This is a genomic window from Bifidobacterium angulatum DSM 20098 = JCM 7096 (assembly GCF_001025155.1).
Taxonomy (GTDB): domain Bacteria; phylum Actinomycetota; class Actinomycetes; order Actinomycetales; family Bifidobacteriaceae; genus Bifidobacterium; species Bifidobacterium angulatum.
This window is the reverse complement of the sequence record NZ_AP012322.1, coordinates 922,743-980,413: the sequence shown is the minus strand read 5'-3', so window position 1 is coordinate 980,413 and position 57,671 is coordinate 922,743. Positions and strand designations below refer to the sequence as shown.

The 57,671-nt window shown below is 58.6% G+C and carries 48 protein-coding genes, 5 tRNA genes and 1 riboswitch (2 of these 54 cut by a window edge); of the genes, 12 read left to right on the top strand and 41 right to left on the bottom strand.

The features are described from left to right. The 4 genes from BBAG_RS03935 to BBAG_RS03920 form a co-directional block, all read right to left on the bottom strand. On the bottom strand, positions 1 to 65 hold the beginning of the coding sequence (locus BBAG_RS03935) for a Pr6Pr family membrane protein (RefSeq protein WP_047750096.1). It extends 613 nt beyond the left edge of the window; only the first 65 of its 678 coding nucleotides appear in the window; it begins with the start codon at positions 63 to 65; its stop codon lies beyond the left edge, outside the window. 189 nt (positions 66 to 254) lie between these two features. Further along, on the bottom strand, positions 255 to 2,927 hold the full coding sequence (locus BBAG_RS03930) for a bifunctional amino acid transporter/iron-containing alcohol dehydrogenase (protein ID WP_003826331.1): 2,673 nt from the start codon (positions 2,925 to 2,927) through the stop codon (positions 255 to 257). Positions 2,928 to 3,014: 87 nt separating this feature from the next. Then, the gene (locus BBAG_RS03925; protein WP_003826330.1) at positions 3,015 to 3,605 is read right to left on the bottom strand and encodes a cytidylate kinase-like family protein; all 591 of its coding nucleotides are present in this window, start codon (positions 3,603 to 3,605) and stop codon (positions 3,015 to 3,017) included. A gap of 46 nt (positions 3,606 to 3,651) precedes the next feature. Next, positions 3,652 to 4,869 (bottom strand): aspartate aminotransferase family protein, encoded by a 1,218-nt coding sequence (locus BBAG_RS03920; protein ID WP_003826327.1) that lies wholly within the window; start codon positions 4,867 to 4,869, stop codon positions 3,652 to 3,654. A 299-nt stretch (positions 4,870 to 5,168) separates the two neighbouring features. On the opposite strand from BBAG_RS03920, the gene BBAG_RS03915 reads away from it, so the two are divergent. Then, complete coding sequence (locus tag BBAG_RS03915; protein WP_003826325.1) at positions 5,169 to 6,332, top strand: PucR family transcriptional regulator; 1,164 nt, start codon at positions 5,169 to 5,171, stop codon at positions 6,330 to 6,332. Between the two features lie 21 nt (positions 6,333 to 6,353). On the opposite strand, the gene BBAG_RS03910 is transcribed toward BBAG_RS03915, so the two are convergent. From BBAG_RS03910 to BBAG_RS03870, 9 genes are all read right to left on the bottom strand, one after another. Next, positions 6,354 to 6,902: a DNA-deoxyinosine glycosylase gene (locus BBAG_RS03910; protein ID WP_003826323.1), complete on the bottom strand. Its 549-nt coding sequence runs from the start codon at positions 6,900 to 6,902 to the stop codon at positions 6,354 to 6,356. A 46-nt stretch (positions 6,903 to 6,948) separates the two neighbouring features. Beyond that, entirely contained in the window at positions 6,949 to 7,320 is a 372-nt protein-coding gene (locus tag BBAG_RS03905; protein WP_003826321.1) for a fluoride efflux transporter FluC, read from the bottom strand. Beyond that, positions 7,317 to 7,748 carry a FluC/FEX family fluoride channel gene (locus BBAG_RS03900; protein ID WP_003826319.1) on the bottom strand — a complete coding sequence of 144 codons (432 nt, stop codon included), beginning with the start codon at positions 7,746 to 7,748 and terminating at the stop codon, positions 7,317 to 7,319. Before BBAG_RS03900 ends, BBAG_RS03905 begins: the two co-directional genes overlap by 4 nt. Before the next feature lie 94 nt (positions 7,749 to 7,842). After that, positions 7,843 to 7,921: riboswitch (Fluoride riboswitch) on the bottom strand. 63 nt (positions 7,922 to 7,984) lie between these two features. Then, entirely contained in the window at positions 7,985 to 8,611 is a 627-nt protein-coding gene (locus tag BBAG_RS08775) for a TetR/AcrR family transcriptional regulator (RefSeq protein WP_003826315.1), read from the bottom strand. 132 nt (positions 8,612 to 8,743) lie between these two features. Further along, a complete protein-coding gene (locus BBAG_RS03890; protein WP_033508294.1) occupies positions 8,744 to 9,151 on the bottom strand; it encodes a cupin domain-containing protein in 408 nt (135 codons plus the stop codon). 436 nt (positions 9,152 to 9,587) lie between these two features. Then, entirely contained in the window at positions 9,588 to 10,940 is a 1,353-nt protein-coding gene (locus tag BBAG_RS03885) for an MATE family efflux transporter (protein WP_003826310.1), read from the bottom strand. Positions 10,941 to 11,172: 232 nt separating this feature from the next. After that, positions 11,173 to 12,600: an NAD(P)(+) transhydrogenase (Re/Si-specific) subunit beta gene (locus BBAG_RS03880; RefSeq protein WP_003826308.1), complete on the bottom strand. Its 1,428-nt coding sequence runs from the start codon at positions 12,598 to 12,600 to the stop codon at positions 11,173 to 11,175. Next, positions 12,600 to 12,905: an NAD(P) transhydrogenase subunit alpha gene (locus tag BBAG_RS03875; protein WP_003826306.1), complete on the bottom strand. Its 306-nt coding sequence runs from the start codon at positions 12,903 to 12,905 to the stop codon at positions 12,600 to 12,602. Before BBAG_RS03875 ends, BBAG_RS03880 begins: the two co-directional genes overlap by 1 nt. A gap of 3 nt (positions 12,906 to 12,908) precedes the next feature. Next, positions 12,909 to 14,057 (bottom strand): NAD(P) transhydrogenase subunit alpha, encoded by a 1,149-nt coding sequence (locus BBAG_RS03870; RefSeq protein WP_003826304.1) that lies wholly within the window; start codon positions 14,055 to 14,057, stop codon positions 12,909 to 12,911. Positions 14,058 to 14,326: 269 nt separating this feature from the next. On the opposite strand from BBAG_RS03870, the gene BBAG_RS03865 reads away from it, so the two are divergent. Further along, the gene (locus BBAG_RS03865) at positions 14,327 to 16,360 is read left to right on the top strand and encodes an AMP-dependent synthetase/ligase (RefSeq protein WP_033508163.1); all 2,034 of its coding nucleotides are present in this window, start codon (positions 14,327 to 14,329) and stop codon (positions 16,358 to 16,360) included. 115 nt (positions 16,361 to 16,475) lie between these two features. On the opposite strand, the gene BBAG_RS03860 is transcribed toward BBAG_RS03865, so the two are convergent. The 6 genes from BBAG_RS03860 to BBAG_RS03835 all read right to left on the bottom strand — a co-directional run bounded on the left by BBAG_RS03860 (position 16,476) and on the right by BBAG_RS03835 (position 17,875). Then, positions 16,476 to 16,973 (bottom strand): M23 family metallopeptidase, encoded by a 498-nt coding sequence (locus BBAG_RS03860; RefSeq protein ID WP_003826301.1) that lies wholly within the window; start codon positions 16,971 to 16,973, stop codon positions 16,476 to 16,478. A gap of 411 nt (positions 16,974 to 17,384) precedes the next feature. Then, positions 17,385 to 17,457, bottom strand: a tRNA-Gly gene (locus BBAG_RS03855). Between the two features lie 21 nt (positions 17,458 to 17,478). Beyond that, positions 17,479 to 17,551: transfer RNA gene (locus BBAG_RS03850), tRNA-Val, on the bottom strand. A gap of 39 nt (positions 17,552 to 17,590) precedes the next feature. Then, positions 17,591 to 17,662: transfer RNA gene (locus BBAG_RS03845), tRNA-Val, on the bottom strand. Between the two features lie 40 nt (positions 17,663 to 17,702). Continuing rightward, positions 17,703 to 17,773 (bottom strand) — tRNA-Cys (locus BBAG_RS03840). Positions 17,774 to 17,802: 29 nt separating this feature from the next. After that, positions 17,803 to 17,875: transfer RNA gene (locus tag BBAG_RS03835), tRNA-Gly, on the bottom strand. Between the two features lie 157 nt (positions 17,876 to 18,032). Here BBAG_RS03835 and BBAG_RS03830 point away from each other — a divergent pair. After that, positions 18,033 to 18,860: a PAC2 family protein gene (locus BBAG_RS03830; RefSeq protein ID WP_003826299.1), complete on the top strand. Its 828-nt coding sequence runs from the start codon at positions 18,033 to 18,035 to the stop codon at positions 18,858 to 18,860. 94 nt (positions 18,861 to 18,954) lie between these two features. Here the strand turns inward: BBAG_RS03830 and BBAG_RS03825 are convergent, their stop codons facing one another. Further along, positions 18,955 to 19,746, bottom strand: coding sequence for a fructosamine kinase family protein (locus BBAG_RS03825; protein ID WP_033508165.1), 792 nt, complete (start codon positions 19,744 to 19,746; stop codon positions 18,955 to 18,957). 172 nt (positions 19,747 to 19,918) lie between these two features. On the opposite strand from BBAG_RS03825, the gene BBAG_RS03820 reads away from it, so the two are divergent. Next, entirely contained in the window at positions 19,919 to 20,833 is a 915-nt protein-coding gene (locus tag BBAG_RS03820) for an undecaprenyl-diphosphate phosphatase (RefSeq protein WP_003826296.1), read from the top strand. Positions 20,834 to 20,945: 112 nt separating this feature from the next. Here the strand turns inward: BBAG_RS03820 and dnaJ are convergent, their stop codons facing one another. Next, on the bottom strand, positions 20,946 to 22,088 hold the full coding sequence (dnaJ, locus tag BBAG_RS03815) for a molecular chaperone DnaJ (protein ID WP_003826294.1): 1,143 nt from the start codon (positions 22,086 to 22,088) through the stop codon (positions 20,946 to 20,948). 59 nt (positions 22,089 to 22,147) lie between these two features. Further along, positions 22,148 to 23,317 carry a heat-inducible transcriptional repressor HrcA gene (hrcA, locus tag BBAG_RS03810; protein ID WP_033508167.1) on the bottom strand — a complete coding sequence of 390 codons (1,170 nt, stop codon included), beginning with the start codon at positions 23,315 to 23,317 and terminating at the stop codon, positions 22,148 to 22,150. A 257-nt stretch (positions 23,318 to 23,574) separates the two neighbouring features. Between hrcA and tkt the strand changes: the two genes are divergently transcribed. Beyond that, on the top strand, positions 23,575 to 25,683 hold the full coding sequence (tkt, locus tag BBAG_RS03805) for a transketolase (RefSeq protein WP_047750094.1): 2,109 nt from the start codon (positions 23,575 to 23,577) through the stop codon (positions 25,681 to 25,683). Between the two features lie 88 nt (positions 25,684 to 25,771). Beyond that, the gene (gene tal, locus BBAG_RS03800; RefSeq protein WP_003826288.1) at positions 25,772 to 26,875 is read left to right on the top strand and encodes a transaldolase; all 1,104 of its coding nucleotides are present in this window, start codon (positions 25,772 to 25,774) and stop codon (positions 26,873 to 26,875) included. Between the two features lie 250 nt (positions 26,876 to 27,125). On the opposite strand, the gene BBAG_RS03795 is transcribed toward tal, so the two are convergent. The 18 genes from BBAG_RS03795 to BBAG_RS03710 form a co-directional block, all read right to left on the bottom strand. Next, positions 27,126 to 28,658 (bottom strand): aminotransferase class I/II-fold pyridoxal phosphate-dependent enzyme, encoded by a 1,533-nt coding sequence (locus tag BBAG_RS03795; protein ID WP_003826283.1) that lies wholly within the window; start codon positions 28,656 to 28,658, stop codon positions 27,126 to 27,128. A gap of 172 nt (positions 28,659 to 28,830) precedes the next feature. Continuing rightward, the gene (locus BBAG_RS03790; protein WP_003826281.1) at positions 28,831 to 29,685 is read right to left on the bottom strand and encodes an HAD family hydrolase; all 855 of its coding nucleotides are present in this window, start codon (positions 29,683 to 29,685) and stop codon (positions 28,831 to 28,833) included. Continuing rightward, the gene (locus tag BBAG_RS03785; protein ID WP_033508169.1) at positions 29,685 to 30,635 is read right to left on the bottom strand and encodes an L-lactate dehydrogenase; all 951 of its coding nucleotides are present in this window, start codon (positions 30,633 to 30,635) and stop codon (positions 29,685 to 29,687) included. Before BBAG_RS03785 ends, BBAG_RS03790 begins: the two co-directional genes overlap by 1 nt. A gap of 87 nt (positions 30,636 to 30,722) precedes the next feature. Then, entirely contained in the window at positions 30,723 to 30,971 is a 249-nt protein-coding gene (gene secG, locus BBAG_RS03780) for a preprotein translocase subunit SecG (RefSeq protein WP_003826276.1), read from the bottom strand. 98 nt (positions 30,972 to 31,069) lie between these two features. Beyond that, positions 31,070 to 31,864 (bottom strand): triose-phosphate isomerase, encoded by a 795-nt coding sequence (gene tpiA / locus BBAG_RS03775; protein WP_003826273.1) that lies wholly within the window; start codon positions 31,862 to 31,864, stop codon positions 31,070 to 31,072. A 94-nt stretch (positions 31,865 to 31,958) separates the two neighbouring features. Further along, complete coding sequence (locus tag BBAG_RS03770) at positions 31,959 to 33,164, bottom strand: phosphoglycerate kinase (RefSeq protein WP_003826271.1); 1,206 nt, start codon at positions 33,162 to 33,164, stop codon at positions 31,959 to 31,961. Positions 33,165 to 33,289: 125 nt separating this feature from the next. Beyond that, positions 33,290 to 34,237: a DNA-binding protein WhiA gene (gene whiA, locus BBAG_RS03765; protein WP_003826269.1), complete on the bottom strand. Its 948-nt coding sequence runs from the start codon at positions 34,235 to 34,237 to the stop codon at positions 33,290 to 33,292. 180 nt (positions 34,238 to 34,417) lie between these two features. Then, positions 34,418 to 35,374, bottom strand: coding sequence for an RNase adapter RapZ (rapZ, locus tag BBAG_RS03760; protein WP_003826268.1), 957 nt, complete (start codon positions 35,372 to 35,374; stop codon positions 34,418 to 34,420). Beyond that, complete coding sequence (locus BBAG_RS03755) at positions 35,374 to 36,315, bottom strand: shikimate dehydrogenase family protein (RefSeq protein ID WP_193352301.1); 942 nt, start codon at positions 36,313 to 36,315, stop codon at positions 35,374 to 35,376. Before BBAG_RS03755 ends, rapZ begins: the two co-directional genes overlap by 1 nt. 76 nt (positions 36,316 to 36,391) lie before the next feature. Beyond that, positions 36,392 to 38,698 (bottom strand): excinuclease ABC subunit UvrC, encoded by a 2,307-nt coding sequence (gene uvrC / locus BBAG_RS03750; RefSeq protein ID WP_003826263.1) that lies wholly within the window; start codon positions 38,696 to 38,698, stop codon positions 36,392 to 36,394. Further along, complete coding sequence (gene uvrA, locus BBAG_RS03745; protein WP_003826261.1) at positions 38,695 to 41,688, bottom strand: excinuclease ABC subunit UvrA; 2,994 nt, start codon at positions 41,686 to 41,688, stop codon at positions 38,695 to 38,697. The genes uvrC and uvrA overlap by 4 nt, the downstream gene beginning before the upstream one ends. Positions 41,689 to 41,860: 172 nt before the next feature. Further along, positions 41,861 to 43,714 (bottom strand): AMP-dependent synthetase/ligase, encoded by a 1,854-nt coding sequence (locus BBAG_RS03740; RefSeq protein WP_003826259.1) that lies wholly within the window; start codon positions 43,712 to 43,714, stop codon positions 41,861 to 41,863. Positions 43,715 to 43,860: 146 nt separating this feature from the next. Further along, positions 43,861 to 45,462 (bottom strand): ABC-F family ATP-binding cassette domain-containing protein, encoded by a 1,602-nt coding sequence (locus BBAG_RS03735; protein WP_003826257.1) that lies wholly within the window; start codon positions 45,460 to 45,462, stop codon positions 43,861 to 43,863. Between the two features lie 124 nt (positions 45,463 to 45,586). Beyond that, entirely contained in the window at positions 45,587 to 46,336 is a 750-nt protein-coding gene (locus tag BBAG_RS03730; RefSeq protein ID WP_003826256.1) for a carboxymuconolactone decarboxylase family protein, read from the bottom strand. Positions 46,337 to 46,586: 250 nt separating this feature from the next. Next, positions 46,587 to 47,636 carry a zinc-dependent alcohol dehydrogenase family protein gene (locus BBAG_RS03725; protein WP_081443759.1) on the bottom strand — a complete coding sequence of 350 codons (1,050 nt, stop codon included), beginning with the start codon at positions 47,634 to 47,636 and terminating at the stop codon, positions 46,587 to 46,589. A gap of 66 nt (positions 47,637 to 47,702) precedes the next feature. Continuing rightward, complete coding sequence (locus tag BBAG_RS03720) at positions 47,703 to 48,173, bottom strand: MerR family transcriptional regulator (protein ID WP_081443758.1); 471 nt, start codon at positions 48,171 to 48,173, stop codon at positions 47,703 to 47,705. 86 nt (positions 48,174 to 48,259) lie between these two features. Further along, positions 48,260 to 48,970, bottom strand: coding sequence for a GDSL-type esterase/lipase family protein (locus BBAG_RS03715; RefSeq protein WP_003826251.1), 711 nt, complete (start codon positions 48,968 to 48,970; stop codon positions 48,260 to 48,262). A gap of 67 nt (positions 48,971 to 49,037) precedes the next feature. After that, a complete protein-coding gene (locus BBAG_RS03710) occupies positions 49,038 to 49,472 on the bottom strand; it encodes a GtrA family protein (RefSeq protein WP_003826249.1) in 435 nt (144 codons plus the stop codon). 179 nt (positions 49,473 to 49,651) lie between these two features. On the opposite strand from BBAG_RS03710, the gene BBAG_RS03705 reads away from it, so the two are divergent. The 4 genes from BBAG_RS03705 (at position 49,652) to BBAG_RS03690 (ending at position 55,182) form a co-directional block, all read left to right on the top strand. Further along, positions 49,652 to 50,773, top strand: a complete 1,122-nt coding sequence (locus tag BBAG_RS03705; RefSeq protein WP_003826245.1) for a 5-methyltetrahydropteroyltriglutamate--homocysteine S-methyltransferase — start codon at positions 49,652 to 49,654, stop codon at positions 50,771 to 50,773. Between the two features lie 323 nt (positions 50,774 to 51,096). Further along, a complete protein-coding gene (locus BBAG_RS03700) occupies positions 51,097 to 52,887 on the top strand; it encodes a bifunctional ADP-dependent NAD(P)H-hydrate dehydratase/NAD(P)H-hydrate epimerase (RefSeq protein ID WP_003826243.1) in 1,791 nt (596 codons plus the stop codon). A 167-nt stretch (positions 52,888 to 53,054) separates the two neighbouring features. Next, a complete protein-coding gene (locus BBAG_RS03695) occupies positions 53,055 to 54,032 on the top strand; it encodes an AEC family transporter (RefSeq protein ID WP_003826241.1) in 978 nt (325 codons plus the stop codon). A 118-nt stretch (positions 54,033 to 54,150) separates the two neighbouring features. Continuing rightward, a complete protein-coding gene (locus tag BBAG_RS03690; protein ID WP_003826239.1) occupies positions 54,151 to 55,182 on the top strand; it encodes a nuclease-related domain-containing protein in 1,032 nt (343 codons plus the stop codon). A 50-nt stretch (positions 55,183 to 55,232) separates the two neighbouring features. Here the strand turns inward: BBAG_RS03690 and BBAG_RS03685 are convergent, their stop codons facing one another. After that, positions 55,233 to 56,468: an MFS transporter gene (locus BBAG_RS03685; RefSeq protein WP_003826236.1), complete on the bottom strand. Its 1,236-nt coding sequence runs from the start codon at positions 56,466 to 56,468 to the stop codon at positions 55,233 to 55,235. 169 nt (positions 56,469 to 56,637) lie between these two features. Here BBAG_RS03685 and BBAG_RS03680 point away from each other — a divergent pair, with 169 nt between their 5' ends. Next, positions 56,638 to 57,273: an HAD family hydrolase gene (locus BBAG_RS03680; protein ID WP_003826235.1), complete on the top strand. Its 636-nt coding sequence runs from the start codon at positions 56,638 to 56,640 to the stop codon at positions 57,271 to 57,273. Between the two features lie 79 nt (positions 57,274 to 57,352). Further along, positions 57,353 to 57,671, top strand: the start of a protein-coding gene (locus BBAG_RS03675) for a LysR family transcriptional regulator (RefSeq protein ID WP_003826233.1). The gene runs 605 nt beyond the window's last position; only the first 319 of its 924 coding nucleotides appear in the window; it begins with the start codon at positions 57,353 to 57,355; the stop codon falls past the right edge of the window.

Genomic DNA, 57,671 nt, shown 5'->3' with positions numbered 1-57,671 from the left:
GAAATGCCGACCAATGCCAGGATGATTTTATAGACGACGGATGCCGCTCTTGAGTGAATGTACATTGGGTTGTCCTTTCGAAACCTTGTCATAGCATACCGACGCATCGGCCAACCCTCCCATCGTCATGACTGCCCCACCACTCTGGGGCATAGCGCGAACCGCATGCAAAAGGGTGGCTGTCGTGCCGGTTCGACACGACAGCCACCCTCCAAGGTTCAAGCGAACCCTACCTGGCGCTTTTCCAGTCGCAATCAGATCATCGAAGCGTACAGGTCCTCCAAGGATTCCTCGGAGGTTGTGGATTCAGAGCCCGGAGTGTTGACCAGATTGCCTGGGGAAACCTTTCTCGCGTTCCGCGCCAACCATGGAATATCCTTCTTTCCGATTCCAAGATCGCCCAATGTCACATCAAGGTCGAGGCTCTTGAGCAAGGTCCGCATACGCGGTGCGCAATCCTCTGCGGTGAATCCGCCCAGCATTCTGGCGATGCGCCCGAACTTGAACCGGTTATAACGGTAAGTGGCCTCGATTGCCACGGGCTCGATGGCTGCAAGCCCCCGACCGTGGGTGATGTCCTTCAGGCCGCTGACCGGATGCTCCATGGCATGCCCCAGCGTGATGCCTGCGGTGTTGATCACCATGCCGCCGATGGTGCCGGCCAGGCAGACCTTGGACCACTGCTCGTCCGTGCCTTCGCCACGATACAGGCTTACGATGTTGTTGGCGATCAGCGGAATCGCGTACAACGCCAGGGCATCGGTGAACGGCTGCGCATTGTTGGCGGTGAACGCCTCGATGCAGTGGCAGAGCATGTCGCATCCGTTGGCGGCGATGACGCTGCTGGGCATGGTGCGCATGAGATCGGGATCGACGATGGATGCCGTGGCGACGAGCGCCGGGCTTCGCAACGACTTCTTGTCACCGTTATCGGGATTGGTCATGACCGCGAACCCGTTGGATTCCGATCCCGTGCCGAAAGTGGTGGGCACCTGAATGATCGGGAGGGCCTTGCTGGAAGATCGATCGCCATAGATGTACTCGGATACGCCGCCCTCGTTGCACGCCATAAAGGCGATGCCCTTGGCCGCGTCCATCGCGCTGCCTCCACCAAGTCCGATGACGACATCGGCATGCTGCGCTATGGCCAGTTTCGCACCTTCCTCCACCGTGGTGGTCAGCGGATTGGGAGTGACCTGATCGAACAGTACGGTATGCATGCCTTCACGCTCAAGCAGTGCACGTACCCTGTCGTAGGTTCCAGTGCGTTTGACGGAGCTGCCTCCGGTGACGATCATCGCGGTGGTGCCATGTGCGGCGGCGATCTTGCCGACCTGTTCGACCTTGCCTTGCCCGAAAACCAGGTTGATCGGCAGGAAGTAGTCGAAACCACGGCTCCATTCGTCCAGACCGCTGACTTCGGCGGCCATGATCGCGCTTGTGGCACGTGCTGCCGCAGTCGTTTCCTCCTGCTCTTCGGTCTTGGCGGATTCGCTTACGGCAAGCTGGGCATAATAGCCGAACTTCTCCTTGTAGACAAGCTTGCTGAAGACGAAGAACACCACGCCAAGCAGCGTCCAGCCGGCGACCATCGCCCATTCCTGCGGAACGAGCGTCACACCAGTGCCCGGGAAGACATACAGCATGATCATGATGGCCGACATGAGCACTGCCATGGCGCCGATGAACTTCCAATGCTTCACCTTGTACGGACGGGGCATGGTCGGTTCCTTCACGTGCAGGATGATGAAGGACGACGACACCATGCAGTATGCGAGAATGCAGCCGAAGTTGCCGGCATCCACGATCCAGACGAGCATCTTGCGGCCGGCGAACGGGGCGAGCACACTGAGCAGACCGACGACGAGAATGGCGATGTACGGGGTGTTGGTCTTCGGATGCAGCCTCGCGAAGAATCGTGGAATCATATAGGACTCGGCCATGGAGTACATGGCGCGGCTGCCGCCGATCATGAACGAGTTCCAGCTGGTGATGATGCCGCACATGCCGGCCAGGATCAGCACTTTCGCCATGATGGTGCTGTGGAAGGCGTTGGCCATGGCATCGGCGGTGACCAATCCACTGCCGTTATAGGATGCCGCGATCTGGCCGCTGTTCATGACATAGCCCACGGAGAAGATGATCAATGCGTAGAAGGTGACGCCCAGAACGATGGAAAGGATGAGGATCTTGCCGATTTTCTTCAACGGCACGTTGATCTCTTCGGCGGCCTGCGGGATGACATCGAATCCGATGAAGAAGAACGGGCTGACGGCGGCCACTTTGATGATGGTGCCCATCATGCCTTGCATGCCGCTGCCGGCGAACATCTGCCCGTCAAGATTCGAGGGGTTGCCGGTGACAACGGATGCCGCGATAAGCAGGATGCCCGCGGCGCCGATGGCGAGGGTCAGAATGTTCTGCAGCTTGGCCGCGGTCTTCGCGCCCATGATATTGATCACGGTGATGAATATCGCGAAGACGATGGCCGTGGCCAGCCAAGTGGCGTAGATGTCGAATCCTGCGACGGTGTACAGGTAGCCTTGCAGGAACTGCGGCCACACATAGGTGATGATGGTAGGCAGCGCGCATGCCTCGAAACACACGACGCTGACATAGCCCAGGATGATGGCCCATGTGCAGACGAATGAGCCGACAGGCCCCATGGCTCTCATGCTGAATACATGCTCACCGCCGCATTCCGGCATGGCGGGGGTGAGCTCGGCGTAGGTCATGCCGATGAAGAAGATCATCACGCCGCCAAGGATGAATCCCAGCATGGCGCCGATAACACCGGCTGTCCCTATCCAGTCGCCGGTGGAGACGACCCAGCCCCATCCGATCATGGCGCCGAAGGCGATCATCAGAATATCCATGGAGCTGAAGGCCTTATTGAATTTCGAAGTTGTTCTTGTGTGCGTTTCCATCGTCGTTCCTTCCGAATACGTTCTGCGCGATGGCGCAGTGCCGTGCGGGCCGTTTCACTCCCCTGCGGCCCGCACGGCGATTTCGCGTTATTCGTTCATCATTTCCACCAGAAGCAGCAGGTATTGGCAGGTTTTCTCCCAGCCCAGCATGCTGCTGTTGATCAGCAGATCACGCTGGCTGCGATCGCCGCGATTCGTGCCGGTGATGTACTGATGCCTGCTGCGGTTGCGCTCGTCGTTATAGCTGATGATTTCGCGCGCCTTGGCTTCGCTTACCGACTGATGCTCCATCACCGCGCGGATTCGGTCCTCTTCCGGCGCATAGATGAAGATGTTGATCAGATCGTCTCTGTCGTGCAGCAGATAGTTCGCGCTGCGTCCGATGATGACGCAGGAGGATTTCTCGGCCATTTTGTGCATGGCCTGGTATTGCAGCGAGATGACCCTATTCGTCAGGTTCGCGTATCGGGGGCCGAGCGTCGTTTCAAAGGTGTAGGGGACGTTCGTCGCCTTATCCGCCTTCTCCACGAGTTCCTTGTCCACGTCCAGATCATTGACGATTTTGTCGACCAGATCACGGTCGTAGTATTCGATGCCGAGTGCCTGCGCGAGCATCTTGCCGATTTCGGGGCCTCCTGCGCCATATTCGCATCCGATGGTGATGACCATGTGCTTCATATCGTTCCGCCTTTTATGCGCTGTGCACCTCCGGTCGGGCCGGAGTTCACTTGGAGAGGGAGTCGATCGTGTCGGCGATGATGGCGACGGCCTTGTCCACGTCCTCTTCGGTGATGATCAGCGGCGGAACCATGCGGATGACATCCTTGCCGATGGCGGTGATCAGCAGCTTGCGGTCGAAGCAGCCGTGCTTGACATCGACGGCGTTGATAGTGCCGTCGAATTCGACGCCGACGAACAGGCCCTGGCCACGGGCCTCCTTGACGTGAGGCAGCTTGGAAAGCTTGTCGATGAAGTATGCGCCGACCTTCTTGGCATTGCCCGGCAGGTCGCGGTCGATGATTTCGGTGACGGCGGCGAGCGAGGCTGCGCAGCAGACCGGGTGGCCTCCGAAGGTGGTGCCGTGCGATCCCATGGTGAACGCCTTGGACACCTCTTCGGTGGCGCAGATGGCGCCGATCGGCATGCCGCCGCCCATGGCCTTGGCCATGGAGACGATATCGGGCTTGATGCCATAGTTCATGTAGGACATGAGCGCGCCGGTACGGCCCCAACCGGATTGCACTTCATCGAGCAGCAGCAGGATGCCTTTTTCGTCGCAGAACTCGCGCAGACCCTGCAGGAATTCCTGGGTTGCGGGGTGCACGCCGCCTTCGCCCTGCACCGGCTCGACCATGATGCCGATGGTGTTCTCGGTACATGCCGCCTTGAATGCCTCAAGATCGTTGAACGGCGCATAGGAGAAGCCTTCGGTCATCGGCCCGAAGCCGATCTGGCATGCATTGTCAGGCTGGCCGGTTGCGGACATGGCACCGAAGGTGCGGCCGTGGAAGGATTCACGGGCGGTGACGATATGGTACTTTTCCGGGCCGTACTTTTCCACACCGTATTTACGGGCCATCTTGATCATGGCTTCATTGGCCTCGGTACCGGAATTCTGATAGAAGATCTTGTCCATGCCGATGGCCGTGCAGATCTTCTCGGCGAGCAGCGCCTGCGGAACGGTGTATGGGTAATTGAAGGTCTGCATCAGCGTGGCGGCTTGATCCTGCACCGCCTTGACGACCTTCTCATTGCAGTTGCCGACCGCATTGACCGCGATGCCTGCGTAGAAATCAAGATACGGGGTGTTGTTCTCGTCGTACATGTAGACGCCTTTGGCATGGTCCGCCAGAAAATCGAAACGCTCATAGGTCTCGATCATGTACTTGTTGACCTTGCCCTTGATGTCTTCGAACGTCAGTCCGGTATCCTGCAGCTTCATGATGCTGTCCTCCTTGCGATGCTATGGCGTAGGCCGTGAACCACGGTCTGTTCAGCTGGCTTGTTCGGCTTGAACTGACTTCAGTATCTTTGCTTTTGAATTGTTCTTCCAGCCGTCTCGACCCAAAAACAAATGTGCCCGAGCACAATTCGCGTTGCCGAAGTAGCACACTTTCCCATACCGATATATGAACCAAGGCGACAAACCGCATATTGCCGCCGATACGCTGTTTGTATAGCCGCCACAGTGCGCAACAACACCGAAAACGTCGTTACATCAATGTTTCCAGGAGATTACACATGGCATTGGAACTGCAGGAGCTTCTTGGTGACTGCCCCGAGACAGGGCTCGAACTGCTGGCCGGAAGCGATGGATTGTCACACCGGATCACTTGGGTGCATGTGCTGGAGTCCACCATGCTGAGTGACTATCTTGGCGGCGACGAGCTGATCCTCACCACCGGTGTAGCGCTGCACGACGACGCGGACCTGCTTTCCTACGTAAGGGCCCTCTACGCGAAAGGCGTAGCCGGAGTGGCCATAGACACAGGTCATTACATCGCCGAAATCCCCGAAACGGTAACGACGTTCTGCGAGGAGCACGCCTTCCCCCTATTCGCCATCCCCCGCGACGTTCCCTTCGAAAGCATCGTGCGCCCGCTATGCCGTCGCCTTATCGACGAGGAGACCCACGACCGCATGATCGGCGAAGCCTTCAGAAACGCCGTCTCGTTTCCCGAACGGCAGGAACTGTACATTTCCGCGCTCTCCGAGTTCCATTTCGAAATCGAATGGCGGTATGCCGTCATTGTCGTCAGAATCGACGATTTCGTCGAAGACCCCTATCGTCGCATTGACATGGTCAATGAGACCATCAAAAAGTATCTGCGCAAACGCATTCGATTCAGTGCGACATATGGCGAATGGGAGCAGATCGTCGCCGTCGTGCATTGCGAGAACCCCGAAGAGCTACGCAATGTCGGGCAAGGCGTACTGGATGTCGTGCAACGCGCGTTACGCGGGCCGGAGACCGCTTCCATCGGCGTCGGCAAATTGACGCAAAGCATCCGATGCATCTGCAAAAGCCACCGACAAGCCGAATCCATCCTCAAATTACATGCACGCGGCAAGCTGAACGATCGAATCAACTTCTTCGACGATCTGGGCGCGTACCGTGTGCTGCTCGGTGTGGAAGACCCCGAAATATCGCAGGAATACTACAGGCAGGTGCTGGGACCGCTCGTCGAATACGACCGGGAGAACGATTCCGATCTCACCGACGTGCTGCGCAGCTATCTCGATCATAACGGCAGCGTCAAGGACACCGCGGAGAACCTGTTCGTCCACCGCAATACCGTGAATTACAAAATCGCCAAAGCCGGTCAGATCCTATGCATGGATCTGTCAAGCCTGGATGACCGGCTGCAAATCATGCTGGGCTACATGCTTATGGACATGATGTGACACAACAACCGCGGCCGCCCGTCAATCTGCCGAAGACCCACCGGCGGCCTGTGCCACGACCGTATAGGCATCGATCAGATCGGACAGTCTCATGCCGGCATTGGCCGGACTCGTAGACGGAAGCTGGGTCATGGCAGGCCGCCTGCAGCCAGAGCGTGCAAGCGCCGGAACGCACAGTCTGCGATACAGCTGAGCAGCTTTAGCGCCGGTGGTGAATATATGGTCGATATGCGAAGCGCCGATGAGCGGGGCAAGATCGTTGGCGACGACATTGCGGATGGAGGCATCGCTGGCACCGGCGATATCGCAGGACGCGATCACATCCCATAACGCCATATGATGCCGCAATGCGAAATCCCTGCGTTCGGCCACCGTCGATTCGGCGTCCATCCCCTCGCACAGGCAGGTGTCATCATGAAACACCGCTGCCATAACCGGCCAGAACCGATTGCGCTTGTGGCCGTAATAGAACCTCATCTCACGGGACTTCGGACTGGGCATGGATCCGAGCACCAGCACTTGGGACTTGTCATCCCATACCGGCCCGAATCCATGCTCCACATGCGTCATCTGCAATACAATCGCCTCCGTCTCTTGTCTCTTCCGCAGATGCCGTTCAGGGGACGATCCAGTATCCAAACGCCACAGCCGTTACAGGAACGATTATCGACACTGCCATGTATCCGGCGAACACAGCTGATTTCCCGGCACGCAATGCTGTGACGGACTCGTTCATCATGGTCGAGAACGTGGAGAAACCACCGAGGAATCCCGTCGCCAACAGCAGGCGTGCCGAACCCGATATGGTCGAATGCACATACAATCCGGCTACGATTCCCGCCAGCAGACCTGCCACGACGTTGATGACGAACGTGGACATCGGGAAGTCCTTGCACCACGCGGCCTTGATATAAGAATCGCAGACGTACCGCGCACTGGCGCCGAGACCGCCGCACAGGCAGACCAGCATGGGAATAATCACGTTCATCGGTTCGCCCCCTTATGCTCGGCGGAGGCGATATGATCGCCGATGGTGGCCCCGGCATACGCCAGCGCGAAGCCGACGACGAATGTCGCGCAGCAATACACCGCACTTCCCGCGATGCTGCCGTCACGCATCAGCATGAATTCCTCCAGGGCAAGCGTGGACATGGTGGACAGCCCGCCGCACATGCCCATGCCAAACCCCCGGTTCACGTACTCCTTCGCACGACCGGCGATCTTACGCGTGCCGCCCAGCCACGCGGATAATGCCGCGTAGCAGAGGCATGCCAGCATATTGGCGGCAAACGTGCCGATGTGGAACGTTCCGGACTCCGGAATCGCGGAAAGCGCGTATCGCAGCGCCGTACCGACGCACCCCCCTAGGAACGCCACGCATATGAGATCAAGACGAACAATAGGTTGTCGTGCCATATTTACCCTCTTTTCGGCGGGGTGCCGCAAACATGTCGACCGGCGTCAACGGCGGCACCGCATCCGCCGAACGCATGCGATACCACACACCCACGCGTCAATAGGAACCATCAGCGGAATTGCGGTTCGGGAATCCTTGCAGGCCCCAGGCGAGTCCCATCGCCACCGGTAAGTGTATTCACCGCCGCGGCATGTTCCATGCTCCTTGACCGGCATGCGAACAATACCGTTTCCGATTACGCCCGATATCGGTCCATGAAGGCGTCCACACCATTCGCGAAAACGTCTAGCACCCGGCGACGCGCCTGATTGCTCGCAACGGCATCCGCGGCGCTGAGCAGCAGGAAGAAAGGCGCATATAATTCGATCGCCATACGCTTCGGATCATCGCCACGCATAGTCCCCTCGTCAAGCATCACGCCGATCATATCCTCGATATACGCGACCGGGCCGCTGCCCAGCACTTTCTGATACATGGCCATGCCTTCGGCGGACGTGTACTGTTCGACCGTCAGCATACGCCGGTAATCGCGGGCCAGATCATCCTCCGTCCAGTAGCGGAACTGTTCGACCATGTATACGCGTAATTTCTTCGGATCGACGGCATCATGCGGGCCATCGTCCGCATCGACGTCCCGTTCCGGCACTTCCGCCTCTTGCGAATGCTTGACATCGATGCGATGCATATAGTCCACAATCGCTTCGAATATGGCGCGTTTGCTGGCAAAATGCTTGTACAGTGAGGGCGCCTTGATACCTACCGCCTGCGCGATCTGCGAAACACTGACCGCATCGTATCCATTGGAGGCAAACAGATGCAGCGACTCTTCGATAATCCTCTGGCGTGTATCGCTTCTTCTCATGACACCCTCCTTGGCTAAAACCCGTTAGCAATACACATGATAATAAGCGCCAATACATCGACATACCGTAAAACGAAGGAACGCCACGCCCATTTCGGGCATGGCGTTGTGCACAATCCGGAAAACCGCTATTCAGTCGAGCTTGCCGTAGGCTTCGGCGTCCACTGGCTCAAGCCATTCATTGCCCATCAGCGACGGATCACCCACCGGCACCATAAACGCCAGATGCGAGAACGCCTCATCGGGGGCGGCACCGTGCCAATGCTTCGTATCGGCGGGAATGCAGACGGCCTGACCTGCCTTAAGCTCCTTGGGCTCCTGTCCTTCGATCTGGTAATAGCCGCGCCCGCCAACAGCGATGAGCACCTGTGCCGCATGGTGATGGATATGCCAGTTATTGCGGCATCCCGGCTCGAATGTCACGTTGTGGATGGCGATCTGCGGCGATTCAAGCACCGGGGCGAGATAGCTCTGCCCGACAAAGTACTGTGCAAAGCCATCGTTCGGCTCCCCCATCGGGAACGCGCTCGGATTCTCCATGGTCGATTCGTCCTTTCCCATGCCTTCTTGAATATATGGCACCTATTCAACGCTTATGCAAAAGGAATGTCCAATGAATACACAGCACGTCTTTCCATGCATAAAACACATGGAAAGACGTGTTGTGCGGCATTGGGCCAAAGGCGTGACGGCACCAATCGTCGGCTGTTCGAAGACGGAACCGCAAAGAGACCACCACATAGCGCCGAGCAGAATACGCCCGAGCGGTCAAATAAGCGGCATCCTGGTTCCAAGATGGCCTGTATGGCTACAGCTACCGGACCGGGATGCCGATTTCGGTGACGAACTGGCGCGGATCCGAAGTCAGTCCGTTGTCGATCAGCGTGACCTCACGGGAGAAACCGGTCGACTTCGCCTATACGGAATAATCTGCCGCCACCGCGTGATTCGCCAACCGTTCCCTTGTGCCCGCCCATTACAGCGCAGTCCCCTTCACGGCAATTATGCCGCGACGCTTGAGCCACGCATAGAAGCCCAGGCAAATCAGCACGGAAAGCAGCGAACCCGCGGGAGCCGCAATGCCCATGGGCAACAGCGTATCCGGGAACAGCTTGGAAGCCAGATACGCCCCCGGTACACGTACCAAGGTGATGGCCACGATATTGTGGATGAAGCCGATGTAGGAGCGTCCGCATGCGGCGAAAAACCCACTGAAGCAGAAATGGACGCCGGCGAAGATGCTGTCGACGATATAGCTGCGGAGATATTGGGTTCCCAGCACAATCACCGTGGCATCGGTAGTGAACAGGCCGACTATGGAACCTGCCGTCAGTTCCACGACAATCGATACGGCAATACCATAGGCAACGGTGATCGCCGTGGCATACCGTAATGTCTGCGTCGCGCGTTGCGTTTTACCGGCGCCGATATTCTGCGCCGAAACAGCGGATACCGTCGCCAGCATGGACGATGGCACGAGGAACAGCGCACTGATCACCTTTTCGACCACACCGACCGCCGCCGCATCGTCGAGCCCGCGATAGTTGGCAATAACCGTGATGATGATGAAGGCGATCTGAATGCAGCCATCCTGCACTGCGGTCGGCACACCGACGCCGAGTATGCTGCCCAATATTCCCTTATCGAACCGAAGATCGCTGAGCCTGAGTCTGACGCCCGTATGCCTGCAACGAATCGCGGCCAACGCCACTATCACGCTGACGGTCTGCGCCAGGGTGGTTCCCAGAGCCGCGCCGGACGGGCCAAGGTGCAGCCATCCCATGAACAGGTAGTCGAACGCGATATTGCACAGGCATGCGACCGCGATGAAATACATGGGGCTCTTCGAATCCCCCAGCCCGCGGAACACCGAGCTGATGATGTTGTAGGCGACGATGAATGGAATGCCGATATAGCAAATGGTCAGGTATTGGACGGTTCCCTCAGCGGCTTCCTCAGGTACACCGATAAGCGAGACGATGTTGCGCACGTTCAGCAGCAGAACAACCGTCAGCACAAGTGCAATGCCCGCGAACAGCGTGATGACATTGCCGATGGCTCTGGCCGCGCGGTCAAGCCTGTTCGCACCGATCGCACGGCCGATGGTGACAGTGGCCCCCATGGCCAGACCCACGATGACCACGGTGAGCATGTACAGTACCTGGCTTCCGTTCGCCACAGCGGTGATGCCGTCGACCCCGATGAACTGGCCGGCAATGAACAGATCGGCCATACCATACAGCGTCTGCAGAAAATACGACAACAGGTACGGCAATGCAAAAACAATGATGGTTCTCAGGACATTGCCCGTCGTCAGATTCTTTTCCATGGCTTGCCAGTCGCCCTCCTACTCGGATCTTCGTCTTCCACCAGGAACGGTAAACCCTACCATTGTTGTAGAGTCAACCCGGAGATATGCCATGTCCAGCATTCGGGAAACTAACCGGTTATCCTCTTTGCGGCGTTGGGGCGAATATGGAAAAGCCCCTTTCCCAACGCTAAGGGAAAGGGGCTGAAGATCATTCATCCGGAAGGTGACCTGCGACTAATGGTCTACGCCATCAGTTCAGCAGCTCCTTGACGGCTGCGATCACGGCCTGCAGGCTCTTCTTCGCATCGCCAAACAGCATCTGGGTGTTGTCCTCGAAGTAGAGCTCGTTCTGGATGCCGGCATAACCGGTACCGCGGCCACGCTTCATGACGACCACGTTCTGCGCCTTGTCGACGTCGAGGATCGGCATGCCGGAGACCGGAGTGCCCGGTTTGCGGGCGGCAGGGTTGGTCACATCGTTCGCACCGACGACCAAAGCCACGTTGGCCTGCGGGAACTGCGGGTTGATCTCATCGAGATCGACCAGCTCCTCATAGGGCACGTTGGCCTCGGCGAGCAGCACGTTCATATGGCCAGGCATACGACCTGCCACCGGATGAATCGCGTAGGACACCTCCACGCCATGACCCTTGAGCAGTTCGCCCAGATCGGCCAGTTCGCGCTGCGCCTGTGCCTGCGCCAAACCGAAGCCCGGCACGAAGATGACCTTGTCGGCGTAGACCAGCTGCACCGCCAGATCGTCGGCGGAGGTCTCCTTCATGGTGCCTTCAGGGCCGTCGCCAGCGGCGGCGGAACCGGAACCGCCGCCGAAACCGCCGGCAAGGACGGAAAGCAGCGGACGGTTCATGGCCTGGGCCATGAGGATGGACAGGGTCACGCCAGCGGAACCGACAAGTGCACCGGCGACGATCAGGGCAACGTTATCGATGGCCAGACCGCTCATGGCGACCGCGGTACCCGTGCAGGCATTCAGCACGGAGATCACGACGGGCATATCGGCGCCGCCGATCGGAATGACGAAGACCAGACCATAGCACAGCGCGAACACGGTGGTCAGAACCGACCACAGCAGGCGCTGCTGCGGCTGCACGCACAGCATGACCAGGGAGGCGATGGCGAGTACCGCGAACAGCACATTCCATACGCCCTTGCCCGGGATGCTCAGCTTCTTGACCCACTTGATGCCCTGAAGCTTACCGGCGGCGATGAGCGAGCCAGTGAAGGTGACGGAACCGATGAGCATACCGAGCCCGGCGGTGATCAGCACCACAAGATCCGGGGTGCCGTCTTTGGTGAGCACGTCGTTGAGCGCGACAAGCGCGGCGGCGCCACCGCCCACCGTGTTGAACACGGAGACAAGCTGCGGCATGTCGGTCATCTTGACCTTCTTGGCGGAAACCACACCGGCGATGGCGCCGATCAGAATGCCAGCCACCAGCACGACAATGGCAACGACGTTAACGAATCCCTTGGCGAACAGCACAACGAAGGCCATGATCACGGCGACGACCATGCCGAATGCGGACAGACGGTTACCCTTGCGGGCGGTCTTCGGGGAATTCATGAAATGTAGGCCGACGACGAACATGACGGCCGAGAACAGGTAGACGAACCAGGCGACGATATCAATGGCGCCTGCAGTGGTTGCGGTCTGCATCACTTATCCCCGCCCTTCTTCTCGTTCTTGTTGGACTTGAACATCTCAAGCATGCGGTCGGTGACCACATAACCGCCGACGACGTTCATCGTGCCCAGCACGGCGGCCAGGAAGATGAACACGTAGGCCAGCGGCGAGTTGGCTTCGGCCGCCACGATCACGACGCCGACAATGACGATGCCGTGGATGGAGTTTGCGCCGGACATCAGTGGGGTATGCAGGGTCGCAGGGACCTTGCCGATGACCTCGATGCCGATGAGCAACGCCAGAACAAACAGTGTGATGGATACAACAAGAGTAGGCATGGGTTACTTCTCTTCCTTCTTCTCTGCAGTCTCGATTCGACCGGCTACGACCAGCGCATTATCGAGTTCTTCCGTCAGATCCATGCCCAGCTTGCCGTCACGTACGAAGTGGCTCAGCACATCGGCCACGTTACGGCTCAACAGGTTGGATGCGGTGGTCGCCACGCCGCTGGCGAGATACGGGGCGCCGATCAGCTTGACGCCGCCTTCGGTGACCTGTTCGCCTACGGCGGAGCCTTCGACGTTGCCGCCAAGGTCGGATGCAGCACAATCGACGATCACGGCGCCGCGATGCAGGCCGTTGACGCCGGCTTTGGTCAGCAGAACCGGGGGCTTGCGACCGGGAACCTTGGCAGTGGTGATGACGATGTCGAAACCGGAGGCCTTCTCATCGACGGCCGCCTGCTGCTGAGCCTGCTCTTCGGCGCTCAGCGCACGTGCGTAGCCGCCTTCACCCTGACCCTTGGAGAAATCAAGACCAAGGTCGAGGAACTTGGCGCCCAGGGATTCGACTTCGCCCTTGGAAGCGGGGCGCACATCATACGCCGTGACAACCGCGCCGAGACGCTTCAGGGTGCCGATGGCCTGCAGGCCGGCGATGCCCGCGCCCAGCACCAATGCCTTGGCGGGACGAATGGTGCCTGCGGCGGTCGTCATCATCGGCAGGAACGCACCGTAGGCGTTGGCTGCGGTAATGGCGGCCTTGTAGCCCATTACGGAATTCTGGGAGGTCATCTCGTCCATGGACTGGGCGGAGCTGAGTTGCCTGGGCAGCTTTTCGATGGCGACGCCCACAAGACCCGCGTTGGACAGCGATTCGACATATGCGGTGTCGGTGAACGAGCCAAGCATGCCGATCACCCACTGACCGGCTTTGAGCTTGGCGACGGTTTCCGCAGACGGACGATCGATAAAGCCCAAAGCATCCGCGGTCGCAATAACCTCATCGCGAGATGCAACGGTCGCGCCGGCGTCCTGGTAATCTTCATCCGTATATTCGGCGGCGTTGCCCGCGCCGCTTTCAATGATGCAGGAAATACCATTCCTGCCGAGCCTGGTGACGATATCGGGTGTCAGCGCGACGCGGGATTCAGTATCCGACGTCTCGTTGAGCACACCGAAGGTCACCGTGGCTTCCTTCTGTTCAGCCATAAGAGCCCTTTCTAGCTATTGGCCTTGCCTTTTTTTCCTACGTCGCATCAGTGTAGTCAATAATCGAAAAGGCCGAATGGTCTTTCCCACCAACTGAGCTGAACCATGCCGCAGCCGCCATCGGCCCAGAAGTCCAATGCTTATATTGGTAACGTTTGACGCGGCCGTTTCCCTACGCTACCGTAAGGTGACGTGTCGCGGTAAGAGGATTAAACTGGCTTCTTTGAGAACTGGATAGTCAAGAACAGATCAGTATCAAGGAGCATCACGTGTCCGTTATCTCTTCGTTGAAGCAGCAGACCACCAATCTTACTCGAAAAGCGCTGAAGCTTGGTACGGATTTCGTGCACCCGGGAAGCGGCAGCTCCGGAGACCAGCCCGATTACGCTGGAAGCATTGGCATCAAGGACGAAAGCGGCATCACGCTCCCCCACACCGACGAATGGGGCCACGACCGTCCGACCATCACCGACATCGATCCCGAAACAGGTCTGCTGACCTCCACCACCAAAGGCAACCCGCCGCTGGACGAGGGAACCTCAATCTACGACTTGTATGCCGATCGCGCGGCGCGGCGCGGAGACGACATTCTGTACACCTACAAGGACGGCAACGAATGGATAGACCGGACCGCCAATGAGTTTCTTGCCGAGACCCGCGCCATCGCCAAGGGACTGATGAAATACGGCCTGAAGAAGGGCGACGGTGTGGCGTTCATGTGCCGTACCTGCTACGAATGGAATCTCACCGACGCTGCCATCATGGCCGTCGGCGGCGTGCTGGCCACCATCTACGACACTGATTCCGCGGAGCAGATTCGCAACATCGTGAACAATTCCGATGCCAGGCTGCTTATCGTGCAGGACACCGATATGCGCGAGAAGGCCGATGGGGCCATCGAGGAATGCCCGTCGCTGGAGCATATCATCACCATCAATACCGGCGGCCTGGACGAGCTCAAGGCCTACGGCGCAGGCGTGACCGATGAGGAACTCGACGAACGCATCGAATCGGTCAAGAAGACCGACCTGTGCTCCATCGTATACACTTCCGGTTCCACCGCTGCGCCGAAGGGCGTGGAGATGACGCACGAGCATTACTGTGCCACCGCGCTTAATCTTCCCGATTTCATGCCGGAGATGTTGAGCGATAAGCGCAATACCGTGCTGCTGTTCCTGCCGCAGGCACACTCCTTCGCACGAGCCATCAACTACATCTGCGTAGCCAGCGAACTGCGTATCTATATCGCGCAGGGCATCAAGACACTGACCGCCGATTTGCAGGTCGCCAAGCCTACGGTGATGATCGTGGTGCCGCGCGTGCTTGAGAAGGTGTATAACGCCGCCTCCCAGAAGGCCGGTCATGGAGCCAAGGGGCTGGCCTTTGCCTCTGCCGTGGTTGCCGCGCAGACCTATATGCAGGAGATCAGCGAGAAGGGCAAGGCATCCCTGACGGTGCGTGCACGGCGTGCCGCCTTCGATCCGATGGTTTATGCACCGTTGCGTGAGGTGCTCGGCGGACGAGCCAAGTGGATCGTGGCCGGCGGCGCGCCGTTGGATCCGAAACTGCTCGAGTTCTTCCGCGGCGCGAACGTACCGGTGTATGAAGGCTACGGTCTGACCGAGACTACCGCGCCATGCTCCTTTACCGTGCCCGGAGAGACCTTCCACCAGGGTTCCGTCGGTACGGCATTCCCCGGGTTCTCCCTGCGCATCGCCGAAGACGGTGAAGTCCAGGTGAAAGGTACCTCCGTATTCCCCAGGTATCACAAGAACGAGGAGGCCACCGAATCCGCCTTCACCGAGGATGGCTGGTACGCCACCGGCGATCTGGGGCGTATCGATAATGACGGCTTCCTGTATATCACCGGCCGTAAGAAGGATCTCATCATCACCGCTGGCGGCAAGAACGTCGCCCCCGGCCCGATCGAAGAGGTCATTCAGCGCTGCGAGTTCGTATCGCAGGCGCTGGTTCTGGGCGACAAGCGTCCGTTCATTTCCGCTTTGATCACTCTGGATGAGACCTCGCTTCGCCCGTGGCTCGCCAGCAAGGGACTTGACGAGCATATGAGCATGGAAGAGGCAGCGTCCAATGCCGCGGTACGCGCCGAGGTGCAGAAGTGGGTCGATCAGGCGAACGAAGGCGTCTCACGCGCCGAATCCGTACGCAAGTTCATTATCCTTCCTGAGGAATTCACTCAGGAGAATGGTCTGATGACCGCTTCGATGAAGGTTATCCGCCCGAAGGTCATCAAGCATTACGCCACTTTGCTGAATACGCAGATGTATACCAAGAAGAAGTAGTCGACAGCGTATTTTCATGCGGGCTCATACGAGGGGATGCCGTTTGTTTCGGCATCCCCTCGCCATATGACCAGGTTGCACTCATGGCATATACCCGCAGCAGCGACCAACTTCCTTACTCGGCCTTTGGCTTCAGTACAATGCGGTACGCAGACACCATGGATGCCGGGTCAAGATATGTTTTCTCACCACTGCGAATTCCCCAATGCAGGCATACGTTATCGCAATGGTCGGAGCTCTCCCCCACCTTGGCAAAGGGCTGCCCGCGACGTACCGATGCCCCTACGCCAATGTCCGTAATGGCCGGTTCAAAAGTCAAGGCCATGTCCCCATACTTAATGCTCACCACATCTTTGCCTGCCACCTTTCCGGTAAACGAAACCATCCCATCACCAGGGGCGAGGATCTCCTCACCCGTCCGCGTCTGCAGATCAACGCCTCGATGCCCTGAAAGCCACGGCTGCGCCGGCCCATCGTATGCCTTCAGCACACTGACCGGTTTGCGCAATGGCCAGTCGAACACAGCATGACAGGTGTCTCCCCATGCGGAGATCACCGCCACATACCCCTCATGTCCCGTATCCGCGTCACTTACCGCAGCTTTCTGCCGCATATCGCATGCATTGCTCTCCACCGCCACCGTACTGCCTTGTCCCGTCTGAACCAGACATAGCGTCGATGCCGCCAATACGATCAGAAGGCATGCTACAGAGACCCTGATCAGTCGCGCACGACCTTCGACCACATGCGCCCATATTCTTCGTCGCGTCTTTCCCCCGTCGCACCCATACCCGGTCGTCATCTCATCTCCTTTTGCTGGCAAAGACCTTGTCAGTCCACCATGATGGATGCGGATAATCAATGTCCAGTCATACGGAAAATGTGGATAGTACCCTCTCGGTTTTTCACAAATTCATTACAAATGGCAAGTCAAAGGAAAACGGCTCAGTCATCGCGTCAAAGGCTGCTCATCGATGGGCGAATACGAATACAAGAAAACCCCGTATAAAACGGGGTTCAATCGAGCGGACAACGGGACTCGAACCCGCGGTCTCAACCTTGGCAAGGTTGCGCTTTACCAACTAAGCTATGTCCGCAAAAATCCTCGAAGGATTTCGTGGGTGATGTAGGAATCGAACCTACGACCCCTTCCGTGTGAAGGAAGTGCGCTAGCCGCTGCGCCAATCACCCATAACTCTTCAATTATCTCCAGCCTTTTTACAGCTTGAGTGGGCGATACAAGATTCGAACTTGTGACCCCTTCCGTGTCAGGGAAGTGCGCTACCTCTGCGCCAACCGCCCAGGTCTGCAAAAAATAGGCGGCATGCCGCCTCAGTCCGAGAGGTGGGTACGAGAGTCGAACTCGTCTATACGGCTTTGCAGGCCGCTGCCTAACCGCTTGGCTAACCCACCGTAAAGGTCTGTCAACTCTTCGGACCTAGAGCGGACAACGGGACTCGAACCCGCGGTCTCAACCTTGGCAAGGTTGCGCTTTACCAACTAAGCTATGTCCGCCTTGTGTTCCCAGCAGTCGTTCCTGCCTGAGCACGAGTAATTACTATAGTACTTCCCGCCCGATTTGCAAACCCGGCGTGTCGCGTCTGCTCGCCTGCGGCGTAAACGGCATGATATCAGCACCTAACCCGGAATTTCCGGACTATGCTTACCAAATATGAGTGAAGAACGAGAAACCGTGATGCTTGCGGCATTCAGCGGCTGGAACGACGCATGCCAAGCAGCGACAAACGCCATTCATCAGCTCATTGACGCCTATGACGCGCGCGAAGTCCAACACATCAGCTGCGAGGGCTACTACGACTATCAGGTATCACGCCCGACCTTATGCCGGGTCAACGGGCATGCGCGTATTGTCTGGCCGCAGACCACGTTCTACGATATTCCGCTCTCCCCCACCAAGCATTGCCTTGTAATGCTGGCCCCGGAGCCAAACTATCGGTGGCGCGAATACTGCAGGGAAAGTCTGCACATCGCCGAGGAGCTTGGCGTGAACCGCATCATCACGCTCGGATCCATGTTCGCCGATTGCGTTCATACCAGGCCTCTCCCTATCGGCGTGTGCGACGATATGGACTGCAACAGCGAATGCGATTGCGGCGAATACAATGGCCCCGTCGGCATCACCACCATTCTGGAGGCCATGGCTAGGGACCACTCCTTCGCGGGAACGTCAATATGGGTTTCCGTGCCCCAATATATGGGTAACGACGACTGCCCCATGGGAACGTTGGCGTTACTCAATACGCTGGAACGGAAACTAGGCACGACATTCGAGACCGCAGGGCTTGCCAAGGAAACGCAGGAATGGCAGGCCAAAGCTTCCATGCTCGTTCGATGCAGCAATCAACTGGAAGATTACGTACACCATCTTGAAGAGGATTGGGACAAGGCAAAGCAGGCCAAGGACGAGGCATCCGCCGAAGATCCGCGCAAAGCCGATCAGCTGGTCCACGAAGCGGAGGAATTCCTGAAGAGATTCTGACCGGTGCAATGCCATCGATAAATTACACACAGCCATAATCATGGGGCGTCCGGATACAACAACCTGGACGCCCCGTACTCTTGGTCGATGCGGATCAGCGTAGCAGCGATCTGCACATGGAACGGTATTGGCTCACATATCCTCCTCCGAAGAAGACACAGTGGCCGGCGATCGGATACAGCTGCCACAATGTCTGACGCTCCTGCCATCCGGTCTTCAACGGATGCACGGATTGATAGCCTTCGATAATATCCCGGAAATAGGTGATGCCGAACAAGGCAAGCATAGACAGGTCTTCCTCACGATGCCCGCCATGTGCGGCTGGGTCGATAAGCACGGCTTCGGTTTTGCCTCGATCCGCGGTCCACATGACATTGCCGCTCCATAAGTCACCATGTACTCGCGCAGGCTTATCGGCAGCGGCTCGTCCAAGCAGATCCGGCAGCGCGGCAATCACATCCTCCGTGAGCTCGACGTCATACTGGTCGAGTTCGCCACGTTTCACACCAAGATCAACCATGGGGCGCAGGCGACCTTGCGCATAATACGTCGCCACGTCATCCCATTCGCCGGTATCCATCGGCACAGGATCCTGCAGTGGACCAAAATAGCAAGTCCCTTCATAACCGTCAGGGGCAGACCCGAAATACGGTGCGCCTGCATCATGCATCCTCGCCAGGGACGCGCCAAATGAACGGGCAGCCTCGATGGTCGGCATGGCAGCATCGACCCGTTCGATGTCAAGATAGCCGTCTGACCAGCCGAACACATCAACGACGCGAGAACCACCCTGGGATTGAGCTTCACCCAACCATTGCAGACCACGTCCCTCGCACTCGAAAAAACCTTTCGGAGCAAACGCCCTGTGCTTACGATATGTCGCCATTACGACTCCTTTTTCTGAACGGTCGATGGCCTTATTGTGTGCATCGCGTAAGACAATCGGAACGATATGGGCAAAAGTTACGCCTGGTGGCATTCGCTGAGTAAAGTGGCAACAGTCAATACCAGTAACCATTCATAATTCACGGAAGTGAACTAGGGAATATAACGACATCATGAATTTTTTCCAAGCGATTTTTCTTGGACTCGTGCAGGCGCTGACCGAATACCTGCCCGTTTCATCCAGCGCACATATCCGCATCGTCGGCGACCTGATGATCGGCCGCGACCCTGGAGCCGCATTCACCGCCATCATCCAGATCGGCACCGAACTGGCGGTGATCCTGTACTATCGACGCGACATCATCCGCATTCTGGGATCATGGTTCGGCTCGCTATTCGGCAAGGAAGGCAAGGACTGGAAATCACGCCTCGGTGCGCATAACAGGGACACCCAGATGGGCTGGTTCATCATTATCGGCACATTGCCGATTCTGGTCGCCGGTCTGCTGTTCAAGGATGTCATCGAAACGACACTGAGGAACCTGTGGATTACCGTCACCGTGCTTGCCCTCTTCGGCGTGCTGCTGTGGGTGTTCGATTCCCGATCCAAGCAGATCAAGACAATGGACGACATGACCGCCAAAGACGCGCTGATTTTCGGTGTAGGACAGATGCTCGCCCTTATTCCAGGCGTTTCCCGTTCCGGCGGTACCATCACCTTCGGCCGCGCTATGGGCTATACCCGTGAAGCCGCAGTACGCACCAGCTTCCTGATGGCCATTCCTGCCGTATTCGGCGCAGGTATTCTTGAAGCGGTATCAGCGGTGAAGGACGTCAGCGCATGCTCCGCGACCAAAGCCGCCGACGCCTGCGCCGCAATCGGAGCCTTCCCCGGCTGGGGCGCCACCATTGCCGCAACCATTGTAGCGTTCTTCATCGGGTATATCGTGATCATCGCCTTCCTGAAGTTCGTCAGCTCCTTCTCCTATAAGGCATTCGCCATTTACCGCATTGTACTTGCCGTAATCGTCGCATTGCTGCTTATCACCGGCAAACTGCCTGCCATCGACCCATCCATGGCAGGATGAGCTTTTCATAGACAATGAATAGGGGGCCTCCCGCTAGTCGGCGGGAGGCCCCCTATTCATTGTCATGCCCGCACACCTTATAACGCACGGCATTCAGGCCCATACGGCGATCTCAGCCCAACGCATCCTTCAGCTTAGAGAAAAACCCCTTCTTGCCCTTTGCGGCAGCAGGACGAGAGCTTTGTGCGACATGGCTTGCATCGGCATCATGGGAATCGGCGAACCGCTCCATCAATTCGCGTTCGTCATCGGAAAGCTTGGTCGGGATCTCCACAGCGACATGCACCACCAGATCGCCACGCTCGCCATCGTCACGCATGCGCCCTGCGCCAAGCCCCTTGAGCGTTACGGTGTCTTCCGGCTGGCAGCCCGCCGGCACCTCCAGGTTCTTGGTGCCATCGAACGTTTCGATGTCGATCTCGTGGCCAAGCACCGCCCAGCTCATCGGCACGCGTACCCAGCAGTGCAAATCGTCGCCATCACGAGTGAACTGCTTGTCGGCCTTGATATGAATGTCCACATACAGGTCGCCTGCGGCACCACCGCATTCACCCACTTCGCCTTGACTTGCCAAGCGAATACGGGAGTCGTCGCGAATGCCAGCCGGCACATGCACGCCGATGCTTCGTGTGGTGCGCACACGACCGTGCCCCATGCAGGAAGCACACGGGTTGGTGATGATATTGCCGTGCCCCTCGCAACGTTCGCACGGCGCCGTGGTCATCATCTGGCCGAGCATGGTGCGTACAACCTTCTGTCGCATACCCTGCCCCTGGCAGTCGGGGCATGGAGTGGGCTTGGAACCATCGGCTGAACCGGTGCCGGAACATTGCGGACACAGAATAAACGTGTTGACGCGCACCTGCTCGGTACCACCGAATACCGCGGTCTTCAGCTCAATGGTCATGCTGGCCAGGGCATCACGGCCCGGCTGCATACGCGGAACAGGACCTTGGGATCCCCCGAACGAACCACCGAAGAACGAGCTGAACACATCGCCCATATCGCCCATATCGAAGCCGCCGCCGAACCCACCGGCATTCGGGTTGTTCGGGTCGACGCCGGAATCGTACATGCGGCGCTTCTCGGCATTGCCCAACACCTCGTAGGCGTTGTTGACCTCTTTGAACTTGTCCTCGAATTCCGGGCCGGCGATATCGGGATGGTATTTACGGCTCATCTTGCGATAGGCCTTCTTGATCTCATCCTCGCTTGCGTTGCGGTCAACGCCCAGTACCTCGTAATAGTCTGCCACTCTACTCAGTTCCTTTGCTCTTTTCGGTTGCTAGCGGGTAATTCTGTCACAAGGCAAGGTCACTTGCCCAGTTCCTCATGCGCCAGAAAGGACGTCAGATACCTCGCAACGGCATGTACCGCGGAGATGGTGGTCGCATAATCCATGTGGGTCGGGCCGATCGAACCGACGAAGGCCACCGGATCGCCCGTGGCGTCATGGACCGCGGTCATGGTCGACTGCGATGTTTCGCCATCGACGTCATCACGCTTATCGGAGTGCTCCGCCACACCGTTCTCGTCCCCGGGCGTTTCGGCAACGGCCGCTCCCGTATGACCCGCATGACCGTACCCACTGGTCACCACGGCGGCGTTCAGCAATCCCGGCGTATGGGTTTCCGACCCGATGGCGACATTGACGCCATCGCCCCGAAGCGACTCCTCGCTCAATGCGCTCATCAGCTTCATAAGAACCACCTGCTCCTCAAGCGCATCGAACAGTGGAGCCATATCAGCAGCCGAATGCTGATGGGCCAGATGCGAGGCCCCGGACATATATAACTCGCTGGCGTTCTCATCGTCGGCCATCGAAACGAACGCATGCTCCAATTGCATCGTCAATGCCTTGAATCCGATGAAGCGCTGATCGTTCTCCAACGATTGCATCCGCTGCGCGGCCTGTGCGAACGACAGTTCGGAACATGCCGCGTTCAACGCCTCGGTGAAACGCGCGATGGCGTCCGACGACGGCATAACCGATACCTGCAAGGTATGCTGTGCGACCCTGCCGGTATCGGTGACCACCACGGCAAGCAATACATTCATAGAAACCGGCACAAGCTCCACATGGCGTAACGTCGATTTCGACAGCGACGGCGAGGCGATCACGGCAACCTGACCGGTAATCTGAGCAAGAAGGCGGGCAGCTCGCTGCAAGGTATCCTGCAGATTTGCCGATCCCGACAGGAACTCCCCGATACCACGACGCTGCGCTTCGGAAAGCGGCACCACCGTGGCCAGCTGATCCACGAAATACCGATACCCTTTTTCCGTGGGCACACGACCGGCCGAAGTGTGAGGCTGGGTAAGATACCCCTCATCCTCCAGCGCGGCCATGTCGTTACGCACCGTAGCCGAGCTCACGCCAAGATCATGCTTGCGGGCAATCGCATTCGAGCCGACGGGTTCCTGCGAACGAATGTAATCCTCGACGACGGCACGCAGCACCAACAGTCTGCGTGATTGCTGCATGCATACCTCCTCAGTACATAAACCATCGTTCATTGTAAGCGAACTTTTTCACTGCCATACGGAAAAGTTCGTTCGCAGCGAAGTACGCCACAAACGAGAACGCTAACAGAACATGAATTACCAAAACACGCCAAATAATGCACGATATTGCACGTAACGTCGCATCGCGACGCTAGCATAGGAACCGCAATGTGAGGGCGTCATGCGCCCGGCACAAGCCGGATACGCGGCCCGACCAATTGGAAGGAAAGTAATCCATGACCGAATTCAAGGAGACCGAGCTCGACGAGCGTGCCATCAAGATGGCCAAGGTCCTCTCTGCTGACGCGGTTGAACGTGCGGGACACGGCCACCCCGGCTCCCCCGTTTCTCTGGCGCCGATTGCCTACACGCTGTATCAGCACTTCATCAAGCATGATCCGAACGATCCCAACTGGGAAGGCCGCGACCGTTTCATTCTTTCCGGCGGTCATGCCTCCCTCACCCAGTACGTTCAGCTCTACTTCTCCGGCTATGGCCTGACCCTGGACGACCTGAAGAACTTCCGTGGCGGCGCTGCCACCCGTACTCCGGGCCATCCTGAATACGGTCTGACCCCCGGCATCGAAATGACCACCGGCCCGCTGGGCCAGGGCTTCGCTTCCGCCATCGGCTTCGCCTACGGCCAGCGCTACCAGCGCGGTCTGCTCGACCCGGAGGCCCCGGCAGGCGAATCCCCGTTCGATCACAAGATCTGGGTCATCTGCGGCGAAGGCGATATCGAAGAGGGTATCTCCGGCGAAGCTGCATCCCTTGCCGCCAACCAGGAGCTCGGCAACCTGACCGTGATCTTCGATGCCAACCGCATCCAGATCGAAGGCGATACCAACCTGGTGCTGGCCGAAGACGTGCTCAAGCGTTTCCAGGCCTACGGCTGGTACACCGACGAGTTCAGCTTCATCCAGCCCGACGGCTCCTACAAGGAGGACGTCGAGGGCCTGGCCGACACCATCGCCAAGGCTCAGAAGGCCGCCCCGAACCAGCCGAAGCTCATCAAGGTCGATACCCTGATTGCATGGCCGACTCCGGGCAAGACCAACGATCCCTCCTCCCACGGTTCCAAGCTGGGCGCCGAAGCCGTCGCCGGCCTCAAGAAACTCCTCGGCTACGATCCGGAAGAGTCCTTCCATGTGGACGAAGAAGCCCTGGCTCACGCACGCAAGGTTGCCGAGCGTGGCCTGGAAGCCCACAAGGAATGGGATGAGAAGTACAACGCATGGCGTAAGGCCAACCCGGACAAGGCCGCTCTGTACGACCGCATCAAGGCCGGTGAGCTGCCGGAAGGCTTCGACAAGGCTCTCGACGATCTCGAGGACACCTTCGAAGTCGGCAAGAACATTGCTACCCGTGGCGCCTCCGGCTCCGTGCTGAACGCCATCGCCGCCGTCATGCCGGAACTCTGGGGCGGCTCCGCCGACCTCGGTGGTTCCAACAAGACCGATCTTAAGGGCGCTGAGACCTTCGCCCCGGCGAAGTGCGCCACCAAGCAGTGGCCGGTCTGCAGCCCGTACGGCCGTCAGCTGCATTTCGGCGTGCGCGAGTTCACCATGGGTACCATCACCAACGGCATCCTGCTGGGTTCCCACACCCGTCCGTACGGCGGCACCTTCTTCATGTTCTCCGACTATGAGCGTTCCGCCGTACGTCTGGCCGCCCTCATGCAGATTCCGAACCTGTATGTGTGGTCCCACGACTCCGTCGCAGTCGGCGAAGACGGCCCGACCCATCAGCCTGTCGAACACCTGGCTTCCTTCCGCGCCGTCCCGCAGCTCGAGGTCGCTCGTCCGGCCGACGCATACGAGACCGCCGAAGCCTACCGCTACTTCTTCGAGAAGAAGAACACCCTGCCGACCGCTATGGTTCTGACCCGTCAGGGCGTCCCGGTGCTCGCCGAGACCGCCGAGAAGGCCAAGGACGGCGTGAAGAAGGGCGCGTACGTGCTCATCGACACCGAGGGCACCCCGGACGTCATCATCATGGCCACCGGTTCCGAAGTCCAGTGGGCCGTGGCCGCTGCCAAGACTCTGGCCGGCGAGGGCATCAAGGCTCGCGTCGTGTCCGTGCCGTGCGTCGAATGGTTCGAGGAGCAGGACGCCGAATACAAGGAGGCAGTGCTGCCGTCCGCCGTCAAGGCTCGCGTGTCCGTCGAGGCCGGCGTTGCCATGCCGTGGTACAAGTACCTCGGCTCCTACGGCAAGCCGGTGTCCATCGAGCAGTTCGGCCTGCAGGGCGATGGCGCTCAGAACATGATCGATCTGGGCATCACCGCTGAGCATGTGGTGGAAGCCGCCAAGGCCTCCATCGCCGAAGTCGAAGCCGCAAAGTGATTCCACGGAGGGACGTCGCAGCATATCGGCGTCCCTCCCCCTGATATAACAGATTTGTTCCATAACGGAATATAAGGAGAAAAAACAAATGACTGAAGCAACTCAGCGCACGTCCGATTCCGGCGTTTCCATCTGGCTGGACGACCTGTCCCGCTCCCGCATCGAGTCCGGCTCCCTGCAGGACCTGATCGCCAACAAGAACGTCGTCGGCGTCACCACCAACCCGTCCATCTTCCAGAAGGCTCTGCACGAGGTCGGCCCGTACGACCCGCAGCTGAAGGAACTGGGCAAGGTTGACGTTGAGACCGCCGTACGCGAACTCACCACCACCGACGTGCGCAACGCCACCGACATCTTCCGCGAGATCGCCGAGAAGACCGACTTCGTTGACGGTCGCGTCTCCATCGAGGTCGACCCGCGCCTGGCTCACGAGACCGAAGCCACCGAGAAGCAGGCTGAGGAACTGTGGGCTAAGGTCGATCGTCCGAACGCCATGATCAAGATCCCGGCAACCCTCGAAGGCCTGCCGGCCATCACCGCCACCCTGGCCAAGGGCATCTCCGTGAACGTCACCCTGATCTTCTCCCTGGAGCGCTATGAGCAGGTCATCGACGCCTACATCGAGGGCATCGCCCAGGCTGCCGCCAACGGCCACGATCTGAAGCACATCGGCTCCGTCGCTTCCTTCTTCGTCTCCCGCGTGGACACCGCCGTCGACAAGCTGCTGGAAGCCAACGGCTCCGACGAGGCCAAGGCCCTCGAAGGCAAGGCTGCCGTCGCCAACGCTCGTCTCGCTTACGAACTGTTCGAGAACAAGTTCGCCAACGATCCGCGCTGGGCTGAGCTCGAAGCCAAGGGTGCCAAGAAGCAGCGTCCGCTGTGGGCCTCCACCGGCACCAAGAACGCCGCCTACTCCGATTGCAAGTACGTCGACGAGCTGGTTGCCCCGTTCGTCGTCAACACCATGCCGGAGAAGACCCTGAACGCTCTTGCCGATCACGGCAACGGCGCTGCCTCCATCCAGGGCACCTACGAAGAGTCCCACGCCATCATGGACAAGCTGGCTGAGCTCGGCATCAACATCAAGGATGTCACCGACAAGCTGGAAGCCGACGGCGTTGCCGCCTTCATCAAGTCCTGGGACACCGTTCTCGCTGACGTCCAGGCTGGCATCGACCGCGTCAACGGCTGAATCATTCGCTGATACAGCACCGTTCAACGGTATATAGCTAGAAGAATCCCCGTCATCATCAGATGGCGGGGATTCTTCGTAGCAGACAGCTGACTCAACGCAGTCATCAGCGCGACCGTTCGATCATGCCACGTCAGCGCAAACGAAAGCGGTGGTTCCACTCCACCAACCGATGCATGGTAGGGAACGGAACCATCGCTTCTGTCGTCCGTCCGATCACCGGTATCGACGACTCATACAATCATGGATATCACTGGTGGTAGTACTCCAGGAAGTCGGTGAGCTTTCCGATGGCATCCTTAAGCACTTCGATGCGCGGCAGGTAGACCACGCGGAAATGATCGGGATTCTTCCAGTTGAACCCGCCGCCGTGCACCACCAGAAGATGCTCATCCCTAAGCAGATCAAGGGCGAACTGCTCGTCATTGGTGATATTGAATTTCTTCACATCGATTTTCGGGAAGATGTAGAACGCGGCCTTCGGCTTTTTAGCGGACACCCCCGGGATGGAATTCAGCGCCTCATAGATGTAGTTGCGCTGTTCATAGATTCGACCACCGGGAACGATATAGTCGTTCACGCTCTGATGCCCGCCCAGGGCAGTCTGCACAATCGACTGTGCCGGTACATTCGAGCAGATACGCATGTTGGTCAGCATGTTCAGCCCCTCGATATAGTCCTTCGCTATACGTTTATTACCGCTGAGCACCATCCAGCCGACACGATATCCAGCAATCATATGGGACTTGGACAGCCCGGAGAACGTCACACAGAACAGATCCGGTGCCAAAGACGCAATGGAGGTATGGGTGAGGCCGTCCATAACCAGGCGATCGTAGATCTCATCGGAGAAGATGATGAGCTGATGCTCCCTGGCGACCTGGACGATCTGCTCCAGCACCTCCTTCGGATACAATGCGCCGGTCGGATTGTTCGGGTTGATGATCACGATGGCCTTGGTCTTATCGGTGATCTTGGCCTTCATATCGTCGATGTCCGGATACCATTCGGATTCCTCATCACAGACATAATGCACGGCGGTGCCTCCGGCCAGGTTCACGCATGCTGTCCATAGCGGGTAATCCGGCGCCGGTACAAGAACCTCGTCACCGTTATCGAGCAAGGCGGACATACTGAGATTGATGAGCTCGCTGACGCCATTGCCGGTATAGATGCCATCGATGCTGACATTAGGCAGATTCTTCAGCTGGGCATACTGCATAATCGCCTTGCGTGCGGTGAACAGACCCTTTGACGGAGAATACCCCTCCGTATCAGACAGCTGCTGCGCCATATCGTATACCACTTCGTCGGGGGTACGGAATCCGAAGGGAGCCGGGTTGCCGATATTGAGTTTCAGAATATGAGTGCCGGCCGCTTCCATACGATCCGCCTCGTCTACGACCGGCCCGCGGACATCATAGAGTACATTATCGAGTTTGTGAGATTTGGTAAAAGTACGCATTGGCTTATGTTCCTCCGATTGCGGCATTGTTGTTTCCTGCGATTCGTTCGTCCGCTCATCCCGTTCAGGCAATGAGGCGATATCGTGTTCCATGGGAACGTCCTCTCCCATCAGCCATTGCTCGTTCACCCGCAGCACTGCGGCAAGAAAATGAGCGATGTCTGGTCGGGGTACTGTCTTGCCGCTCACGTATTGACTCATATGGCTCTTGCCGAGCTTAACATCATACCGTTCGGCCTCATGCACGAAATCAATTTGCTTCATTCCCCGAAGCGCCATGATCTCATTGAGCCGGGCAGCAAACGAATCTTCAGCCATACCGTCCCTCCAGTTCAATTTGACGGAAACACTGGTTCAAAGTCTAACACCGCCCGGCCGACAGTCCTATGAAAAGTTCAATCTTGAATGTAACATTTATGCAAACAGTTCCGACGCAAGTTCAATTTCATTCGATTTTGAACTTACGTCGGTACCATGACGAACGGCTTTCCTATAGCAGACGCGATTCAATCCACTGTGCCACGCCATCCTCGTTATTGGCGGGACAGACCTCATCGGCGATCTTCAGAACCTCCGGATTGGAATTGGCCACAGCCACTCCCCTGCCGGAACGTTGAAGCATGTCGATATCGACCAAATCATCACCGAAGGACGCCGTCCGCGATACAGGCACGTTGAAGCAGTCGGCGAAAACATCAAGCGCATGCTTCTTGTTCGCCTGGGGATTCATCAGCATCCATAACGATCCTTCGGAAATATGGACATCGAAATCGGCGGGGATCAGCGTACGCAGACGAGCCCACTGCTCGGGCTCCGGAAACATGATGATCTTATCGCTGATGCCATCGGGAACATCCTTGAAATCGGTATACCGCCAAGTCTGTGTTTTCCAATACACGCTGACATCGAAATTCGTATACCGCACATCGTCCATCACGATGCCGATCTTCAATCCCGGCATCTCGTCCAACAGGAATCGGCATACCTCGCATGCGCGGCCTGACGAGAAGCCTATTTTCATCAGGTGTCCGTCGGATGGCATCACCCCACTCGTGAGCATGTCGTAATCCGACAGTGCCGGGTCGATATCAATCAGCGCGCCATTCAGATACGCCACGCCATCTACAGGAAGCTGCTCGACGAACCGATACCCAGTACTCACCGGTCTGGCGGTCTCGACTATGAACTTCACCCCTGTGTCATGCATACGACGAATCGTATCGATGGAACGCTGCGTGATGAAACGATCCTCGAATACCTGTGCGTCATGCAACAGCGTGCCATCAAGATCGGCGATCAGCATCGATGTCGGCATACGGTCATCACCGGCCTTTGCGTTATGCATCACAGCAGCCCCTCGCAATACGAGCGCACGATCTGCGCGGAATGGTGCAACTTGGCTTGCTCTTCATCGGTCAATGTCAATTCGACGATCTCGTTGGCACCATTGGCGCGTAGCTCGGTGGGTACGCCCAGGAACACATCATGCTCGCCGTATTCGCCGTCGAGCAATGTGGAGACGGGAACAATACGCCGCTCGTCCCACAGAATCGTCTGAACGATCCCGGCAACCGTGGAAGCGATACCGAAATTCGTTCCGCCTTTGGCATCTTTGATGACATTGCCGCGATCGCGCGTCTTGGATTCCAGATCATCGGTGGAAACGGAAGAGAACCGATTCCTGTTGTCGGCAAGGAATTGGGCGAACGGTTTGCCGCCGAGCGAAACGGCCGACCAGGGGACAAACTGGGAGTTACCATGCTCCCCCATGACGAAACCGCCGACGTTACGCGGGTCCAGCCCGGTCTCCTCGCCGATAATGGTCTTCAGTCGAGAGGTATCAAGCGCCGTTCCGGTACCCAGCACCTGGGTGCGTGACAGTCCGCTGCGCTTCCACACGTACCATGAGATTACATCCACCGGATTGGACACCACCACGATCACGCCATCGAAACCGCTGGACATGATGCCATCGGTGATGTCTCCGATGATACCCAACGTGAATTGCAGCTCCCCCATTCGATCGGCGTTCTTCGGCGGGCGACGACCAGCGGTGATGACAACGACATCGGCGTCACCGCAATCGGAATAGTCGCCTACACGCACCTTGACATGACGATTCAGAAATTCGCTGCCATCATCAAGATCCCTGCACTCGCCCATCGCCTTGCTCTGAGCCGGATCGATCAGTATCAGCTCATTGCACAATCCTTGCGTGATGATGCTGAACGCCGTGGTCGAACCAACCTGGCCGGTGCCGACCACAACAACCTTATTACTGTTCACGGAAACCATCGTGATGTCCCTTTCCCAAAAAATCAAGGATAAACAAAAACGCCGGCCCATGGTATTCACCATGAACCGACGCCGCACACGGATGACTCAGATAAGACCGAACTTGCTCAGCAATCCAAGAGCGATGATGATCGCGACCCAGAGCAGCGCAATAATAACCGTCCAACGATTCAGATTCTTCTCTGCCACGCCGGAAGTACCCGCGTTCTGAGTAAGACCACCGCCGAACATGTCGGAGAGGCCGCCGCCCTTGCCCTTATGCATAAGAATAAGCAGCGTCAGCAAGCAGCTGAGCAGCACAACAACAATCTCAAGTGCGATCTTGACAGCAGTCACGAGTCAATTACCTCCGGGTTTCAATACAACTGTGCTATAGCATAGCGCAACGTCTTGAGAAGACCATATTGCGGTTTACATGGTGGGAACGAACGGTCTTACGCGTTCGACCCGTCTGCGATACGGCATATCTTGGCGAATTCATTTGCGTCAAGCGAAGCCCCGCCCACCAGGAAGCCATCCACGTCAGGCTCCGCGATGAGTTCCGCGGCGTTTTTCGAAGTCACCGAACCGCCATAAAGAATACGTACGCTATCGGCTACCTTCGACTGGAACGTCTCTTTGAGATCGGCACGGATCGCCTGTGCGGCATCCTGTGCGGAATCCGGCGTAGCGACCATGCCGGTGCCGATAGCCCACACCGGCTCGTAGGCGACGATCAGTTTGGCAGCCTCGTCCTCGTTCAGATCACGGGTAACGTCACGCACCTGACCGACCGCGAAATCAAGCTCAATGCCCTGACGACGCTCCTCGAAGCTCTCCCCCACGCACAGAATCGGACGCATCCCCGCAGCCAGTACCGCACGTACCTGATCGACGATATTGGCATCATCCTCAGGATGGTATTTTCTCCGCTCGGAATGGCCGATAATCACATATGTGCATCCGAGGTGGGCGAGCATGTCAGCCGAGATATCGCCGGTGAAGGCACCCTGATTCGTCACGGAAACCGCTTGGGCGCCATATTTGATATGCAGCTTGTCGGCTTCGACAAGCACTTGAACGCTGCGCAGCGAAGTGAACGACGGGAATAACGCGACCTCGCAACGCCTATAGTTGAATCGCGCATCTCTCAGCAGCCAGGCAAGCTTCTGTACAAAATATGTGGCTTCGAGATGATCGAAATTCATCTTCCAGTTGCCTGCCACCAGCGGCTTGCGCTTCGCTACCATAAGCACGACTCCTTATCGTAAAGGGTGAGGGGCAGTTCCTCACAGAGCCGCCCCTCAACCAATCACATCAATGGTTCCAGAAAGAACCGTTCTCTCAGTCGAGCACCTTCAGACCAGGCAGTTCCTTGCCTTCAAGGAACTCGAGGGAAGCGCCGCCACCAGTGGAGATGTGGGAGAAGCCGTCCTCGGGGAAGCCGAGGTTGCGCACTGCGGAAGCGGAATCGCCGCCACCGACAATGGTGAATGCGCCGGCGGCAGTAGCGTCGACCAGGCCCTGTGCCACGGCCTTGGTGCCTTCGGCGAAGGTCGGGACCTCGAACACGCCCATCGGGCCGTTCCACACGACGGTCTTGGAATCGACGATCTTGTCGTGGAACAGCTTCTGAGACTCCGGGCCGATGTCCAGACCCATCTTGTCGGCCGGAATGGCGTCGGCTGCCACGACTTCCGGAGCGATGTCCTCGTCGGACTTCGGGAAGACCGGGTTCAGCACGACATCGGTCGGCAGTACAAGCTCAACGCCGTTCTTCTCGGCGCGCTCCATGTAGCCCTTGACGGTTTCGATCTGATCCTCTTCCAGCAGGGAAGTACCGACCTCATAGCCCTTGGCCTTGAGGAAGGTGTAGGCCATGCCGCCGCCGATGACCAGACGATTGGCCTTGTCCAGCAGGTTGTCGATCACGCCGAGCTTGTCGGAGACCTTGGAACCGCCAAGCACAACGGTCAGCGGGCGTTCCGGGTTCTCGGTGGCGCGGGACAGAGCCTTGACTTCCTTCTCGACCAGCAGGCCAGCGGCGGCCGGCAGATCAGCGGCCACATCGTAGTTGGAGCCCTGGGCACGGTGCACGACACCGAAGCCATCGGACACGAAAGCCTCGCCGAGAGCGGCGATCTTCTTGGCGTATGCGGCGCGCTCTTCCGGATCCTTGCTGGTCTCCTCCGGGTTGAAGCGCACATTCTGCAGCAGCACAACGTCACCGTCGTTCATTGCGGCGACCTTGGCCTGTGCATCCTCACCATAGGTGTCGGCTGCCAGCGGAACCTCAACGCCAAGCAGTTCGCCAAGGCGAGCGGCAACCGGAGCCAGGGACAGCTCCGGAACGACCTTGCCCTTCGGACGGCCGAGGTGAGCCATCAGGATGACCTTGGCGCCTTCTTCGCGCAGGGCCTTGATGGTCGGCAGAGCGGCCTTGATGCGACCGTCGTCGGTGATGGTGGTGCCGTCCAGCGGGACGTTGAAATCAGCGCGAACCAGAACGCGCTTGCCCTTGAGATCTCCAAGATCCTTGAGTGTCTTCATGTGTATCCTTTCCTAACCGCGTAACGCGGAAAGCGGCGAGTTCTTACCACTTCGCATAATACAACAGACCCACCACTCGGGTGGGCCTGAAACAGAGGATTTACCTCAAAATTTTTCTGAACCGTTCAGGAAAGCGAACGGGATGTCTTTTCCGCCAGCTGAAGCAGACGACGGATACGGCCGGCGATGGCGTCCTTGGAAATCGGGGGTTCGGCAAGACGCCCCAGCTCTTCAAGGCTGGCATCGCCATGCTCAAGACGAAGCTTACCGGCCACGCGCAGGTTCTCCGGTACATCGATGCCATTCTTCTCGAACATGTCGAAGGCCTGACGAACCTTGTCGCACGCCTCGGCTGCGGCCTTGGCGCTTCGGCGCATATTCGCATCATCGAAATTGGCCAGTCGATTGGCCTTGGAACGGGTTTCGCCATCGGATCGTTTTCCGGTCCAGTCACGGGACGAATGCACTGCGCCCATGGAATTGAGCATACGCTCGATGGAATCCGGGTCGGTGAGCGTCACACGGAAGGATTTGCTGAGCTGACGCGGTTTCGCGGTGATGCCGAGACGCCGAGCCAAGCCGGCCAACGCCATAGCCGCCTCATTGCTGGGGCAGATGATCTCCATATAGGGATTCTTGCCGAGATCGGAGAGGATTCCTCTGGCCATGAAGGCACCACGCCATGCGGCACGCACCTGGGCGATCTTACCCTGCACGATTTTTGCCGGCAGTCCGCGGACGGCCCTGTTGCGGTCGATAAGACCGGTGGCGACAGCAAGGTTCACCGCTCCGCGCTCGACCTTGACGACATGGTACTGATGCGTCCCCTTAGGCGTGGTGCGCGTGGACGTGGCAAGATGCGCCTCAAGGTTGTACAGCTCTTCGATGTTGTTCTTCAACCACTGAGCCGCAATCAGAGAATCAAACGTGGCAAGCATGACGATCTGCTTCTGGGCGTTATTCATAAAGCCGCCTGCGAAGCGAATCATAGTAGTGACCTGCGCCTTACGGGCGTCCACCTTCTCATCTTCCAGCTCAGCAAGCTCGCTCTTCACATCATCGATAAACGCCAAGAGCAGACCTCCTCAATTCTTCTGTTCCATTGCTCTATGCAGACCTGTCGCGGGAATCACACACGACTTCACCGAAGTTCTGTGATACCGACCTACTTGGACAAGACTCTCTCAGATTTCGCTATTTTAAAACCACTCGTCTCGCCATGTGAGCATTATTGCCAATGCGCGATGAGACCGTCAACGGCGGCGACGCAGCTCACGCGCGGAAACACTGACCTCAAGCCCATGGGCACGCAACCGTTTCGCCAACGCCTCGCTCATTGCCACGGATCTGTGCTGCCCGCCGGTGCACCCGACCGCAATGGTCACAAAATGCTTGTCTTCCTTCGCGTAGCCGTCGATGGCGATCATCAGCGCCTTCTCGTACGCATCAAGGAATTCCATCGCCCCACTGCTGGACAGCACGTAATCGGACACCGCCTTATCCTGTCCATTCAACTCACGTAGGCTCGGCACCCAGTACGGGTTGGGCAGGAACCGCACATCCGCAACGAAATCGGCATCCGTGGGAGTTCCGTATTTGAAGCCGAAGCTGAAGATATGAACGGACACCGTCGACGGCCCCGAGCCAACCATCGCCTCGTACAGTTTCGTAGACAGCTGATGGATATTCAACCGAGAGGTGTCGATGGTCATATCGGCATGTTCTTTAAGCCCTTGCAGCAGCTGGCGTTCCTCCTTGATGCCGTCGATAAGGCTATTGCCGTGCTGCAGCGGATGCGGACGCCTCACCTTCTCGTATCGGGTCACCAGCACATCGTCATTGGCATCAAGGAACAGGATCCGCGTGCGGACGCCGAGATCGTCGAGATGGCTGAGCACTTCGTTCAGATCGTCAAAGTAGGCGCGGGAACGCACATCGATCACGGCAGCCAACTTGTGGACGGCGGCGTTATCGGAGACCTTCGTCGAAGGCCCGGCCGCATTGGTCATCATGTCGACAAGCGGCACCAACAGCTTGGGCGGCAGGTTATCGACCACATACCAGCCCATATCCTCCAGACAATCCGCCGCATGGGAACGCCCAGCCCCCGACATGCCTGTGATAAGCAGCACTTCGAATGTGCTGGCCGGCGCAGGCAGATTCGCCTCGCTGATGGTTGGCTGCATCGCATTCGTGAACCCATCGTTCATCACAACGCCTCCTCTAGCGCTTTGCGCATGGCCGATTCCAGCGCACTGTCACGTTTCGAATCATCCATTGCCTCACTCGGCGGGTCACCATCCCATACGCCGGTCATCAGCCACACCTGGATCATGGCCTGGTACAGCAGCATCTCCTCACCGCCTATGATCGCACCGCCGTGCCCCTTCCAGGCTTTCATCAGATCGGTGGGACGCGGATCATACACGACATCCAGCAATGTTCCCGTCACGGACGAGACGGCATCAGACAGTTCCTGGGCGATGCCGTCGGCCGCATGACCGGGAATGGTGTTGATGACGACATCCGCCTTGCTCAGCACGCCAACGGCATCGTCCATGCCGACGATATCGATGGGGTGCTCGCCCGGCAGGAATTTGCGCGCCAACGGTTCGAGATCGGGATTCTTGCCCGGATGGCGGGCCATGACCGTCACATGGCCGATATCCGGCATCATCGTGCAGGCGGCCAGCGCCGAGGTCGCCGTGTTGCCGTTGCCGATAATGACGGCCTCTCTCGATCGATCGCCTGGGATGACAACCCCACGAACCCCATAGGCGTGCTCGAAGGCAAGTTGGATGCCCAGCACATCGGTGTTGTACAGCCTGATCGCCGGAATACCGGAAATACCTGAGGGATGCGGGGCTGCCCAGTCGAACACGACGGTATTGGCGACATTGAGCTCCTTCGCCCACATGTTCGACGGTTCCCCATACGGCTGAATCGTCTTTTTCAACGGCATGGTCAGGCTCAACCCGGCCCACTGGGGATCAAGAGACCGCAGAAACCCCTCGAGATCGCCTTCGCCCACCTCGTATTTGCCGTAATGCCAATCGTCAAGACCCATAGCACGGTACGCCGCATTATGCAGCACCGGCGACAACGAATGCGCGATGGGCTTGCCCAGTACGGCACAGCGATGGTTGATAATGGTCATACCCTTATCTCCTTCTCTCTGCCTCCATGGTAGCGTCACCACACGCCCATACCGTGCCGCCGTTCGCCCCTCAGCGATCATCAGCCGATTCACCGGCATGCAGAGCATCATACAACGCCTGCGCCTTGGCATGTCCGATGCCCCTGACCGCTTCGAAATCCTCGACGCTGGCCGAACGCATGGCCTTGACGGAACCGAACTGCGCAAGCAGACGTTTCTGATACTGCTCGCCGATACCGGGGATGCCGTCAAGCGCACTGCGCAGCGAGCCCTTCCTTCTCATCTGACGATGATAGGTGATGGCGAATCGGTGTGACTCGTCACGTACGCGCTGCAGAAGATACATTCCCTCGGACTGACGCTTGAGAATAATCGGATAGTCATCGTCGGGGACCCAGACCTCTTCGAGACGCTTGGCCAGTCCGCAGACCGCGACATCCGTGACCCCACAATCCTTAAGGGCCTTCGCCGCGGCCATGGCCTGCGGCTTGCCGCCATCGACCACCACAAGATTCGGCTTATAGGCGAAATGACGCCGATCCGGATTCTGTCGCACGACCTCCGCTTCATCATCCAGACCGTCTTGCCCGGCCTTCGTGCCACCGGTAGCGCCGGCAACCGCACGCTCCGCCTCCATGCTTTCCCCCGAATCGCCTGCGATATTGCCGTGGCGGAATCGTCGGGTCAGAGTCTCATACAATGCGGAAAGATCATCGAGCGCACCCTTGCCGTCATCGCCTCGTATGGCGAAACGCCGATATTCGCTTTTCTTCGCGACCGCGTCCTCGAACACCACCATGGAGGCAACCTGGAATGCACCGCCCACCGTGTTCGAGATGTCGTAGCACTCGATACGCAGCGGCGCCTCCTCCAAACCCAAGGCCTCCGCCACCTCGTTCATGGCGCGTGTGCGGGCGCCCATATCGCTGACACGACTCATCTTCGCACGCTGCAACGCCTGTGAGGCGTTCTCGTTCGCACGATCCATGAGCTGTTTCTTATCACCGCGCACGGCGACACGTATCGATACCGTTCCCCCACGCAAGTCCGTCAGCCACTGTTCGATCTCCTCGCGCCGATTCGGTTCAATGGGAACGATGACCTCACGTGGCACGGGAGCCACCGGCGCCAGCAGATCGGCACGCCCCGTCTGTTCCTGCCGCTGGTTCCGTTCGCGTGTTGCCTGCGCACGGGATACGGCATCCGTAGCGGTAACCGTCTGCGTAGGCGCCAGCGCATCTCGCGATGTGACGATACGCGTGCCGGCGTCGACAGTGGAAAATCCCGATTCGTCAGCACCGACAGACTCCGCATACACACGCACCATAAGATCGGCCATAAGATCGGCATCATCGATGTCCTCGACGCGTTCGACGCTCCAATTACGCTCGCCGCGAATCGAACCCGCACGAACGAAGAAGACATGCGCGGATGCCTCAAGCTCATCGGTGGCGAATCCGAATACGTCGGCGTCGACCTGATCGTCCATCACCACGGCATTGCTTTGCACCACCGTGGACAACAGCTGGATCTCGTCGCGCAGACGCGCGGCCTTCTCAAATTCCAGGTCGGCACTGGCCGACTTCATGTCGCGGGTGAGTTGCGCGATATAGGATTTGCCAATACGCCCGGTCATCACCCCCACCAGCTGCTCGACCATGCGACGATGCTCCGCCTTGCCGATACGCCCGACACATGGCGCAGAGCATTTGCCGATGGATGCAAGCAGACATGGACGATTTGTCAGCTCGGCCTTATGGAACGCGTTGTTGTTGCAGGTGCGGACAGGGAAGGTGCGCAGCAGCGCGTCAAGACTATGCCGCATCGGCCACACCTTGGCATACGGGCCGAAATACCTGCTATCCCTGCGGTTGCGACTGCGCGTCACCCATACGCGTGGATAATCCTGGCCGATGGACACCGCCAGATACGGGTAGGTCTTATCATCCTTGAACTGCACATTGAACCGTGGATCGAACTCCTTGATCCACGTATATTCCAATGTCAGCGATTCCAGCTCGCTACCGACCACGGTCCATTCCAAACTGCGGGCGGTAAGCACCATGGTCTGCGTGCGTGGATGCAGCTGATACAGCGGCTGGAAATAATTGGTCAGACGATTGCGCAGGTTCTTCGCCTTGCCGACATAGATGACACGCCCTTCGCCATCGCGCCATTTATAGACGCCCGGCTCGGCCGGAATATCGGAGGTCTTCGGCCGGAACAGATCACGCGTGTCACCCAGCAGGGGCGCACCGTTCCTATTCACTCCCCTGCCTTCCTCGGTTCCTGGGCGCTGACTCCGCTGCTCATGCAGCAAGGCCGAGGCCGTCTTTTGCCATTCGTCGGGACTGTGTTTCTCAAATATCGAACTCATAGCATCGTTTTCAGGAACTTACCGGTCCAGGATCCCTCACACTGGGCAATCTGCTCAGGCGTGCCCTCGGCAATGACCGTGCCGCCGCCGTCGCCGCCTTCCGGTCCAAGATCGATCACCCAGTCGGCGGATTTGATCACATCGAGGTTGTGCTCGATGACGATAACCGTATTGCCCTTATCGACCAGTCCCTGCAATACCTTGAGCAGCTTATTGACGTCTTCGAAGTGCAGACCGGTGGTCGGTTCGTCGAGTATATACACGGTTTTGCCATCGGAACGTCGCTGCAGTTCGGTGGCAAGCTTGACGCGCTGCGATTCACCGCCGGAAAGCGTCGGGGCAGGCTGACCGAGACGAATATAGCCGAGCCCGACATCCACAAGCGTGTTCAGATAACGCGAGATGCCGGTGTACGCCTTGAAGAACTCGGCGGCCTCCTCGATGGGCATGTCGAGGATGTCTGCAACGGTTTTGCCGTTGTACGTCACTTCGAGGGTCTCACGGTTATAGCGCTTGCCGTGGCAGGTTTCGCATTCCACGTAGACGTCGGGCAGGAAGTTCATTTCGATCTTCAATGTGCCATCGCCATGGCAGGCCTCGCAGCGCCCGCCCTTGACATTGAAGCTGAAGCGGCCGGGGCCATAGCCACGCACCTGGGCCTCTGGCGTTTTGGCGAACAGGGCGCGGATCTTATCCCATACGCCGGTGTATGTGGCCGGATTCGAACGAGGCGTACGCCCGATGGGGTTCTGATCGACGTGGATGACCTTCTTCACCTGGTCGAGGCCTTCCACACGCGTATGCTTGCCCGGTACAATGCGCGCACCGTTGAGCCTGTCGGCCAGAACGGGGTACAGAATCGTGTTGACCAGCGACGACTTGCCGGATCCGGAGACGCCGGAGACAACGGTGAAAACACCAAGCGGGAAATTGACATTGATGTTCTTCAAGTTGTTTTCGCGTGCACCGACCACGCGCAGCTGCGCGGTCTTACGCACCTTACGGCGACGCTTCGGCACCGCAATCTCACGCCGATGGGCGATATAGTCTCCGGTAATCGATCGCTTGGCCCTCGTCAACTGCTTGGCAGGGCCGGAATAGACGACCTCACCGCCATGTTCGCCGGCGCCCGGTCCAATGTCGACCAGCCAATCGGCCTCACGAATCGTATCCTCATCATGTTCGACGACGATAAGCGTATTGCCGAGATCCCGCAGATGATGCAGCGTCTCGATCAGACGCTCGTTATCACGCTGATGCAATCCGATGGACGGTTCATCCAGCACATACATCACGCCGACCAGACCGGAGCCGATCTGCGTGGCAAGACGGATACGCTGCGCTTCGCCGCCGGACAGCGTGGCTGCGGCACGCGACAGCGTCAGATAATCAAGACCGACATCGTTCAGGAAGCCAAGACGCGCCTTGATCTCCTTGAGCACCTCGCCCGCGATCAACGCCGCGGAGCCGGTGAGCTTCAGGCCACGCACCCATTCCAATTCCCGCACCACGGGCATATCGCACACATCGAAAATGGACTTCCCGTCGACGGTGATGGCCAGCACTTCGGGCTTGAGTCTGCGCCCCTTGCACTCCTGGCACGGCACCTCACGCATGTAGGACTCGTAGTACTGCTTCATCGCCTCGGAATCGGTTTCCTCATGGCGACGCATCAATGTGCGTACCACTCCCTCAAAACCGGTGGAGTATTCGCGCAGACGCCCCCAACGATTGCGATAGGAGACGTTGACCTTGAAATCATGACCGAACAGGATGTCATGCCGTACGTTCTCCGGCAGATCCTTCCACGGGGTGTCCATGGAGAAGCCCATGTCTTCAGCCAAGCCTTCAAGCACATGCCGATAATACTGGGACGTCATCTTGGTATTCGACCACGGCTCGATGACACCCTCATTCAACGACTTGTCGGGGTCGGCGATGACGAGTTCCGGATCGATCTCCAATTTGAAACCAAGGCCGGTGCACACCGGGCAGGCGCCATACGGTGCGTTGAAGGAGAACGTGCGCGGCTCGATCTCGTCCAGTTCAAGCGTATGGCCGTTAGGGCAGCAACGGTGTTCGGAGAATGGCTGCCGCCGCGCCGCACTGCCTTCCTCCTCGTCCACGTAGTCGATGACGATGCTGCCGTTGGCGAGACGCAACGCGGTTTCGACGGAATCGGTAAGCCGCTGGCGCACACCATCTTTGACCACCAGGCGGTCCACCACGACTTCGATGGTGTGCTTACGGGTCTTCGCAAGTTTGATATCGTCGGACAGCTGGCACATCTTGCCGTCGATCAGTGCACGGGCGTAGCCGTCGGAACGCAGCAGCTCGAGCATGTCCACAAATTCACCCTTACGACCTTTGACCACGGGCGCAAGAATCTGGAATCGTGTGCGTTCCGGCTTGGCAAGCAGGGTATCCACGATCTGCTGCGGGGTCTGCGCCTGCACCAGCTCACCGCATTCGGGGCAATGCGGTACGCCGGTACGCGCGAACAGCAATCGCAGATAATCATAGATCTCGGTGATGGTGCCGACCGTGGAGCGCGGATTACGATTGGTGGTCTTCTGATCGATGGACACCGCCGGCGACAGTCCTTCGATGAAATCGACATCCGGCTTGTCCATCTGGCCAAGGAACTGGCGTGCATAGGCCGACAACGACTCGACATAACGGCGCTGCCCTTCGGCGAACAAAGTATCGAACGCCAGCGAGGATTTCCCCGAGCCGGACAAGCCGGTGAACACCACCATACGGTTCCGGGGAATGGACAGATCCACATTCTTGAGATTATGCTCTCGCGCGCCTTGAATGGTGATCTTCAGATCATTGGGGATATGCGAGATATCCGCTACAAGGCAGCCGTTGCGTTCCACAAGCGGAGCCTTCGCTATCTCCCTGGAAAGAAAGGAGTCGCTGGTCATCACTTTTTCAACGACGACTTCACCGTTCCTGCCGTGGCTACCACCGTTTGATCTGGCCATACACGTCTCCTCATACGTTGAGCGTTCGCTGTGCTTGACTTAGAATACCTCAATCCAACGGTTTTTTCGAACAGATGTTCGCCTGCGGCGTTGCGGCTCCATGGTATGCCTAAACGCCGTAAGGCCGCCCCCATGGGCGGCCTTACAACATCATTCGTCTTTCTCGCTTCCACTACTTCTTGCGCGGAACATAGATGACGGTATCGATCAATTCGCGGTAATGATTGATGATCTGCACACGCCGAGTCTTCAAACTTGGCGTCAGCATGCCGTTGGCCTCGGTAAACTCATCGGGCAGAATCTCGAACTTGCGAATGGACTCGGCACGGGATACTCCCTCGTTCGCCGCATTGATCACACGCTCGACTTCGGCATGGACGATGGGGTTCTTCGCCAACGCCTCACGATCAGGCTCCCCCTGAGCGCCCTGGGAGGCAAGCCACGCATTCGCATCCGCAAGATCCAGCGTGACCAGAGCGGCGACGAACGGCTTTTTGTCGCCGATGACCAGGCACTGACTCACTACAGGAGACGTCATGACGGCCGCTTCAAGAATACCGGGAGACACGTTCTTGCCGCCGGCGGTGATGATCAGATCCTTCTTGCGCCCGGTGATGGTCACGAAACCATCCTCGCTGATGCTGCCCAAGTCGCCTGTATGCAGCCAGCCATCGGTGATCTGCTGCTCGGTGACTTCAGGCTGATTATGGTAACCCTTACATACCAGCGAGCCGCTGATGCACAGCTCGCCGTCCTCGGCAATGCCGACGGTCACACCGTTCAACGGCTTGCCGATGGTGCCGATCCGGTTGTCTTCCGGAAGGCTCACGCATACGGGCCCGCAGGTCTCCGTCATGCCGTAGCCTTCCAGCAGCCGCATGCCGATGCCGTTAAAGAAGTGGGACAGTTCGGCATCCATCGGAGCGCCGCCGGTAATGGCGCATTGCGCGTTCGGACCGAAAATGGTGCGGATCTTCTTATAGACCAGCTTCTCGTACACAGCGTGAGCCAGACTCAGGCGCAGCGACGGGCGCATACCGGACTGCTGCACATGGGACCATTCGCGAGCGACCTTCGCGCCACGGGCGAACAGCTTGCCCGCAACACCCGAACCGGCACGTTGGGAAGCGGCATTGTAGACCTTCTCGAATACACGCGGCACGGCAAGCAGCAGGGTCGGACCGAACCCCTCGAAATCCTTGACAATGGTCTTCATGCTCGAACTCAATCCAAGTGTCAGCGTGCCGGCATAGCTGAGCAGCGACATATAACGGGCGAACACGTGACTCAACGGCAGGAACAGCAGTAGACGACGACCGGGCGCATCAACCACACCAGGCATGTACTGCTTTGCGGACAGGCACAGGAACGCAAAATTGCCATGGCTGAGTTCCACACCCTTGGGCGTCCCCGTGGAGCCTGACGTGTATACGATGGTCGCCAGAGCATCGCCATGCACGGCATTCTTGCGGTCCCAGAACTCCTTATCGCTGACATCCGTGCCGAAGGCGATAATCGCGTCGACGGCGCCGGCCTCCATCATGAAGACTTCACGCAGACTTGGCGCTTCGTCCTTGATGCTTTCGATCTTGTCGCGCTGCGTATCATCCTGCGCAATGGCAAGCGCCACCTTCGAATCGTTGAAGATGTTCCTGATCTGTTGTGCGGAATTGGTCTCATAGACCGGAACGGTAATCGCGCCAACGGCCATAATGGCCATATCAAGAGCCGTCCACTCCCAGCAGGTGCGGGCGATGATGGACACGGCGTCGCCTTTTGTGATGCCCCAACCGATCAGACCTTTGGCGATGTCAATGACTTTCTGACGGAACTCGCGGGCGGTGAAGGAATGCCACCGGCCTTCCTCGTCCTTGTATTCCACCATCGAGCCCTCAGGGTCGCGCTGCGCACGGCCATCAAGCAAATCGAACAGATTGATGTCGTTATCAATCGGTGTGTTCAGCGGATTGGTGAACTTTTCGACCATAGTGGTCGAGTTCGTCTTCTGATCTGTATGTTCAGCCATACCCCTATTGCTACCTCACGGCGGATACAAATCAGCTGGCGCATGCCATGTCTCCTACCCGCTCTGGGTATTCGCCGCATCGGACGGCAACCGTCAGGCTCCGACCATAACCATCGGAGCCGGGCCCGACGGCGAGTCGCGTAGGCTCACTCCTCGGCGACCAGATCAAGATAGGAATCGTTCCACAGATCCTCGTCGCCATCGGGCATCAGCAGCACACGCTCGGGATTGAGCGCCTGCACCGCACCCTCATCGTGCGTGACCAGCACGATGGCGCCCTCATATTTGGCGATGGCCTTGAGGATCTCATCACGGGACGCTGGATCGAGATTGTTGGTCGGCTCATCAAGCAGCAGTACATTCGCCCTCGACGTGACCAACGTGGCCAAGGCCAGACGCGTCTTCTCACCGCCGGAAAGCACGCGGGCAGGCTTCATGGCATCGTCGCCGGAGAACAGGAACGAGCCCAGAATGCTGCGCGCCTGGGTGTCGTCGAGTTCCGGAGCGACGTGAACCAGGTTCTGCAGAACAGTCGCATCAAGATCGAGAGTGTCGTGCTCCTGAGCGAAATAGCCGATCTTGCACCCATGCCCATACTCGACGGAACCGGTATCGGGCTTTTCGATATGGGCCAGCAGACGCAACGTAGTGGTTTTACCGGCGCCGTTGTAGCCAAGAATCACCACACGAGACCCCTTGTCGATGGCAAGATTCACGCCGGCGAACACGATGTTCGAGCCATACGCCTTGGAGATGTCCTTTGCCATGATGGGGGTCTTGCCGCAGGGGGCCGGCTCGGGGAAACGAATATCGGCGACTTTCTCCGCCTTCTGCGCCTCTGAGGTGTTTTCGAGCAGCTTTTCGGCACGACGCATCATGTTCTGAGCGGCCACGGCCTTGGTGGCCTTGGCATGCAGACGAATGCCCTGCTTCATCAGACGTTCGGCCTTCTTCTCCGCCACTTCGCGTTCGCGGCGACGACGCTCCTCATCGACTACGCGCTGATGCAGATAGGCCTTCCAACCGAGGGAATACATGTCGATCTGGCCGAGCTGCGCGTCCAAATGCCACACCTTGTTCACCACTTCATCCAGCAGCTCCGTGGAATGAGAGATGACCAGGAAGCCACCTTCATATTTCTTGAGGTATCCGCGCAACCATTCAATGGAGTCGGCATCCAAATGGTTGGTCGGCTCGTCGAGGATCAGAGTGTCGGCATCGGAGAACAGGATTCTGGCCAACTCGATACGACGTCGCTGACCACCGGACAGCGTGCCGAGCTGCTGTTCCATAACATCCTGCGGCAGGCCAAGGGACGCGGCCATGGTGATGGCCTCGGACTGCGCGGCGTAGCCACCGGCTTTGTCGAAATCCTGCATGGCCTTGTCGTAGCGGTTCATGGCCTTGGTCATCACATCCGGGTCGGGATCGGTCATATCCTTTTCGGCCTTGCGCATGCGGCTGATGATCGAAGCGATATCTCGGGCGCTCATCATGCGGTCGAGCGCAGTCTGCGTCGGGTCGCTGGCATGAGTGTCCTGCGGAAGATACCCGAGCTTTCCGGAAACACGCACTTTGCCCGCGGTAGGGAGCATGTCACCGGTAATCACACGGGTCAATGTGGTTTTGCCTGCGCCGTTGCGGCCGACCAGACCGATCTTATCCCCCTTTGACACATGGAAGTCGGTGGGATGAAGCAACGTACGCGCACCGATCTGAATCTCCAGACCCTTTGCCTCAATCGCCATGCTTCGCCCTTCTCTTTCCGATATCGTGTGTTACTTAAGCCAAGGGAATACTATAGCAACACCCGACCCTCCACATTCCGCATGCGTCTAGGCCGCCCGCCGAGGACGGGGAAACGACTGCGGATCAGGACTGCGCTGCCTCATTGATGCAGTGGATGGCGTTCAGCGTACGCGGATAACCGATATACGGCATGCATTGGGACACTACCGCGATAAGGAACGGCTTCTCGTTGCCCACGGCCAGATTCGCCTTCGCATGCGCCACGAGCTGCGGCTCGCAGCCGCCTTGAGCTGCCAGGAAGCACAGGGTGATCATCTCGCGTTCGCGGATGGTCAGACCGTTGCGCGTGTAGTAGTCGCCGAAACAGTTGTCGGCCAGCCACTTGTTGATATGACAGGTCTCTTCCGGCCCCGATTGCGCGAAACCGCGCATGTTCTCGCCGAAGATGTCGATCTGCGCCTGTTCGCCGGCAGCGGCACGGGTCTCGGGCGTGGTGGTGGATTGGCCTTCCAACGGCAGATTGATGTCCTTGTCGATGAACACCTCGTTGGTCGTTTTCAGGAACGGAAGCACACGTCCGAATCCCAGATATGCGACGGCCTGATAGACCACTTCCTTCACCTGCACCGGGGTGACGCCCGTCTCCAGGGCGACGGGCAGCATCATCTCGTAGGCGTCGACGCCCTGGCAGCCGATCAGCGTGGCGAGAATCGCCATGGAACGGGTGGCATCGTCAAGATCGGGATGCTGCGCGCCAGGCTCGTTCACCACCTCGTCGTAGGCGAAACGAGAGAATAATTCGATGAATTCGGAATCGCCCTGTTCGAGTGTGATCTTGCCGTCGGAGAACAATCCGTTCCTCTTGCCGAACATATATGCCAACCTTTCCTCGCGTTTGGCTGCTCATCCACTAATTCGCCCGGCAATCGTCAGATGTTCGACCGCCTACGCTCCCCTATACCTTATGCCCGGCTGGTTCGCTCTTCAAATAAGCCCGGTCGATACCTTTCCATGCACACGTCACATGGAAACCCGCCTTGCTCTCTTCTGCTCCCTCAATGGCAAGTGCGTCTCCCCCAACCGGAAGGAGACGCACCGCAACGTCGGCAAGCCGGAACGGCAATCAGACTTCGCTTACGCGCAGCAGCGACTTGATGGTCTTGCGCTGATCCATCGCATCGTATGCGGCCTGGATGTCATCCAGCGTGAATTCCGCGGTGAACACACGACCCGGGTGAATCTCTCCATTGAGCACCAGGTCGAGCAGGTGATCGACCGCGGTGTCATAATGACGCACCGGAGCCGGACCGCCACGCAAACCGACATTGCGGTAGAACAGTCCCGGAATATCGGCTTCGACGCCATGCGGTAGGCCGACGCGCCCGACAACGGCACCACAGCGGGCGACCTTCATGGCTGTGTCATTGGACAGTGCGGAGCCCACGCATTCAAGCACCGCATCGGCACCATAGCCATCGGTCATCTCCATAACGCGTGCCACAGCTTCGTCGCCACGCTCTTCGACAATGTCGGTCGCGCCGAATTCACGGGCCAGCGCCTGACGGTCGGCATGACGGCTCATGGCGATGATGCGCCTGGCTCCACGGATCTTTGCGGACAGCACGCCGCACAACCCCACCGCGCCGTCACCGAACACCACGACGGTGTCCCCCGGCTTGACTTCGGCGGAGGCGGCCGCATGGTACCCAGTCGGCATCACATCAGACAAGGCCAGCAAGTCGGCAAGCTGTTCATCGGTGAAGGACTTCGCTTCGCCAGGCACCACAACAAGCGTGCCATTGGCGTGGGGCACACGCAGATACTGCGCCTGACAGCCCAATCCCTCGCCACCGAAATAACCGCCATGTGGGCAGGATGATTCGAATCCGGCCTTGCATACCGGGCATTCGCCACACGAGTATGGGAACGGCACGATGACGAAATCGCCGGGTTTGGCGATGGTGACATCACCGCCGACGGATTCAACCACGCCGATGGCCTCATGACCGGTCTGCGTATCGGCTTCACAGCCATCGCGGAAAAACCATAGGTCCGAACCGCACACGCAGGCACGCACCACGCGGATAATCGCGTCATCGGATTCGATGAGCGTCGGCTTGGCGTGTTCCTCACAGGCCATGGTCTTAATGCCCTTATAGATTGCTGATTTCATGTTCCACTCCTTCATAGGAAAGACTCCAACAACTATCCGATCAGGTAACACTGCGCATGCAAGGTATCACGCCACATGGGAACCATGCTGTTGGCGTTTGACCACCTCGACAATGTCTCGGTTCTCCTCCAGCAAACGTTCCGCCTCATCCTGGTGGCCTTCCGCGACCGCCCTCCAGTACAGGGTCTTGAACGACACATACGCCTGCTGCATACGGATGCTCTCCGCCTTGGCCGCCAAACGCAATGCCTGTTCGTCCAGCAATTCCATCTGCCTGCGAGCGCCTTCCTGCCCGTCTGTGGCGTTGGCGAGGTATTCTCGCATGGCGTCTAGTGGCATGCCGGTTGCGGAGAGGCAGGAGATGGTGGTGAGTGATTGCAGGTCGTCGTCCGAGTACATGCGGTGACCGGAGCTGGGGTCGCGGGCGATTGGTGTGATGATGCCGATCTGCTCGTAGTAGCGTAGTGTCGTTTCGGGCAGTCCTGAGATCATTGAGGCTTGCCGTATTGTGTGCCAGGCGTGTGTTGTGTTACCCATGGTTCGCACTCTATGGACTTCGAGTGCTCGAAGTCCAGTGTCGGAGTGTTGCGTGGTGGGGGTGTTCTGAGCGGTTCGGTGGGAGGTCAGCCTAGGCGTTCCTTGAGCCATGGGCCGATGAGTGTGCCGACTTGTTTGGCCATGTACCGGTAGCCGTAGTCGCTTGGGTGGAATCGGTCGTGTGCGTAGAAGCGTGCTTGGTCAGCGTGGATGCCTTCGTGGGTCATGTCGAGGAATAGCGCGCCTTTTTGGCTGCATATGGTTTTGCTGGCTTTGGTTTGGTCGTCGGTCATGGTTTCGATGACTTTGCGTAGTGAGGCTCCCAGTGATGGGCTGCGGTAGAGTTGCGCTGCGCTGAATACGATGATGTTGTCACTGATGGCTTGTGCTTCGTCCAGTGTGGCGGCGAGATCGGTCTTCCATTCCGCAAGGCTTCGTCTGGCCATAAGGTCGTTGGATCCGGCGCATAGGATGAGCAGGTCCGCTGTTCCGTGTACTTCGGGTAGGAGACGGTAGCGTACCCGTCGCATGGTTGCGCCGAGTTTGCCGTGCGCTTCCCAGTCGATGGGTTTGTTCAGTATGTTTGAGAATTCGGCTGCCATGTCTGGGGTGAATCCTTGGGCTTGGTTGTCGACGCCGCATCCGGCGATCATGGAGTCACCGACTGTTACGAACCGTAATGGCGTCGTTTGATTGGTTGCGACGCCTATTGAACCGTGTCGTTCTCCTTCGGGTTCGGGGTCGAGGTGGATGCTGTGCTGTGCCCACCATGCTTCGGCCAGTGCAAGGATGTTCATGCGTGTTCCTTTTCTGTTGTTGCCGGATGCGCCATGTTGCGCTGTTGTGCTGTTCGGGTTTGGGATGCTAGCGGAAGATGACGTGCTTGCATAGCGGGTAGCCCCATGCGAATTGGCATCCCATGGTCAGGAATTTCACGAGGATTGCGTTCCAGCCGAGATTCTGGGGCAGCCAGGTGAGCATGGTTGAGCCGAAGAGGTAGTTCCATGCCCATAGTGTGATGAACAGTATGACGCTTCGTGTGAAGTTGCTGGATGATTTGAAGGTCACGTTGCGGTTCATGAGGAAGTTGTAGGACGCTGACAGCACGATGGCGACGGCGTTGGCGATGGTGGATGGCACTGTCAGCAGGTGCAGGAGGGTGAACGATCCGAATTCGACGAGGGTCTGCGTGGCGGAGACCATCAGGTATGGCAGCAGCGTTCTGCGTCGCGGGTTCTGTGTGATGCCGTCGTCGGCATGTTCCTGCCGTCTGTTCGCCTTGTCGTGTGTGTTGTTCATCGCATGCACCTCGTGTGGTTTGCCACGGTCGTTTGCTTAGTATAGGCGTGTTCGCGGGTATTGGGCGTGTTCGGGTATCGCCGATGCGCATGCCGTGGTTTCGTGGGCATCGGGTAGTCTGCTGTTGGTTTTGTCGTGTGGCCGTCGGGCCACCTTGAACATGTCGAAGGAGAAAAACAATGACATATTCGCATAATGCGCCGTTCCGCGCCGATGTGGTCGGTTCCTATCTGCGTCCGGCCGAGTTGAAGCAGGCGCGTGCCGATTTTGCCGCCGGCGCCATCGATGCCGCGGCGTTGAAGGCTGTCGAGGACAGGCTTATCACCGAGCTTGTGGCCAAGCAGAAGGCCGCGGGTCTGCATGTCATTACCGATGGCGAGTTCCGTCGCGGCTGGTGGCATTTCGATTTCATGTGGGGCTTCAACGGTGTGGATCATGCTGCCGCCGCGCATCGTGTTGCGTTCCACGACGAGGTCACTCCGGCCGATACCGCCATTGTGACCGGCAGGATCTCCGGTGAGAACCATCCGTTCGTCGAGCATTTCAAGTTCGTCAAGCAGTTCGAGGATGAGGACACCGTGGCGCGTCAGACCATGCCGTCCCCCGCACAGACCCGATTCGTGCTCACCGGCAATGCGAGCGCCTACCCGTATGACGAGTTCTACAAGGATGATGACGAGCTGACCGCTGATATCGTTGCCGCTTACCGCCAGGTCATCGCCGACCTGTATGCGGCGGGCTGCCGCAATGTGCAGTTCGACGACTGCACGTGGACGCGTCTGTGCGACAAGAGCGTACGCGAGCGCCTTGGTTGGAGCGATGAGGATGCGCTGCGCCTGCAGCAGGAGAATCTCGATGTGATTAACGCGGTGATTGCCGATCAGCCTGCCGATCTGGCCATCAACACGCATATCTGCCGTGGCAACTTCCATTCCACCTGGCTGTCTTCCGGCGGTTATGCGCCGGTTGCCGCCAAGCTGTTCGGCGAGGAGAACGTGAATGCCTACTATCTGGAGTTCGATGATGATCGTTCCGGCGATTTCGCTCCGTTGGCCGAGGTGTCTGGCGATAAGAAGGTCGTGCTTGGTCTGATTACCTCCAAGAAGCCCGAGCTTGAGGATCCGCAGACCATCAAGGCGCGTATTGAGGAGGCTTCCAAGTATGTGCCGCTGGAGCGTCTGTGCCTGTCCACGCAGTGTGGCTTCGCTTCCACCGAGGAGGGCAATAAGCTCACCGAGGAGCAGCAGTGGGCCAAGATCGCTCTCGTGCAGTCCATTGCGAAGGATGTTTGGGGCGAGTGATTCCGGTTTGCCGTCTGCGTTTTCCATGCATGTGACGGTTTCCCGCCATCGATGAGATACAGCTGAGATGCGGCTCCGCTTGCAGGCGGCGAGCGCTTGGAACGGCCCGTGTGGCAACGTTGGGTTTCGACGTTGCCACACGGGCTTTCTTTGTTGTTGTGCTGCATGTAGCCGAAGGAGCCTCCGGCATGCCGTGCCGCCTGCCGCCATGCCGCCTGTGGGGATGGCACCGCAATGCGCCAAACGGATTGCCGTCTCCCCGCCCCGCGCGTATTCGCGTACTACAGTGGTTTCTGATATCCGTCTTACCAGGAAGGGGTTCCATGGACATCGCCAATGATGCTGACCGCCTGCAGGTCCTGTTATATAGCGCCTATGATTCCGACACCGTGCGCGGCATGGAGCGTCCGTTGCTTGATGATGGCGTGCCGCTGATGCGTATGGCGGCCTCGGCCGTTGCCGATACGACGATGCGGCTGCTGGACGATGAGGATCTTGCCGTGGAGGATTCCCGTATCGTCGTGTTGGCCGGTGCCGGCGATAATGGCGGTGACGGCTTGTATGCGGGTGCATTGCTCGCGCAGGAGGGTGCTCAGGTCACCGCCGTCGCGGTCGGCCGTTCCCTGCATGATGCCGCGTTCGCGGCGTTCGTGCATGCCGGCGGTCGTGTGCTTGTTCTCGATCCGAACGCCGATATTCCCGGTTGTGCCACTGGTTTTTCCGCTGGGGAGGCCGGGGAACGGCTCCAGGCGGCCGTGGAATACGCGAAAGGTTCGCATGTGGTTCTTGACGCGATGACCGGCATTGGTGTCAGCGGCGCTTTGCGTGGCATCCCCGGTACTCTTGCCTCATCCCTTGGCAGGATTTCGACGCCGCCTGACCGCCCGGCGCTTCCCCATGGCGAGCCGACCGGCGATCTGCCGCTGGTCGTAGCCGTCGATGCGCCGTCCGGGGTGGGTGTGAACGACGGGACGCTTCCCGGAGCGTATATTCCAGCCGATGTGACGGTGACGTTCGGCGCGATGAAGCCGTGCGCCATGGTTCCGCCGGCAGCCTACGCCTGTGGCAGGCTTGTTCTGGTCGATTTCGGGTTCGATATCACCGATCCCATGCCGGCGTTCGAGATGACGGATAGCGATTTCGCGGCCGAGTCGATCCGCCTGCCGCATCTGGAGGATGGCAAGTATTCGCGTGGTGTGGTCGGTCTGGTGACGGGTTCCGCACGATACCCCGGTGCGGCTGTGCTGACGGCGAAGTCGGCGGCCCGCTCCAATGCCGGCATGATTCGCTATATGGGTCCGCAACGTGCGCAGGACATGGTTCTGACGGCCGTGCCCGAGGCTGTGCTGGGCAAGGGGCACGTCCAGTCGTGGGTTATCGGTTCGGGTGTTCCGTCCAGCAGCGATGACGGTGCCGGCGAGGATATTCAACGTAAGACCATTGCCGTGCTGCTGGAGCATTACGCGCTGACCAACGACGATTCGACCGAGGGCAGGCAACGGAATGCCGAAGCGTATGCCATGCCGCCGATCATGGTGGATGCGGGCGCCCTGAGTCTGCTTCCCGCACATGTGCCGGCGCAAGTGGTCATCACCCCTCATGCCGGCGAACTGGCCGCATTGCTGAACCGTCTCCATCACGATGACGCCGATAGTCCCCTGACCCCGCAGGATATCCAAGCCGAACCGTTGCGCTATGCGACGATGGCCCACGAACTGACCGGTGCGACCGTGCTGCTGAAGGGCGCCATCACCATAGTGGTGGGCACCGACGAAGAGAAGCGGAGCCGTGTGATATTGTCCGGCCGGGCCCCAGCCTGGCTGAGTACAGCCGGAGCCGGAGACGTACTTGCCGGCATGCTGGGCGCCCTACTGGCCCAGCAGGGCGATCTGCTTGCAGACGAACCCGCGCATCTGCCCGAAGTGGCCGCGTCCGCAGCGTACCTGCACGGCCTGGCCGCGGCCACCGCCTCCGAATCGGAACAACGTGGATGGAACCGGCCCGAACTGGCCGGACGCGGCAAACAGCAGCGTTTCTCCTCGCTTGGCCACCCAATCATCGCCACGGATGTCATCGCTTCAATCCCCCAGGCCTTCGACGAACTGATTCGCTGACCGCCTACATGCCGAATGGGTGCGTGCCGACGCCGTTCCGTCGGTGGTGCCGGCACGCACCGAATATCCTCCCTGCCGTTGCCGCCCTTCCAGGACCACCCGGTAGGCATTGAAGCATTCTCCAGACTCCCCCTTAAGTTGTTGCACCGAAGAGCAATGGAGGGAGCATGCAACAGTTTTCCGTGGTATTGGACCAGCTTATCGGCATGGGCGTCATGCTGGCCGTGGGCGCGGTGTGCGTCAGGACGAAATTACTGAACGAGGAATCGTTGCAAGGCATATGCCGGCTGATCCTCAATGTCGGCATTCCGATGCTGGTGTTCTCCAATGCCATCTCCGGCACCACACGCGCCGACCTGTTCGCCTCCGCGGCGATCATCGGCATCACGATTCTGCTGTACGCGCTACTGATCGCTTCGATGTGGCTGCTGGCAAAACTGCTGCGTCTGCCCGGCGAACGCGGCCGCATGTTCCAAGGCGCTTTCATCTTCGGCAACGCAGGATTCATCGGCTTGCCGCTAGTTCTGGCATTGTTCCCGAAACATGGCGCATTGTATTTCGCGCTGATGTCGCTGACCGATCAGCTCTTTCTCTGGACCTACGGCGTATGGATCACCAAGCCGCGTTCGAATCGGCAGACCTTTGCCGACGAGCATCCGGCGACATCATTGGGGGCGAAGCTCCTTGGCATGCTGAGTCCCGCGCTGGTCGCGGTGATCCTGGCGATCGCGATCGTGCTCGCCGGCGTGCCGGTGCCGCAGACCGTAATAGCCCCTTTGCATTCGCTGGGCGCCATCTCCACGCCATTGTCCATGATCTATCTTGGCGGCCTGTTCATACTGCGTGATTGGGTCGGTGTATTGAAGCGGTACGAACTGTATGTCGGCATCGTGGCGAAGATGCTGCTGTTCCCCATCGCATTCCATGCGCTGCTCACCTATGTGCCGCCGACGATCGGCTTGGGCGCGGTTGCCCCGAGCATGGCGAATATGATGACGATCATCGCGGGACTGCCGACCATGAGTGCCATCGTCATGTTCTCGGAGCGTGAGCACAATATGCCCGAATACGCGGTGGGGCTGGTGCTGGCCACCACCGTGGCGAGCCTGTTCACGCTGCCTGCTGTGTCGTATCTGACGTTCTGAATCCTTCAATGCAGTCGCCGTCCGCCCGCCGAACCCCTGTATACTGAACACGGTTGTGCAAACGTAATCAATAATGCAAACGTAGTCAGTGCCGACATCATCAGAGGAAGAGCGCCATATGGATTTCTTGCCGAATATCGTCTACACACTGCTTGCCTATTCGCCGGAACTGCTGCTCACGTACGTGATCGTGGCGGCGATCATCGGGATGATCAAACGGGTACGGCGTGGGCTGCGGGACGATGGCTCGTTCATCAGACTGCTGGCGTCCCGGCTTGACAGGAATGGGCAGAAGGATGACGATGACGAACTGGCACGCGACCCGTATACCGCCGTAAACCTGCTGAACGGATATACACAGGGCGTGACCCCCACGCTCGACGCCGATGCCGCACCGCTACCACCCGAATCACTACGTACTCCTGCTCCCCTGCCGCCGGGTTTCGTGCGCCTCGACCAAGAGGCGGTGCCAACCGCGGGCGTCTTGGATGCAACGCTCTCCGCCCCCAGCCAGCCCTCTTCCCTGCCGCCGACGAATGCAAAGCACGTCACGGCCATCACCTTGGGCAGTGGCTCGAGCGTCGCCGCCATGCTACGCAATCTGCCAAGCGAATACCATGTCGTCGACGACGTGGTGATCGCCGACACCGCCGGCACTTCGACCGCCCACGCCACTACTACGACGTTGGACCATGTTGTCGTCTCGCCCTACGGCGTGTTCGTCATCGATGAGAAGGAAACCGTGGAACAACGCATCGAAGGCGACGTGCAGGAGCCGCGTTGGAGAGCCTGTTGGGGAGACGGACGCGACCCGTCACGCCCGGACAGGGAACTGTTCAATCCGATCATGGAGAACATCAGGCACGTGCAGGCGCTTGGGCATATTACCGGCATACTGGCTGAACAGTTCATATCGATCATCGTGTTCTGCGGCACCGATGTCGACCTCGAAGGTATCAGCGGACGCAAAAAACTGCTGTCAAGCACCCGAGGCATGCCATATCCGACCCGCATCATTACGGAAGACCAGCTGGAAGACGTTTTCAACGCCTACCGCAAACCGAGCATGAACAAATTCATCGTGCAGGCGAAAAGCGCCACAATCGCCTCGCTGAGCATGGTGGAGACGCATGGCGCTCCCGAAATCTAAGCCCTACCGCGCGTTTGCATGACCCGCCGCATGCCATGGCCTGCCCACGTTCACGCATCGTCGTGACCGGCCAGTACGGCGACGACGCATTGCACCACGGCGATCGCCGTCATGACGGTTATCGAGACAACGTATGCGCCGGTCAACTGATACAACGCGCCGAACAGCAGCGGACCAAGCGAGGCGATAAGGTAGCCGATCGACTGTGCGAAACCGGATAGTCGAACCGTTTCGGCGGCAGTGCGCCCGCGCATGGCGATCAGAGCCAGCGCCACCACCAGCGACGCACCCTGCCCAATGCCACCGATGAATGCCCATAATGGCATGCCGGCGGGCAACGCCAGCATGCCGACGCCCGCAACGACCATGGGCAGGCTCGAAGCCACAGCCGCGCAGATCTGACTGCCGTGGATCCGCATGAGTCTGGGGATCAGCAGACCGGAGAAAATGCCGGTGAACTGGAAGACGAACAGATGCACGCCCGCCGCCGTGGCACCGAACCCCGCATGCTCGGAAACGCTCGGCATCCAGTTCGACATGGTGTAGAACGCCGAAGATTGAGTGCCCATGAACAAGGTGACCCACCAAGTCATCGGGCGATGCAGCAATGCGGGCATGGAGCAGCCCGACCCGTCAGATGCCGTCATAGGCATCTGACGAAGCGCATTGCATGCATCAAAGGCCGCATCACGCCACGAATGCACTATCCTGGCGGTCCACAATACCGCGACGATCAGCGGAGGAACCGCCCAGAATGCAAGCGCGTAACGCCATCCACCCCACGCCTGCGCCATTGCGGATGCCGTAAGCCCGGCCGCCGCCGACCCGCAGGTGATGCATGCGGAGTAGATGCCCGTCGCCGTGGCGACATGATCCGCATAGTCGCGTTTGGCGATGACGGGCACCAGTACATTGCCGACCGCTATGGCCGAAGCGAACACCACCGTGCCGACCCATATTCCGACCCCGCCGGTGAACGAACGGATCACGTCCCCCAATGCGATGGCGATGAGCGCAAGCAGGATCGTGCAGTCGACGCCAATACGCGAGGTCAGCGACGGAACCAACGGGCTCACCGCGGCGAACGCCACAAGCGGAATCGCAGCCAGCAGCCCCTGCAATCCGCCCGCCCAGCCAAGATCGGAGCCAATGCGTTCGATCACAGGGCCGACCGCCGCGATGGAGGGGCGCAGATTCAGCGAAACAAGAAAGATCAGCGACGCCCACAGTCCCGTCGCCTTACGATCCGAAGCGAGGTGCAACCGTTTCGTTCCCATCATGCCCATCCCCTGCCTTTGCAAGTTCCAACCTCTACGTTCCGGCGCATTGCGACGGCAACGGTATCGTTATACACGCCCGTGCGAATCTGCCATATGCGAGACGGAGCGTTCCGCCACACTCAGGGGTACGGTACACTGGCGGTGCCGATGTTCCATTGTTCAGAAGGGTGTTCGCATGGCTTGCGCTTCCTGCCTCGTTACCGATGTGATCTTTGATTTCTGCGGCGTCGTACTGGATTGGCAGTGCCGCGCGGCTTTGGCAGGTCATTACCCGCCCGAGCTGGTCGACCGGATCTGTGCGGATGACGATCCGTGTGGTTTCTTCGATTACGAGGACCGTATGGATCATGGCGAACTGTTGGCGCAGGTGCTGCCCGATGTGGAACGCGAGCAGGGCAAAGAGCTCGCCGATGTCTTCGCCGATTACATCGCACGATACAATGACGCGCTGCCCCGCATGATCCCCGGCATGGAGGAGCTGCTCGGCGATCTGCGCAAGGCCGGCTATGGCGTGTGGGGTCTGACGAACTGGTCGTGCGAGACGTTCCACTTCGCCTTCGAGAAATTCCCACAGCTCGAACGGCTGCTGAACGGCACTGTGGTGTCCGGCGTGGAGAAGAAGTTCAAGCCGAACGCCGATTTCTATGAGCTGGCGCTGCATCGTTTCGGGTTGAAGCCGGATGCATGCGTATTCTTCGACGACACCGCGAAGAATGTGACCGGAGCCCAGCAGGTGGGTATCCGCGCGTTCCGCTTCAGTACTGCCGAACAGGCTCGCAGGGATTTGGCCTCCGTGGGCGTGCGACTCTAGGAGCGGAACAATTCCGCATAGCGAAACGACTCGTTATCAGCATGCCTTCGTTGTCAGAACTCCGTCATAAATTAAACTTATGACCCTTCTGCAGTTGAAGTACATCGTCAAAATCGTCGAATGCGGTTCGATGAACGAGGCCTCCCACGAGCTGTACGTATCCCAGCCCGCGCTGAGCTCCTCCGTCAAGGAACTGGAAAAGGAGCTCGGCATCGAGATCTTCACCCGCTCCTCCCAAGGCATTGCGCTGACCGTGGACGGTGCGGAATTCCTCACCTACGCACGCCAGGTTCTCGATCAGGCGTCCCTGCTCGAAGAGCGATACAAGAACGCCAAGCCGCGCAAGCAGCTGTGCACCGTTTCGACACAGCACTATATGTTCGCCGTCGAAGCGTTCG

Excerpts from the sequence above, each read along its gene's own strand:
- BBAG_RS03710 (WP_003826249.1), bottom strand. The coding sequence starts at position 49,472 with ATGAACAACACACACGACAAGGCGAACAGACGGCAGGAACATGCCGAC.
- BBAG_RS03790 (WP_003826281.1), bottom strand. The coding sequence starts at position 29,685 with ATGCATAACGCAAAGGCCGGTGATGACCGTATGCCGACATCGATGCTG.
- BBAG_RS03720 (WP_081443758.1), bottom strand. The coding sequence starts at position 48,173 with ATGGGTAACACAACACACGCCTGGCACACAATACGGCAAGCCTCAATG.
- BBAG_RS03910 (WP_003826323.1), bottom strand. The coding sequence starts at position 6,902 with ATGACGCATGTGGAGCATGGATTCGGGCCGGTATGGGATGACAAGTCC.
- BBAG_RS03925 (WP_003826330.1), bottom strand. The coding sequence starts at position 3,605 with ATGAAGCACATGGTCATCACCATCGGATGCGAATATGGCGCAGGAGGC.
- hrcA (WP_033508167.1), bottom strand. The coding sequence starts at position 23,317 with ATGCAGCAATCACGCAGACTGTTGGTGCTGCGTGCCGTCGTCGAGGAT.
- BBAG_RS03785 (WP_033508169.1), bottom strand. The coding sequence starts at position 30,635 with ATGGTTTCCGTGAACAGTAATAAGGTTGTTGTGGTCGGCACCGGCCAG.
- BBAG_RS03905 (WP_003826321.1), bottom strand. The coding sequence starts at position 7,320 with ATGAACGTGATTATTCCCATGCTGGTCTGCCTGTGCGGCGGTCTCGGC.
- tkt (WP_047750094.1), top strand. The coding sequence starts at position 23,575 with ATGACCGAATTCAAGGAGACCGAGCTCGACGAGCGTGCCATCAAGATG.
- uvrA (WP_003826261.1), bottom strand. The coding sequence starts at position 41,688 with ATGGCCAGATCAAACGGTGGTAGCCACGGCAGGAACGGTGAAGTCGTC.
- BBAG_RS03860 (WP_003826301.1), bottom strand. The coding sequence starts at position 16,973 with ATGCGGCAGAAAGCTGCGGTAAGTGACGCGGATACGGGACATGAGGGG.
- BBAG_RS03740 (WP_003826259.1), bottom strand. The coding sequence starts at position 43,714 with ATGGCTGAACATACAGATCAGAAGACGAACTCGACCACTATGGTCGAA.
- BBAG_RS03915 (WP_003826325.1), top strand. The coding sequence starts at position 5,169 with ATGGCATTGGAACTGCAGGAGCTTCTTGGTGACTGCCCCGAGACAGGG.
- BBAG_RS03730 (WP_003826256.1), bottom strand. The coding sequence starts at position 46,336 with ATGTTCGGCAAGAGGAACGGATTGTTCTCCGACGGCAAGATCACACTC.
- BBAG_RS08775 (WP_003826315.1), bottom strand. The coding sequence starts at position 8,611 with ATGAGAAGAAGCGATACACGCCAGAGGATTATCGAAGAGTCGCTGCAT.
- BBAG_RS03705 (WP_003826245.1), top strand. The coding sequence starts at position 49,652 with ATGACATATTCGCATAATGCGCCGTTCCGCGCCGATGTGGTCGGTTCC.
- BBAG_RS03890 (WP_033508294.1), bottom strand. The coding sequence starts at position 9,151 with ATGGAGAATCCGAGCGCGTTCCCGATGGGGGAGCCGAACGATGGCTTT.
- BBAG_RS03725 (WP_081443759.1), bottom strand. The coding sequence starts at position 47,636 with ATGAAATCAGCAATCTATAAGGGCATTAAGACCATGGCCTGTGAGGAA.
- BBAG_RS03880 (WP_003826308.1), bottom strand. The coding sequence starts at position 12,600 with ATGCAGACCGCAACCACTGCAGGCGCCATTGATATCGTCGCCTGGTTC.
- BBAG_RS03700 (WP_003826243.1), top strand. The coding sequence starts at position 51,097 with ATGGACATCGCCAATGATGCTGACCGCCTGCAGGTCCTGTTATATAGC.
- BBAG_RS03875 (WP_003826306.1), bottom strand. The coding sequence starts at position 12,905 with ATGCCTACTCTTGTTGTATCCATCACACTGTTTGTTCTGGCGTTGCTC.
- tpiA (WP_003826273.1), bottom strand. The coding sequence starts at position 31,864 with ATGGTAGCGAAGCGCAAGCCGCTGGTGGCAGGCAACTGGAAGATGAAT.
- BBAG_RS03920 (WP_003826327.1), bottom strand. The coding sequence starts at position 4,869 with ATGAAGCTGCAGGATACCGGACTGACGTTCGAAGACATCAAGGGCAAG.
- BBAG_RS03795 (WP_003826283.1), bottom strand. The coding sequence starts at position 28,658 with ATGGCTGAAGATTCGTTTGCTGCCCGGCTCAATGAGATCATGGCGCTT.
- tal (WP_003826288.1), top strand. The coding sequence starts at position 25,772 with ATGACTGAAGCAACTCAGCGCACGTCCGATTCCGGCGTTTCCATCTGG.
- BBAG_RS03685 (WP_003826236.1), bottom strand. The coding sequence starts at position 56,468 with ATGGGCATGATGGGAACGAAACGGTTGCACCTCGCTTCGGATCGTAAG.
- BBAG_RS03825 (WP_033508165.1), bottom strand. The coding sequence starts at position 19,746 with ATGGCGACATATCGTAAGCACAGGGCGTTTGCTCCGAAAGGTTTTTTC.
- BBAG_RS03820 (WP_003826296.1), top strand. The coding sequence starts at position 19,919 with ATGAATTTTTTCCAAGCGATTTTTCTTGGACTCGTGCAGGCGCTGACC.
- BBAG_RS03870 (WP_003826304.1), bottom strand. The coding sequence starts at position 14,057 with ATGGCTGAACAGAAGGAAGCCACGGTGACCTTCGGTGTGCTCAACGAG.
- BBAG_RS03830 (WP_003826299.1), top strand. The coding sequence starts at position 18,033 with ATGAGTGAAGAACGAGAAACCGTGATGCTTGCGGCATTCAGCGGCTGG.
- uvrC (WP_003826263.1), bottom strand. The coding sequence starts at position 38,698 with ATGAGTTCGATATTTGAGAAACACAGTCCCGACGAATGGCAAAAGACG.
- BBAG_RS03735 (WP_003826257.1), bottom strand. The coding sequence starts at position 45,462 with ATGGCGATTGAGGCAAAGGGTCTGGAGATTCAGATCGGTGCGCGTACG.
- BBAG_RS03885 (WP_003826310.1), bottom strand. The coding sequence starts at position 10,940 with ATGGAAAAGAATCTGACGACGGGCAATGTCCTGAGAACCATCATTGTT.
- BBAG_RS03680 (WP_003826235.1), top strand. The coding sequence starts at position 56,638 with ATGGCTTGCGCTTCCTGCCTCGTTACCGATGTGATCTTTGATTTCTGC.
- BBAG_RS03770 (WP_003826271.1), bottom strand. The coding sequence starts at position 33,164 with ATGAAGACACTCAAGGATCTTGGAGATCTCAAGGGCAAGCGCGTTCTG.
- BBAG_RS03695 (WP_003826241.1), top strand. The coding sequence starts at position 53,055 with ATGCAACAGTTTTCCGTGGTATTGGACCAGCTTATCGGCATGGGCGTC.
- BBAG_RS03930 (WP_003826331.1), bottom strand. The coding sequence starts at position 2,927 with ATGGAAACGCACACAAGAACAACTTCGAAATTCAATAAGGCCTTCAGC.
- rapZ (WP_003826268.1), bottom strand. The coding sequence starts at position 35,374 with ATGAACGATGGGTTCACGAATGCGATGCAGCCAACCATCAGCGAGGCG.
- BBAG_RS03900 (WP_003826319.1), bottom strand. The coding sequence starts at position 7,748 with ATGGCACGACAACCTATTGTTCGTCTTGATCTCATATGCGTGGCGTTC.
- BBAG_RS03690 (WP_003826239.1), top strand. The coding sequence starts at position 54,151 with ATGGATTTCTTGCCGAATATCGTCTACACACTGCTTGCCTATTCGCCG.
- BBAG_RS03715 (WP_003826251.1), bottom strand. The coding sequence starts at position 48,970 with ATGAACATCCTTGCACTGGCCGAAGCATGGTGGGCACAGCACAGCATC.